This is a genomic window from Paenibacillus sp. YPG26, from assembly GCF_023704175.1.
GTDB lineage: Bacteria > Bacillota > Bacilli > Paenibacillales > Paenibacillaceae > Fontibacillus.
On the sequence record NZ_CP084530.1, the window covers coordinates 732501 to 790171 of the forward strand.

The 57671-nt window shown below is 48.8% G+C and carries 53 protein-coding genes, 2 rRNA genes, 1 pseudogene and 1 riboswitch (2 of these 57 cut by a window edge); of the genes and pseudogenes, 42 read left to right on the plus strand and 14 right to left on the minus strand.

Translation table 11 applies throughout. The annotated features are described in order from the left end of the window. A 23S ribosomal RNA gene (locus LDO05_RS03265) occupies window positions 1-388 on the plus strand (it extends 2541 nt beyond the left edge of the window). A gap of 244 nt (window positions 389-632) precedes the next feature. Next, a 5S ribosomal RNA gene (rrf, locus tag LDO05_RS03270) occupies window positions 633-749 on the plus strand. 427 nt (window positions 750-1176) lie between these two features. On the opposite strand, the gene LDO05_RS03275 is transcribed toward rrf, so the two are convergent. The 3 genes from LDO05_RS03275 to LDO05_RS03285 form a co-directional block, all read right to left on the minus strand. Continuing rightward, window positions 1177-1434, minus strand: a complete 258-nt coding sequence (locus tag LDO05_RS03275; protein WP_127199379.1) for a GlsB/YeaQ/YmgE family stress response membrane protein — start codon at window positions 1432-1434, stop codon at window positions 1177-1179. A gap of 442 nt (window positions 1435-1876) precedes the next feature. Beyond that, complete coding sequence (locus LDO05_RS03280) at window positions 1877-2866, minus strand: ketoacyl-ACP synthase III (protein WP_251377489.1); 990 nt, start codon at window positions 2864-2866, stop codon at window positions 1877-1879. A gap of 130 nt (window positions 2867-2996) precedes the next feature. Beyond that, the gene (locus LDO05_RS03285; protein ID WP_251377490.1) at window positions 2997-3206 is read right to left on the minus strand and encodes a hypothetical protein; all 210 of its coding nucleotides are present in this window, start codon (window positions 3204-3206) and stop codon (window positions 2997-2999) included. A 156-nt stretch (window positions 3207-3362) separates the two neighbouring features. On the opposite strand from LDO05_RS03285, the gene LDO05_RS03290 reads away from it, so the two are divergent. The 17 genes from LDO05_RS03290 to LDO05_RS03370 all read left to right on the plus strand — a co-directional run bounded on the left by LDO05_RS03290 (window position 3363) and on the right by LDO05_RS03370 (window position 24283). After that, entirely contained in the window at window positions 3363-5495 is a 2133-nt protein-coding gene (locus tag LDO05_RS03290) for a DNA topoisomerase III (protein ID WP_251377491.1), read from the plus strand. 465 nt (window positions 5496-5960) lie between these two features. Next, the gene (locus LDO05_RS03295) at window positions 5961-6224 is read left to right on the plus strand and encodes a DUF1294 domain-containing protein (RefSeq protein WP_251377492.1); all 264 of its coding nucleotides are present in this window, start codon (window positions 5961-5963) and stop codon (window positions 6222-6224) included. A gap of 105 nt (window positions 6225-6329) precedes the next feature. Beyond that, a complete protein-coding gene (locus LDO05_RS03300) occupies window positions 6330-6767 on the plus strand; it encodes a universal stress protein (RefSeq protein WP_251377493.1) in 438 nt (145 codons plus the stop codon). Window positions 6768-6946: 179 nt separating this feature from the next. Then, a riboswitch (purine riboswitch) is annotated at window positions 6947-7048 on the plus strand. Window positions 7049-7251: 203 nt separating this feature from the next. Next, window positions 7252-7749 (plus strand): 5-(carboxyamino)imidazole ribonucleotide mutase, encoded by a 498-nt coding sequence (purE, locus tag LDO05_RS03305; RefSeq protein WP_251377494.1) that lies wholly within the window; start codon window positions 7252-7254, stop codon window positions 7747-7749. After that, a complete protein-coding gene (gene purK / locus LDO05_RS03310) occupies window positions 7749-8930 on the plus strand; it encodes a 5-(carboxyamino)imidazole ribonucleotide synthase (RefSeq protein WP_251377495.1) in 1182 nt (393 codons plus the stop codon). Before purE ends, purK begins: the two co-directional genes overlap by 1 nt. Continuing rightward, window positions 8927-10225, plus strand: a complete 1299-nt coding sequence (gene purB / locus LDO05_RS03315; RefSeq protein WP_251377496.1) for an adenylosuccinate lyase — start codon at window positions 8927-8929, stop codon at window positions 10223-10225. Before purK ends, purB begins: the two co-directional genes overlap by 4 nt. 31 nt (window positions 10226-10256) lie before the next feature. After that, a complete protein-coding gene (locus LDO05_RS03320) occupies window positions 10257-11138 on the plus strand; it encodes a phosphoribosylaminoimidazolesuccinocarboxamide synthase (protein ID WP_251377497.1) in 882 nt (293 codons plus the stop codon). A 683-nt stretch (window positions 11139-11821) separates the two neighbouring features. After that, window positions 11822-12064, plus strand: a complete 243-nt coding sequence (purS, locus tag LDO05_RS03325; RefSeq protein WP_251377498.1) for a phosphoribosylformylglycinamidine synthase subunit PurS — start codon at window positions 11822-11824, stop codon at window positions 12062-12064. A 5-nt stretch (window positions 12065-12069) separates the two neighbouring features. Next, entirely contained in the window at window positions 12070-12759 is a 690-nt protein-coding gene (purQ, locus tag LDO05_RS03330) for a phosphoribosylformylglycinamidine synthase subunit PurQ (protein ID WP_251377499.1), read from the plus strand. Further along, window positions 12737-14980: a phosphoribosylformylglycinamidine synthase subunit PurL gene (gene purL, locus LDO05_RS03335; RefSeq protein WP_251377500.1), complete on the plus strand. Its 2244-nt coding sequence runs from the start codon at window positions 12737-12739 to the stop codon at window positions 14978-14980. The genes purQ and purL overlap by 23 nt, the downstream gene beginning before the upstream one ends. Then, window positions 14965-16443 (plus strand): amidophosphoribosyltransferase, encoded by a 1479-nt coding sequence (purF, locus tag LDO05_RS03340; protein ID WP_251377501.1) that lies wholly within the window; start codon window positions 14965-14967, stop codon window positions 16441-16443. The genes purL and purF overlap by 16 nt, the downstream gene beginning before the upstream one ends. Before the next feature lie 934 nt (window positions 16444-17377). Next, a complete protein-coding gene (purM, locus tag LDO05_RS03345) occupies window positions 17378-18421 on the plus strand; it encodes a phosphoribosylformylglycinamidine cyclo-ligase (protein ID WP_251377502.1) in 1044 nt (347 codons plus the stop codon). Beyond that, complete coding sequence (gene purN, locus LDO05_RS03350) at window positions 18421-19032, plus strand: phosphoribosylglycinamide formyltransferase (RefSeq protein WP_251377503.1); 612 nt, start codon at window positions 18421-18423, stop codon at window positions 19030-19032. The genes purM and purN overlap by 1 nt, the downstream gene beginning before the upstream one ends. A gap of 266 nt (window positions 19033-19298) precedes the next feature. Beyond that, complete coding sequence (purH, locus tag LDO05_RS03355; protein WP_251377504.1) at window positions 19299-20846, plus strand: bifunctional phosphoribosylaminoimidazolecarboxamide formyltransferase/IMP cyclohydrolase; 1548 nt, start codon at window positions 19299-19301, stop codon at window positions 20844-20846. 144 nt (window positions 20847-20990) lie between these two features. Further along, a complete protein-coding gene (purD, locus tag LDO05_RS03360) occupies window positions 20991-22256 on the plus strand; it encodes a phosphoribosylamine--glycine ligase (RefSeq protein ID WP_251377505.1) in 1266 nt (421 codons plus the stop codon). A gap of 413 nt (window positions 22257-22669) precedes the next feature. Beyond that, on the plus strand, window positions 22670-23935 hold the full coding sequence (ilvA, locus tag LDO05_RS03365) for a threonine ammonia-lyase IlvA (protein WP_251377506.1): 1266 nt from the start codon (window positions 22670-22672) through the stop codon (window positions 23933-23935). Window positions 23936-24118: 183 nt separating this feature from the next. Further along, a complete protein-coding gene (locus tag LDO05_RS03370) occupies window positions 24119-24283 on the plus strand; it encodes a hypothetical protein (RefSeq protein WP_251377507.1) in 165 nt (54 codons plus the stop codon). Between the two features lie 144 nt (window positions 24284-24427). Here LDO05_RS03370 and LDO05_RS03375 read toward each other — a convergent pair whose 3' ends face one another. Both LDO05_RS03375 and LDO05_RS03380 read right to left on the minus strand, forming a co-directional pair. After that, the gene (locus tag LDO05_RS03375; RefSeq protein WP_251377508.1) at window positions 24428-25129 is read right to left on the minus strand and encodes a DUF1129 family protein; all 702 of its coding nucleotides are present in this window, start codon (window positions 25127-25129) and stop codon (window positions 24428-24430) included. 286 nt (window positions 25130-25415) lie between these two features. Next, on the minus strand, window positions 25416-25907 hold the full coding sequence (locus tag LDO05_RS03380) for a DinB family protein (RefSeq protein ID WP_251377509.1): 492 nt from the start codon (window positions 25905-25907) through the stop codon (window positions 25416-25418). A 223-nt stretch (window positions 25908-26130) separates the two neighbouring features. On the opposite strand from LDO05_RS03380, the gene LDO05_RS03385 reads away from it, so the two are divergent. The 10 genes and pseudogenes from LDO05_RS03385 (at window position 26131) to corA (ending at window position 35316) form a co-directional block, all read left to right on the plus strand. After that, complete coding sequence (locus LDO05_RS03385) at window positions 26131-27024, plus strand: ABC transporter ATP-binding protein (protein WP_251377510.1); 894 nt, start codon at window positions 26131-26133, stop codon at window positions 27022-27024. Then, a complete protein-coding gene (locus LDO05_RS03390; RefSeq protein WP_251377511.1) occupies window positions 27021-27833 on the plus strand; it encodes an ABC transporter permease subunit in 813 nt (270 codons plus the stop codon). The genes LDO05_RS03385 and LDO05_RS03390 overlap by 4 nt, the downstream gene beginning before the upstream one ends. Window positions 27834-27913: 80 nt before the next feature. Next, complete coding sequence (locus LDO05_RS03395) at window positions 27914-28492, plus strand: TetR/AcrR family transcriptional regulator (protein ID WP_251377512.1); 579 nt, start codon at window positions 27914-27916, stop codon at window positions 28490-28492. A gap of 118 nt (window positions 28493-28610) precedes the next feature. After that, the gene (locus LDO05_RS03400; protein ID WP_251377513.1) at window positions 28611-28859 is read left to right on the plus strand and encodes a hypothetical protein; all 249 of its coding nucleotides are present in this window, start codon (window positions 28611-28613) and stop codon (window positions 28857-28859) included. Window positions 28860-28969: 110 nt separating this feature from the next. Then, entirely contained in the window at window positions 28970-29800 is an 831-nt protein-coding gene (locus LDO05_RS03405; protein ID WP_251377514.1) for an alpha/beta hydrolase, read from the plus strand. A gap of 194 nt (window positions 29801-29994) precedes the next feature. Then, a pseudogene (locus LDO05_RS03410) lies at window positions 29995-30765 on the plus strand (dioxygenase family protein); the annotation flags it as partial. A gap of 375 nt (window positions 30766-31140) precedes the next feature. Further along, entirely contained in the window at window positions 31141-32205 is a 1065-nt protein-coding gene (locus tag LDO05_RS03415) for a DUF3048 domain-containing protein (protein ID WP_251377515.1), read from the plus strand. Window positions 32206-32460: 255 nt separating this feature from the next. Next, on the plus strand, window positions 32461-33075 hold the full coding sequence (locus tag LDO05_RS03420) for a DUF47 domain-containing protein (RefSeq protein WP_251377516.1): 615 nt from the start codon (window positions 32461-32463) through the stop codon (window positions 33073-33075). Window positions 33076-33209: 134 nt separating this feature from the next. Continuing rightward, window positions 33210-34199, plus strand: coding sequence for an inorganic phosphate transporter (locus LDO05_RS03425; RefSeq protein ID WP_251377517.1), 990 nt, complete (start codon window positions 33210-33212; stop codon window positions 34197-34199). Window positions 34200-34356: 157 nt separating this feature from the next. Next, on the plus strand, window positions 34357-35316 hold the full coding sequence (corA, locus tag LDO05_RS03430; protein ID WP_251377518.1) for a magnesium/cobalt transporter CorA: 960 nt from the start codon (window positions 34357-34359) through the stop codon (window positions 35314-35316). Between the two features lie 59 nt (window positions 35317-35375). On the opposite strand, the gene LDO05_RS03435 is transcribed toward corA, so the two are convergent. After that, window positions 35376-35885: a hypothetical protein gene (locus LDO05_RS03435; RefSeq protein WP_251377519.1), complete on the minus strand. Its 510-nt coding sequence runs from the start codon at window positions 35883-35885 to the stop codon at window positions 35376-35378. 210 nt (window positions 35886-36095) lie between these two features. Between LDO05_RS03435 and LDO05_RS03440 the strand changes: the two genes are divergently transcribed. The 4 genes from LDO05_RS03440 to rlmD all read left to right on the plus strand — a co-directional run bounded on the left by LDO05_RS03440 (window position 36096) and on the right by rlmD (window position 40041). Further along, window positions 36096-36386: a YerC/YecD family TrpR-related protein gene (locus tag LDO05_RS03440; protein ID WP_127199410.1), complete on the plus strand. Its 291-nt coding sequence runs from the start codon at window positions 36096-36098 to the stop codon at window positions 36384-36386. Next, complete coding sequence (locus LDO05_RS03445; RefSeq protein ID WP_251377520.1) at window positions 36346-37161, plus strand: sirohydrochlorin chelatase; 816 nt, start codon at window positions 36346-36348, stop codon at window positions 37159-37161. Before LDO05_RS03440 ends, LDO05_RS03445 begins: the two co-directional genes overlap by 41 nt. Before the next feature lie 19 nt (window positions 37162-37180). Beyond that, window positions 37181-38065, plus strand: coding sequence for a diacylglycerol kinase (locus LDO05_RS03450; RefSeq protein WP_251377521.1), 885 nt, complete (start codon window positions 37181-37183; stop codon window positions 38063-38065). A 248-nt stretch (window positions 38066-38313) separates the two neighbouring features. Continuing rightward, a complete protein-coding gene (gene rlmD / locus LDO05_RS03455) occupies window positions 38314-40041 on the plus strand; it encodes a 23S rRNA (uracil(1939)-C(5))-methyltransferase RlmD (RefSeq protein WP_251377522.1) in 1728 nt (575 codons plus the stop codon). Window positions 40042-40060: 19 nt separating this feature from the next. Here the strand turns inward: rlmD and LDO05_RS03460 are convergent, their stop codons facing one another. The 3 genes from LDO05_RS03460 to LDO05_RS03470 form a co-directional block, all read right to left on the minus strand. Then, window positions 40061-41587, minus strand: a complete 1527-nt coding sequence (locus LDO05_RS03460) for a recombinase family protein (protein ID WP_251377523.1) — start codon at window positions 41585-41587, stop codon at window positions 40061-40063. Further along, the gene (locus tag LDO05_RS03465) at window positions 41587-41736 is read right to left on the minus strand and encodes a hypothetical protein (RefSeq protein ID WP_251377524.1); all 150 of its coding nucleotides are present in this window, start codon (window positions 41734-41736) and stop codon (window positions 41587-41589) included. Before LDO05_RS03465 ends, LDO05_RS03460 begins: the two co-directional genes overlap by 1 nt. Before the next feature lie 94 nt (window positions 41737-41830). Beyond that, window positions 41831-42589 carry a hypothetical protein gene (locus LDO05_RS03470; protein ID WP_251377525.1) on the minus strand — a complete coding sequence of 253 codons (759 nt, stop codon included), beginning with the start codon at window positions 42587-42589 and terminating at the stop codon, window positions 41831-41833. Between the two features lie 130 nt (window positions 42590-42719). On the opposite strand from LDO05_RS03470, the gene LDO05_RS03475 reads away from it, so the two are divergent. Then, window positions 42720-43850: a DNA cytosine methyltransferase gene (locus LDO05_RS03475; RefSeq protein ID WP_251377526.1), complete on the plus strand. Its 1131-nt coding sequence runs from the start codon at window positions 42720-42722 to the stop codon at window positions 43848-43850. 27 nt (window positions 43851-43877) lie between these two features. On the opposite strand, the gene LDO05_RS03480 is transcribed toward LDO05_RS03475, so the two are convergent. From LDO05_RS03480 to LDO05_RS03490, 3 genes are all read right to left on the minus strand, one after another. Continuing rightward, on the minus strand, window positions 43878-44120 hold the full coding sequence (locus LDO05_RS03480) for a helix-turn-helix domain-containing protein (protein ID WP_251377527.1): 243 nt from the start codon (window positions 44118-44120) through the stop codon (window positions 43878-43880). Between the two features lie 519 nt (window positions 44121-44639). Next, the gene (locus LDO05_RS03485; RefSeq protein WP_251377528.1) at window positions 44640-44888 is read right to left on the minus strand and encodes a hypothetical protein; all 249 of its coding nucleotides are present in this window, start codon (window positions 44886-44888) and stop codon (window positions 44640-44642) included. After that, window positions 44885-45097, minus strand: coding sequence for a helix-turn-helix domain-containing protein (locus tag LDO05_RS03490; RefSeq protein WP_251377529.1), 213 nt, complete (start codon window positions 45095-45097; stop codon window positions 44885-44887). Before LDO05_RS03490 ends, LDO05_RS03485 begins: the two co-directional genes overlap by 4 nt. Window positions 45098-45741: 644 nt before the next feature. Between LDO05_RS03490 and LDO05_RS03495 the strand changes: the two genes are divergently transcribed. The 5 genes from LDO05_RS03495 (at window position 45742) to LDO05_RS18945 (ending at window position 48892) form a co-directional block, all read left to right on the plus strand. After that, a complete protein-coding gene (locus tag LDO05_RS03495) occupies window positions 45742-45960 on the plus strand; it encodes a hypothetical protein (RefSeq protein ID WP_251377530.1) in 219 nt (72 codons plus the stop codon). Between the two features lie 137 nt (window positions 45961-46097). Then, a complete protein-coding gene (locus LDO05_RS03500) occupies window positions 46098-46337 on the plus strand; it encodes a hypothetical protein (protein WP_251377531.1) in 240 nt (79 codons plus the stop codon). Between the two features lie 93 nt (window positions 46338-46430). After that, window positions 46431-46817 carry a MazG nucleotide pyrophosphohydrolase domain-containing protein gene (locus tag LDO05_RS03505; protein WP_251377532.1) on the plus strand — a complete coding sequence of 129 codons (387 nt, stop codon included), beginning with the start codon at window positions 46431-46433 and terminating at the stop codon, window positions 46815-46817. Between the two features lie 223 nt (window positions 46818-47040). After that, the gene (locus tag LDO05_RS03510) at window positions 47041-48051 is read left to right on the plus strand and encodes a DUF4062 domain-containing protein (RefSeq protein WP_251377533.1); all 1011 of its coding nucleotides are present in this window, start codon (window positions 47041-47043) and stop codon (window positions 48049-48051) included. 481 nt (window positions 48052-48532) lie between these two features. Beyond that, window positions 48533-48892 carry a DUF6463 family protein gene (locus tag LDO05_RS18945; RefSeq protein WP_481857016.1) on the plus strand — a complete coding sequence of 120 codons (360 nt, stop codon included), beginning with the start codon at window positions 48533-48535 and terminating at the stop codon, window positions 48890-48892. Between the two features lie 224 nt (window positions 48893-49116). On the opposite strand, the gene hcp is transcribed toward LDO05_RS18945, so the two are convergent. Next, on the minus strand, window positions 49117-50805 hold the full coding sequence (gene hcp, locus LDO05_RS03515) for a hydroxylamine reductase (protein WP_251377534.1): 1689 nt from the start codon (window positions 50803-50805) through the stop codon (window positions 49117-49119). Between the two features lie 303 nt (window positions 50806-51108). On the opposite strand from hcp, the gene LDO05_RS03520 reads away from it, so the two are divergent. Together LDO05_RS03520 and LDO05_RS03525 are read left to right on the plus strand one after the other, a co-directional pair. Beyond that, window positions 51109-52131 carry a 2-oxoacid:acceptor oxidoreductase family protein gene (locus LDO05_RS03520; RefSeq protein WP_251377535.1) on the plus strand — a complete coding sequence of 341 codons (1023 nt, stop codon included), beginning with the start codon at window positions 51109-51111 and terminating at the stop codon, window positions 52129-52131. Beyond that, the gene (locus LDO05_RS03525; RefSeq protein WP_251377536.1) at window positions 52128-54422 is read left to right on the plus strand and encodes a thiamine pyrophosphate-dependent enzyme; all 2295 of its coding nucleotides are present in this window, start codon (window positions 52128-52130) and stop codon (window positions 54420-54422) included. Before LDO05_RS03520 ends, LDO05_RS03525 begins: the two co-directional genes overlap by 4 nt. A 450-nt stretch (window positions 54423-54872) precedes the next feature. Here the strand turns inward: LDO05_RS03525 and LDO05_RS03530 are convergent, their stop codons facing one another. Beyond that, the gene (locus LDO05_RS03530) at window positions 54873-56579 is read right to left on the minus strand and encodes a methyl-accepting chemotaxis protein (RefSeq protein ID WP_251377537.1); all 1707 of its coding nucleotides are present in this window, start codon (window positions 56577-56579) and stop codon (window positions 54873-54875) included. A gap of 301 nt (window positions 56580-56880) precedes the next feature. Here LDO05_RS03530 and LDO05_RS03535 point away from each other — a divergent pair, with 301 nt between their 5' ends. Beyond that, on the plus strand, window positions 56881-57671 hold the 5' portion of the coding sequence (locus LDO05_RS03535; protein ID WP_251377538.1) for a tRNA dihydrouridine synthase. Its footprint extends 199 nt past the window's final position; only the first 791 of its 990 coding nucleotides appear in the window; the start codon lies at window positions 56881-56883; the stop codon falls past the right edge of the window.

Sequence of the window (57671 nt, forward strand, 5' to 3'; positions counted from 1 at the left end):
TGTCGGCTCATCGCATCCTGGGGCTGAAGTAGGTCCCAAGGGTTGGGCTGTTCGCCCATTAAAGCGGTACGCGAGCTGGGTTCAGAACGTCGTGAGACAGTTCGGTCCCTATCTGTCGTGGGCGTAGGAAATTTGAGAGGAGCTGTCCTTAGTACGAGAGGACCGGGATGGACGCACCGCTGGTGCACCAGTTGTTCCGCCAGGAGCACAGCTGGGTAGCTACGTGCGGAAGGGATAAGCGCTGAAAGCATCTAAGCGTGAAGCCCCCCTCAAGATGAGATTTCCCAGTATGTAAGACCCCTTGAAGACGACGAGGTAGATAGGCTGGGGGTGGAAGTGCAGCAATGCATGGAGCTGACCAGTACTAATCGGTCGAGGGCTTATCCAAGATAACCCCACAAAGTGAAGAACGGCTTCGCAGCTAATTCCGAATACTTTGCGGGGACCCCGAGAACAACGGGGAAGCTACGAAGAAGACTAACACGCATAATTCGTTTCGTATCTAGTTTTCAGGGAGCAAACTTCACTTCTGCTTCGAAGCAAGTCTTCGGGGAGAGGGAACAAGCTGCAGCATTTGGCGATGCTGATACCTGAATTTAATTTTCAGAAGCTTAGGCTTCGAGAAAATCCCGTTTGGTGGCGATGGCGGAGGGGTTCCACGCGTACCCATCCCGAACACGACCGTTAAGCCCTCCAGCGCCGATGGTACTTGGACCGCAGGGTCCTGGGAGAGTAGGACGCCGCCAAGCGATTAGAAAAAAGCACTGCCTAAGGGCAGTGCTTTTTTTGTTACCCACAAGCGAACCCACAAGCGAACCCACAAGCGAACCCACAAGCGAACCCACAAGCGAACCCACAAGCGAACCCACAAGCGAACCCACAAGCGAACCCACAAGCGAACCCACAAGCGAACCCACAAGCGAACCCACAAGCGAACCCACAAGCGAACCCACAAGCGAACCCACAAGCGAACCCACAAGCGAACCCACAAGCGAACCCACAAGCGAACCCACAAGCGAACCCAACGTGGTGAATATCAACAGCTGGGAGCTGCTCTTTGTTAGCAACTGAATAACTTGCTTTATTTCACGATGAGAAATCCACATTTTATTAAGATATTAACAAAGAAAAACGCCAGAGTATCACTCTGACGTCTTTCTATAGGTTGGTTATTAATTAAGAGCGGCTGCGGCCAAACGAACGAAGCAGCAAGCTCACGATAAATACTAGGACTACAGCGCCAATCAGTGCTGGAATGATGTAGAAGTCACCAATCTCTGGTCCCCAGTTACCAAGGATAAGCGAACCGAGCCAAGCGCCGATAAAACCTGCGATGATATTACCGATTACACCGCCTGGAATATCTCTGCCCATAATCAGACCTGCCAACCAACCGATGATACCACCAATAATCAATGACCATAAGAATCCCATGCTTGTCAACTCCTTAATATTGATTGTTTGTTGTTGTTGATTACTATTAACCGCTCAGACTCTGTTTAAACACCCTAAGTTACTTATTTACAAAATTTCTTGCCAACTTGCTTAAGGTGGATAACTAACCAGCGAACTGTTAGTAAGTCGTGTTCTGATGGTTAGACAGAGGTGAATTGTTAATAAGTTATCAACAATGAAGGGATGCAGTCCATCATCACATGTAAGCAATGACAAATTTGAGTATGCCTCGTTAAATTAGCTGGCAAACTCAGCACTGCTTTTATTAATACCCAAGAATTCATGATTTGATGCATACAAAAAAGAAGCCAATCGCCTTTTTATTTTGGCTGGTGACTTCTCTAAATATTCCTGGAATACGTCTTATTCACTTAATACGCTATGTTAAGTTCAATCTTTATCCCCAAGGAAACGAGGCAGGTTAATCTTGTATGCCCCATCTTAGCAGCAAGCCTGCATAAGTAAGCCCAGCCCCGAAGCCAAATATAACTAACCGATCCCCAAACTTTAATGAACCACTGCGCTGAGCGAGCTGAAGGGAGAGCGGAATTGTGGCGCTGGATGTATTTCCATAGTACTCCGCACTTGTCAGGGCTTTCTGTACAGCAATACCGGTCTTCTCACAGATGGACTCAATCATCTTAAGATTCGCACTGTGAGGAACGAACCATTCAAGCTCATCTATACCTACAGCTGAGGTTTCAAGCAGGCGGGAGATGCCGTCAGGTACGGTACGCACCGCCCATTTGTACACTTCGCGCCCATTTTGATAAATTTTGCCCTCCCCCTCAAGCGGCATACCGTCAAGAGTGGCAGCGAGTCCAGAGCGGTACACATGCTTCCCGCCAGAGCCTTCACTACCTAGAACCGCTCCTTCAAAGCTTGGACTATCCGGGTCATACTCAACAAGGGCTGCCCCGGCTCCATCCCCAAATAAAATGCAAGTATTACGGTCTGTATAATCCGTAACCTTGGACATGGTCTCTCCAGCAATTACGAGCACCTTCCGATGGAGACCCGCAGTAATAAGGCCATTGGCAAGGTGAAGACCGTAAGCGAATCCAGCACAGGTTGCATTAATGTCTAAAGCACCGGCCTGGGTCAAACCTAGATAATTCTGTACAAGACAGGCTACACTAGGATACGGGTAATCAGGAGTTGTAGTAGCTACGATTACCATATCAACGTCATCCAGTGTTCCTTTATAAGAAGCCGCCAAATCCTGGACAGCACGAATACATAAATGGGAGGTGAACTCTTCCTCCGCAGCTATTCTGCGTTCACGAATACCGGTGCGCTGTACAATCCACTCGTCATTGGTATCAACCAGCTTTTCCAAATCTTCATTGGTTAAAATACGTTCAGGTACATAGGCGCCAATTCCAGAAATGCGTGCAGATGAGGTAATCATTGTATCACTCCTTGAATTAATATAAATAGATTATAGCACAAGGTATTAGTACCTGGTACTATATTATCGTATGGGCTGGTTGTCTAATAGCTAATTGCGCTGATTCTGCTACGTCTGCTGCTGTACCCGGCTATCTTCGTTGTCTATACTCTCCGAGTTCTCCTAGCTCTCCCAGCTCATCAAGCTCTTCAAGCACTTCAAGCTCTTCAAGCTCTTCAAGCTCATCAAGCTCTTCAAGCTCTTCAAGCACTTCAAGCACTTCAAGCACTTCAAGCACTTCAAGCACTTCAAGCTCTTCAAGCTCTTCAAGCTCTCCCAGCTCTTCAAGATCTTCAAGCACTTCAGCTCTCCAAGTTCTCCACGCTCTACATGTATGATCTTATTAACTTTACCTGTTCGGTGAATTCTAGTCGCTTGCACCTTAAGCGGCTCTGTTCATGGGCCAAGCTCGCAGTGTTATAATAAAGGATAGAAGAAAGGGGAGCAAACATCTATTATGAAGACGCTGGTATTGGCTGAGAAACCATCGGTAGCTAGGGAAATTGCCCGGGTTATGGGAAGCCGTGAGAAGCATAAAAGCCATTTTGAAGGACCGAAATACGTAGTAACCTGGGCGCTGGGGCATTTAGTTGGTCTGGCTGAGCCTGAGGATTATGATCATAAATTTCAGACCTGGAATTTGGAGGATCTGCCCATCCTCCCACAGCGTATGAAGCTGAAGGTACTGCGCGAGACGAACCACCAATTCAAAGCGGTCCAGCACTTGATGAAGCGGTCTGATATTTGTGAACTTATCGTTGCTACGGATGCCGCCCGTGAAGGCGAATTATTGGCAAGATGGATTATGGATATGGTGAAGTGGAACAAGCCATTCAAGCGGCTGTGGATCTCTTCTCAGACAGATAAGGCAATCAAAGAAGGGTTCGCTTCACTGAAGCCGGGCAGCCAATTCGACCGCTTGTATCAGTCGGCACGCTGCCGCGCAGAGGCGGACTGGATGGTTGGACTTAACGTGACGAGGGCATTGACTGTGAAGTTCAATGCTCAGCTGTCAGCAGGGCGGGTTCAGACGCCTACACTCGGGATGATTATGCAGCGTGAGAAGGACATCCTTAATTTCCGTTCAGAGACCTATGGGCAGCTGCGCTGTGATCTGGGATCTTTTGAAGCGGTATGGAGGGCCTCAGGGGGAGACTCCCGGATCTTTGATGAGGAGAAGACGAATGGATTAAAGGCTAAGCTTGAAGGTCGAACGGGTACAATCTCAAAGTTAACGAAAAGCGAGAAGGTTGTACCGCATCCTTTAGCTTACGATCTGACTGAATTACAGCGAGATGCTAACCGGAGATACGGCTTCTCGGCGAAGATGACCTCTAATGTGCTTCAGCGTCTGTATGAACAGCACAAATTAGTAACTTATCCGCGCACGGATTCGAGATATCTTACTTCTGATATGACGGATACGCTGAAGGAGCGTCTGGAGAGTGTGGCCATTGGGCCTTATGCGTCTATAGCACGGCCTTTGCTTCGTAAGCCGCTGCCTCTGACCAAGCGTATTGTAGACGACAGCAGGGTAACCGATCACCACGCTATAATTCCCACAGAACAGACGGTGATTCTTAATGCGCTGACTGCTGACGAGCGGAAGCTGTATGATCTGATTGTGAGAAGATTTATTAGCCTTTTCTATCCGGCCGCCCGATATGACCATGTTAATGTGGTGGTAGAAGTAGAGAATGAACATCTGCATGCCAAAGGCACAACCGTCAAGGACAGCGGATGGCACGTTGTCTATGATGGACAGGGGTTCGATGAAGCTGAATCGGATGAGAACAGCGATGCTGATGAACCCGATAAGGTGCTGCCTGAGCTTAAGGTGGGTCAGAGGGTAGAAGTGAAGCGCTGCATCATTATGAATGGCCGCACGCTCCCTCCCAAGCGCTATACGGAGGCCGCTCTTTTGTCCCAGATGGAAAAGCACGGCTTAGGTACGCCAGCGACACGCGCTGATATTATCGAGAAGCTGGTGAACTCGGATACGATTGACCGTCAGGGCAACGCCCTCCACCCGACCGGGAAGGGGAAGCAGCTTATTGAGCTGGTCTCTTCGGATCTCAGGACTCCAGACCTTACGGCAAAATGGGAAAGTGAGCTTGAGCGGATCGCGAAGGGACAAGGTCAACCGGAACCTTTTCTCAAAGGGATCCGAGAGATGGCGGAGCGGTTGGTTCGTGAGGTTAAAGCAAGCGGTGCTTCTTATCAACCTCATAACGTATCAAGCAGCCACTGTCCGGACTGCGGTACACGCCTGCTTGAGAAGAAGAGTAAGCGTGGTCTCATGTTGGTATGTCCAAGTGAGGACTGCGGATACAAGCGTTCCGGGGAGAAGCGGCTGTCCAACCGGCGCTGTCCGCAATGCCATAAGAAGATGGAGATGAAAGAAGGCAAGGCAGGTCTGTTCGTCCAATGTCTGTCTTGCGGAATCACAGAGACGATGAACAAGGACAGCAAGCATGTGAATAAGCGGGAGACCCAAAAGCTGGTTAAGCAGTACGCCAAACAAGAGTCTCTGGGCTCGAATCTGGGAGATCTGTTAAAAGCCGCATTGGAGCAGAAGGCAGATAAATAATACGTTAAGCTGGTGCGGTACGTTAGTTATTCACACCTCGTATAAAATGGATTCCTCACAGGAACATTAAATGTGGAGGTGTTGAGAGTGCCGCATAACAAACCACAAAAAATCAACAATCAGAAGAACAACTCAAGTATTCTTGAGGAACCCATAACAGCAAAGACCAAAAAGCAGGAAGCCCGTCCACCGAGCTTGAATGGGGTTCCGAAGCAATAGCTTGTAGCATGGTGTTGTAAGATAACGGGTGCCGATTATAACACACCCGGGAGTGAACCTAGGCAACCTTAAGGAAACCTAAGCAAGGCCCCTGTTAAAGGGGCTTTTTGCGTTTGCGTTTGGTGGGTAAATTAGTAGTAGAGCTGCGCTGCGTATGAGGTTTGTTTTTAAATGGGGATAAGTTCTATAATAGAAGAAGATGCAGCGGCCAGCCTGCTGCGTGTTAGATTGGAGGCTATGGGCCGCATGAGATTAGTGATAGGACTGTGGTTCGTAATTATTAATTTGATAGGTTATGCAGTGATGTCTGAGGATAAGAAGAAAGCTCAGCGAAGGAAGGAACGAACACCGGAACGCACATTATTTCTGCTGGCTTTGATCGGGGGAGCTTTGGGTGTCTTGATCGCGATGTATAGAAGCCGGCATAAGACGAAGCATATCCGCTTTATAGTGGGAATTCCGGCTCTGTTGTTTCTAAACGCCATACTATATGGGTATTTTCTTAAATAGTGGTGTGGAGCTCGCCGCTTCAGTACATGCAGGTTACGGGAATATAATCAAGGTTGTTAAATTCTTATTTGGGTTACATACACTTATAGGAGAGGTGATCTTGTTATGCTGTTCAGCAAAATTCTGGTTGCATATGATGGGTCCAAGTCATCTAATAAAGCCCTGGATAAAGCGATAGAGCTGGCAAAGCTGGATGTGAATTCGGAGCTCGTTGTGCTGCATGTATATGATTTTCCGCGTTTTTATATCGCTGAGGGATTTGCTCCTGTTCCTAATTCAGTCAATGTAGAGTTCTATCAGCTTGCGGGGAAGACCTCAGATGAGGCGAGAAACCGACTGTCCGAGGCGGGTATTCAGAATGGCAGGGTAGAGTTGGCCCAGGGAGGCGCCGCTGAAGTGATTTTGGAGTATGCGGTCAAGGAAAGCTGTGACGCTATTGTAATTGGCAGCCGTGGTATTGGCGGGATTCGTGAATTCGTGCTGGGTAGTGTCAGTCACAATGTGGTGCAGCATGCGAAGATTCCGGTGTTGGTTGTTAAATAATTAAGGTGGGGAATGCTGGAATAGCATTCCCTTTTTTTATATGCAGAGACAGGAAGCCACTCAAGAATACGTGATCATCACGAAAAAGACGAACGTTCGTATTTTGGGGGTTTTAAATGTTCGTGTTTAGGTTGACAGTCCCATGTCAGGGTTGTTACACTAGGAGAGAAGAAGACGCTTGTAGCGTCATAGAATGCTCTCGTATATCGCCGGGAATAGGGCCCGGAAGTCTCTACCTGAGAACCTTAAATTTTCGGACTACGAGGGAACGTAATGGGGAAAGGTCAATTGAACAAAAAGACCTTCTTTTGTTTTGTGGAGATTCGTTTGTGTATCCCGCATTACGGAAGTCCCTCCTGTCACGTAACCTCGGCGGTCCGGTATCCTGAGAAAATACTTGTATTTTCGCGGATAACCGGATTTTTACTTAATTATAGATTAAAGCTAATTATTCTAAATACCATTGAAGAAAGCGGGTTGGAACATGACAGCGCAGGTGTCGGTAATTATGGGCAGTAAGTCAGACTGGGAGACCATGTCCCATGCATGTGAAGTGTTGGACGAGCTAGGAGTTCCTTATGAAAAGAAAGTGATATCCGCTCATCGGACGCCGGATCTGATGTTTGAATTCGCAGAAAGCGCCGCTTCCCGAGGTGTGAAAGTCATCATTGCTGGAGCTGGCGGAGCGGCGCATCTGCCGGGTATGGTAGCTGCGAAGACGATCCTGCCGGTCATTGGCGTTCCCGTCAAGTCAGCTGCTCTGAATGGAATCGACTCGCTGCTGTCCATCGTGCAGATGCCTGGTGGAATTCCAGTCGCTACAGTAGCTATTGGCAAAGCCGGAGCAACGAATGCGGGCCTTCTTGCTGCGCAGATACTTGGAGCATTCGATCCACAGATAGCCAGCCGGGTGCAGGAACGAAGAGACCGCATCCGCGAAGAAGTGCTGGAGAGCAGTGATCATTTGGGAGAGAACGAATAATGAGCGGATTGAAAGTGATTGCTCCAGGTTCCACAATCGGAATTCTGGGCGGCGGACAGCTTGGTCGCATGATGGCGCTGGCGGGTACAAATCTGGGATACCGCTTCGTGACCCTGGAACCGACTCCCGACTCACCATGTGGACAGGTAACCGATCAGATCGTTGCTTCCTACAGCGACAAGTCAGCTGCGAGGGAACTCGCTTCGCGTTCCGATGTCATTACTTATGAGTTCGAGAATGTGGATGCGGAGGTTGCTGCTCTGCTTGAGGATCTGTCTCATGTGCCACAGGGAAGCCGTCTACTGCATACAACCCAGCACCGGCTTCGGGAGAAGAAAGCGATTGAAGCTGCGGGGGTTCCGGTAGCTCCTTACCGGGAGATTCGCAGTGAACAAGAGCTTAGCGAAGCGGTAGAGAGCTTGGGGATTCCTTCCGTACTGAAGACCGCTACGGGCGGTTACGACGGAAAGGGACAGTGGGTAATCCGTTCGGCTGAGGAGATTCCAGAGGCCTACGAGACACTGAGCAAGGCGTGTACGGAGCTGGTGCTTGAGAAATTCATTCGTTTTGACAAGGAGCTGTCGGTGGTGGCAGCCCGGAGTCCACGCGGTGAAATCAAAACTTTCCCGGTTGCGGAGAATATTCATGTGGATAACATTCTGCATGCCTCTATCGTCCCTGCCCGGATCGATGATGGCATACAGCAGGAGGCTGAACGCCTCGCTGCACGAATTGCAGAATCGCTTGAAGCGGTAGGCCTGCTTGCTGTGGAGCTGTTCCTCACAGATAGCGGGGAGCTGTATGTGAATGAGCTTGCGCCGAGACCGCACAACTCAGGTCACTATACAATGGAAGCCTGCAAGACTTCACAGTTCGAGCAGCATGTAAGAGCGATCTGCAACCTGCCGTTAGGCGATACATCCCTGCTGAGCCCGGTGGTTATGGTCAATGTACTGGGTGAGCATATGGAGGCGGTCGTCCAGGGATTGGTGAGCGGGACTTGGATACAAGAGAACGATGCCGAGCCCGTCCCGGCCGTGGTTCCGAAAGTTCATTTATACGGGAAAAGCGGATCAGCAGCTAAACGGAAAATGGGACACATTAACCTCTTGTGCGATAATGTACAAGAAGGTATGAATTTCATACAGCAAACCAAAATTTGGAGGAATCAGCAGAAATGATTGAACGTTATAGCAGACCTGAGATGAGAGCGATTTGGACGGAAGAGAATAAATTCAAGGCATGGCTTGAAGTTGAGATTTGTGCAGCCGAGGCTTGGGCTGAACTGGGCGTAATCCCGAAGGAAGACGTTGTACTGCTTCGCCAGAATGCTTCTTTTGATATCGACCGGATTTACGAAATTGAGCAAGAAACTCGCCATGATGTCATTGCCTTCACACGCGCGGTGTCCGAGAGCCTTGGCCAGGAACGCAAGTGGGTGCATTACGGTCTGACATCCACGGATGTGGTGGACACGGCCCTTGGATATCTGCTTAAGCAGGCCAATGAGATTCTCGAGAAGGACATTATTAATTTCATTTCGATTCTGAAAGATAAAGCCGTGGCCTACAAGGACACACCGATGATGGGACGTACGCACGGAGTGCATGCAGAGCCTACGACTTTCGGACTGAAGATGGCACTGTGGTATGAGGAGATGAAGCGGAACCTGGAGCGCTTCCGTCATGCGGCTGATAATGTGCAGTTCGGTAAAATCTCCGGCGCCGTAGGTACTTATGCCAACATTGACCCGTTTGTGGAGCAATTCGTCTGCGATAAGCTGGGCACTTCTGCCGCGCCGATCTCGACACAAACGCTGCAGCGTGACCGCCACGCTGAATATATGGCGACACTGGCGCTGGTAGCCACATCGCTGGACAAATTCGCCACTGAAATTCGCGCTCTGCAGAAGAGTGAGTTCCGTGAGGTGGAAGAAGCTTTTGCCAAGGGTCAAAAAGGTTCATCCGCAATGCCGCATAAGCGCAATCCGATCGGCTGTGAGAACATCTCCGGCTTGTCCCGCGTGATCCGCGGACATATGATCACGGCATACGAGAACGTGACGCTGTGGCATGAACGTGATATTTCACACTCCGGTGCAGAACGCGTCATTCTTCCAGATGCAACGATGCTGCTGAATTACATGCTGAATCGTCTGGGTAACATCATCAAGAATCTGACTGTATTCCCGGAGAATATGAAGCGCAACATGGCTCGTACATTCGGAGTTCCCTTCTCGGGCCGTGTCTTGACCAAGCTGATCGATAAAGGGTTCAGCCGTGAAGAAGCGTATGACACTGTACAGCCCCGGGCGATGCTCGCATGGGAGACGCAGCGTCAATTCCGTGACATCATCGAAGAGACACCGGAGATTACAGCGGTGCTGAGCAAGGAAGAGATTGAGGATGCATTTAACCCGTCATGGCACCTGAAGCATGTCGATACGATTTTCAAAAAGCTTAGACTTATAGATTAATCAACGACCAGGGGAAGAGGAGGACGGCCAAATGTCATCACAAGCTGTGTCCACGGCAGTGGAATATGTTGATGCACCGCTGCTCTATAAAGGAAAAGTTCGCGAACTGTATGATCTGGGGGATTACTATCTGATCGTAGTTACTGATCGCATCTCTGCGTTCGACTACGTGCTGGACCCGCCGGTTCCGGAGAAGGGCAATGTACTCAATCAGTTGAGCGCTTACTGGTTCAAGCTGACGACTGATCTGATCCAGAACCACGTGGTACACACGGATGTGGAGAAGCTTGGCCCGGTCATTAAGAACAAGGAACTGCTCAAGGACCGTATTATGGTGACACTCAAAGCGGAGCGCATTGATATTGAGTGTGTGGTTCGTGGATATATCACTGGTGGCGGTTGGCGCCAATACGAGCAGAACGGAGCTATCAATGGCATTCCACTGCCAGAGGGACTCCGCAAGAATGACAAGCTGCAGGAGCCGATCTTCACCCCGGCCGCGAAGAACGATGTAGGCCATGATGAGGATATCTCATTCGAGCGGATGCAGGAGCTTGTTGGCGATGACTTGGCAGAGCGGCTTAAAGCGAAAAGCCTTGAGCTGTATGCCTTCGCCAGAGATTACTGCGCAGGGCGTGACATCATTCTGGCGGACTGCAAGCTGGAGTTCGGTCTGGTTGACGGGGAGCTCATTCTGATCGATGAGATCTTCACCCCGGATGCTTCCCGATTCTGGGCCAAAGAGAATTACGGACTCGACATTGAGATCGACAGCATGGATAAAGAGCCTGTGCGCGCTTACCTGGCCGGTACGGATTGGGACAAGAACAGCCAGCCCGCTCCGCTCCCAGCGCATGTGGTGGAGGAGACTACCCGCCGCTACCAGGACATTTATCACCGTCTCACGGATTAATCGGGCTTCTTGGAAGCCTGCTTCTTCGAAGTTGGTGAGGGGGGTCTAGAGCGTACGAGGAGTTAGGGCTTCCGATCGCTGTTATCCCCGAATTTCCTGATTGGAATAACCGCAGCTTGCGGTAGAAATTCGGGGATAAAGGCGAACGCTGGCGCTTCTGCAGCTCCTAACTTCCTCTCCCGCTCTGCCCCTCACCGTGGTGAGGAAGCATTCCTGCGAAGCAAGCGAATTCCTGCCGGAGAGAGGTTTCTCCGGCAGGGGTGAGGACGAGGAAGGTTAGACTTCGGTACGAAGTGGGTCGTGAGTTGGGATTTAGGCATTGTCCTATTCAGATAGAAATTAGTCGCAGGAGCACCATAAGTAAAGCGGGTCCCGAAAAGGGACGGCAAGCTGCTCCTTCACAATAGCAGCACAGGAACAGTCAAGCAGCAGTCCCCGCCAAGCTTGAGGGTGTCCAGAGGTGAAAGTTTTCCAAAGGAAAACTACCTCGTAAGCATAAGCTTAGCCCTTGGGGCCCTCCCTTCTAGGGAGGGTTTGGGAGGGTAGAACTGCTGGTTTGGGAGGGTAAAAATTAAAGGAGTCCAGAGGACGAAGTCCTTTGAACAAAAGCTTCTGGTTTTATTAAAATTTTCGGGTACCCATAGGGCAGAGCCCATGGAGATTACCCTTCCGGAGGGAATCAAGTGAAAGCAATCGTATATGTTACCATCAAGCAAAGCGTACTCGATCCACAAGGTGTAGCCGTTCAAGGCGCCCTGCATTCTGTAGGTTTTCAAGAGGTAGAAAGCCTGCGCATCGGAAAATATATCGAAATCGAGCTGAACACGGACAATCGTGCAGAAGCAGAGAAGCAGGTAGCAGCCATGTGCGAGAAGCTGCTCGCGAACACCGTCGTGGAAGAATACCGTTTTGAATTGGAGGGGTAACCAACATGAAATTCGCAGTACTGGTATTTCCGGGCTCCAACTGTGATATTGACTGCTACAAGGCAGTAGAAGATACGCTTGGTGAACCTGTTGATTATGTATGGCATACAGCAACCGATCTGTCGGCCTATGATTGCATATTAGTTCCGGGTGGGTTCTCTTATGGAGACTACTTGCGCTGTGGCGCGATTTCCAGATTTGCTCCGGTCATGGCAGAGGTAGCCAAGGCTGCTGAGCAGGGCAAATACATCTTGGGAATCTGCAATGGATTCCAGATTCTTACCGAAGCCGGACTGCTGCCAGGCACGCTGCGCCGGAATATGTCGCTTAAGTTCCTCTGTCATGATGCAGTTCTCCGCGTAGAGAACAATAAGACTCCTTTTACAAGTGATTACGAAAAGGGTGAAGAGATTGTTGTTCCCATCGCACACGGCGAAGGCAATTACTACTGTGACGAAGAGACGATGGCGAAGCTTAAGGCGAATAACCAGATTATATTCACATATGCAAGCAACCCGAACGGGTCGCTGAATGATATTGCAGGCATTTCCAACGAGCAGGGCAACGTGGTAGGCATGATGCCTCACCCTGAGCGTGCCGTGGATAGTCTGCTTGGATCGGAAGATGGCAAAAGAATGTTCACTTCTATACTAAAGGCATGGAGGGATCGACATGACGCAGCAGTTGTCCGCTAAGGAACCGACGGCGGAGCAAATCGCCGAACAGCAAATTTACAAACAAATGGGTGTATCTGACAGCGAGTATGAGCTGATCTGCGGTTTTCTCGGCCGTAAACCGAATTATACGGAAATTGGCGTGTTCAGCGTAATGTGGTCCGAGCACTGTGCCTACAAAAATTCCAAGCCGCTGCTTCGCCGCTTCCCGGTAACTGGCCCACGTGTTCTGATGGGACCGGGTGAAGGTGCGGGTATTGTGGACATTGGCGACAATCAGGCCGTTGTGTTCAAGATTGAAAGTCATAATCATCCATCTGCCGTTGAGCCATACCAAGGTGCGGCTACAGGTGTGGGCGGGATTATCCGTGATATTTTCTCCATGGGCGCAAGACCTGTGGCAGTACTGAATTCCTTGCGGTTCGGCAAGCTTGAGAGCGACCGTGTAAAATATTTGTTCGAGCATGTGGTATCGGGTATTGCGGGATATGGTAACTGTATCGGAATTCCAACGGTCGGCGGCGAAGTAATGTTCGACGATAGTTATGACGGCAATCCGTTGGTTAACGCGATGTGTGTCGGTCTGATCGACCATGACAAAATCCAGCGCGGTGTAGCCAAGGGTGTAGGTAACCCCGTCTTCTACGTGGGCCCTCCAACAGGACGTGATGGAATCCACGGGGCGACTTTTGCATCCGAGGAGCTTACGGAAGAGTCTGAAGCGAAGCGTACAGCAGTACAAGTCGGCGATCCATTCATGGAGAAGCTTGTGATGGAATCCTGTCTGGAATTGATTGATTCCGGTATTGTACTCGGTATTCAGGACATGGGCGCAGCAGGTCTTACGTGCTCCAGTGCGGAAATGGCAAGTAAAGCCGGAAATGGACTTGAGTTGTATCTGGATCAGGTACCGCAGCGCGAAGAGGGCATGACGCCTTACGAGATGATGCTGTCCGAGTCTCAAGAGCGGATGCTGTTCGTGGTAGAGCCGAAGGATGAAGCGCAGGCTCAAGAAATTTTTGACCGCTGGGGTGTTATCTGTGCCAAAGTCGGCAAGGTGACGGACGATGGACGCTTGAAGCTGTTCCACCACGGCGAAGTGGTTGGGGATATGCCGGTGACTGCACTCGTGGACGAGTGCCCGATCTACAATAAGCCATCTGCAGTTCCAGCTTATTATGAAGAGAATGCGAATGTGGATACCCTGCGTTACCCTGAGGTTACAGATCTCGGCGGAGCACTTGAAACCGTGCTTGCCTCTCCAACTGTAGCCAGCAAAGCATGGATCTATGAGCAGTATGACTATATGGTTCGGACAAGCACAGCTGTACGTCCGGGATCCGATGCTGCCGTTGTTACAATTCGCGGTACACGCAAAGGACTTGCGATGACTACAGACTGTAACGGTCGTTATGTCTATCTGGATCCGGAAGTAGGCGGACGGATCGCTGTAAGTGAGGCTGCGCGTAATATCGTATGTTCCGGCGCTGAGCCGCTGGCGATTACGGATAACCTGAACTTCGGCAGCCCGGAGAAGCCGGATATTTTCTGGCAAATGGAAAAAGCAGTTGACGGCATGGCCGAAGCCTGCCGCGTCCTGGATGCGCCAGTTATCGGCGGTAATGTCAGCTTGTATAACGAGAATGCCAAAGGTGCCATTTACCCGACTCCTGTCGTGGGTATGGTGGGTCTCGTTCATGATGTGGACCACATCACAACACAAGGCTTCAAGAAAGAAGGAGATGTGATTCTTCTTCTCGGCAATACCAAGGCAGAGCTTGGCGGTAGTGAATTCCAAAGTGCGGTTCATGGTGTGACTGAAGGGCGTCCGCCTGAGCTGGATCTGAATGTGGAACGCGCCTTGCTGGATACGGTTCTTGCTGCGATTCAACAAGGTCTGGTTCAGTCTGCGCATGACTTGTCTGAGGGCGGCCTCGCCGTAGCTCTTGCGGAATCCTGCATTAGCGGCGGAATCGGTGCCCAAGTGAATATAGATACTGAGCTTCGTCATGATGTGGCCCTGTTCAGTGAATCTCAATCTCGTATTCTGCTATCTGCAGCACCTGAGAAGGCAGCCGAGCTTGAGAAATTTATATCGGAACGCAATGTTCCTGTTAACGTGATCGGCCGTGTGGAAGGAACAAGTCTAGTAATTGACATCAACCGCGCTTCGGCCTTGAACAAACCGGTGGAGGGCTTGAAGCAGGTCTGGGAGGAAGCTATTCCATGTCTGATGAAGTAATACCGCAAGGATTATGGACTGGAGACTACTTTAACGAAGGCTCGGGACGGGATGGAATCTTTGATAAGCTCAAGGAGGAGTGCGGAGTATTCGGGGTCTTTGGACACCCGGATGCTGCAAGCCTGTCCTATTACGGGCTGCATGCGCTTCAGCACCGCGGAGAGGAAAGTGCCGGACTCTGTGTAACGGGTGGGGGAGATTTCAACTACCACCGCGGCATGGGACTGGTAAAGGAAGTGTTCGATAAGGACCGCCTGGCTTCGCTGGTCGGAGACCGTTCGATCGGGCACGTCCGGTATTCCACCAGCGGGGATAGCAAGCTTACAAATGCTCAGCCGCTGGTATTCAAGTACCGCGATGGGGACCTGGCTGTGGCGACGAACGGAAATATCGTCAATGCGCCAAAAATCCGCAGAGAGCTGGAGCAGAGCGGTTCGATCTTCCAGACGACAAGTGACACGGAAGTTATCGCGCACTTGATCGCACGTTCCTCCAAGGATTTTGTAGAAGCGGCCAAAGATGCGCTCCAGCAGATCGTTGGCGGATACGCCTTCCTGCTGATGACGAATGATCTGATGCTTGTTGCATCCGATCCGAATGGGCTGCGTCCAATCTCAATGGCGCGCCTTGGGGATGCGTACCTGTTCTCTTCCGAGACCTGCGCGTTCGAGACCATTGGAGCGGAGATTATCCGTGATATCGAGCCGGGTGAACTGCTCGTGCTGGACAAGCATGGACTGCGCGAGGACCGGTTCGCGGAGCCGCAGCGTAAGGCGCTGTGCGCGATGGAATATATTTATTTTGCGAGACCGGACAGTGACCTTAATGGATCCAATCTTCATTCTGCCCGCAAAAGAATGGGCCGCCGTATGGCTCAGGAATCCTTCGTGGATGCGGATGTTGTGACTGGCGTGCCGGATTCAAGTATCTCGGCGGCAATCGGGTATGCGGAGCAGACGGGTATTCCTTATGAGCTTGGGCTCATTAAGAACAAATACACCGGACGCACGTTCATCCAGCCGAGCCAGGAGCTGCGTGAGCAGGGTGTGAAGATGAAGCTTAGCGCTGTGCGCCGGGTGGTTGAAGGCATGAGAGTAGTCATGATCGATGACTCCATCGTTCGCGGAACCACGTCCCGCCGGATCGTCAACCTGCTTCGTGAAGCGGGCGCGACCGAGGTGCATGTGCGGATTACTTCACCGCCTTTCAAGAACCCGTGCTTCTATGGAATCGATACTCCGGACAGCCGCGAGCTGATTGCCTCCTCGAAATCGATCGAAGAGATCCGCGTGGAGATCAACGCCGACTCGCTTGAATTCATCAGCCCTGAGGGGCTGATTGATGCCGTGGCCGGGAACCATGTGGATGACTATAAAGGTGGCCTGTGCATGGCCTGCTTCGATAATGACTATCCGACCCGTACGGATTTCCACGGGGAAGAGCAGTTCGGATGCAGCTGCTAAAAGATATGGACGGCGGATGCCGTCCTGTCCAAGGGGACTTCAGTTAGTTCAGGGATCAATAGGCTGGCAGCTGTTATGCAATTGAAAGTAGCTAGCAAGCATATGAAAGTGATTGAACATTACTAATAACAATTGTTAATGGGATAAGTGATAGAACTGCTTAACAGGTAGTTGTATTAGTCTGGTGTTATTCTAAGCTGAGAGTGAGCTATAAGCCGTGGCAACCCGCCAGCACAGCGAGCTAGCTTAAGGGTTGGTAGAGTTTTTGCAGCGGGCAAAGCCTAGGCTTGGTAGGGTGATCCGTCTGTAGAGCGGACTTAAGCTCTAAAAACTAAAGCACGTCTCTGCACCCTCCCAGCGGAGTGGACGGAATCGTCCTGAAGAAGCGAAGCGGTCGCCTAAAAGCTTTCCGAAGGAAAGGTACTTCGTAAGCATATACTGCCTTCGGATTTCTACCGCTGTTGGCGGTTCAAATCAAGAAATCTGAAGGCAACAGCGATCGTAAGGATGATCCATCGGCGGAGCGGGCAAGGTCTAGGCTTGATCTGTCTGCGGAAAGCCAAAGCCTAGGCTTGGTAGAGTGATCCGTCTGTAGAGCTGACTTAAGCTCTAAAGACTGAAGCACCTCTCTGCATCCTCCCAGCGGAGTGGACGGAATCGTCCTGAAGAAGCGAAGCGGTCGCCTTTGCCTTCGGATTTCTACCGCTGTTGCGGTTCAACTCAAGAAATCTGAAGGCAACAGCGATCGTAAGGATGATCCGTCGGCGGAGCGGACTTTAGATCTTAAGGCTTAAGTGATCCGTCCGCAGAGCGGGCCTTAAAGCTTTTCCAACGTTAATACTTCACCATCTTAACTATTAACACAAATGGCATTAATCATACAGCGAGGGTTTCTATTTAGAACCTCAATAAATCATAAGGAGCGTGTCCTTACGTGTCTGAAGCATACAAAAGTGCCGGGGTCGATATCGCGGCAGGCAATGAAGCAGTAGAACGGATGAAAAAACACGTCAAGCGGACATTCCGTCCGGAAGTAATGACGGATCTAGGAGGCTTCGGAGCCTTGTTCGGTCTGAACAAGGATAAATATGAGGAGCCCGTGCTGGTATCCGGTACCGATGGAGTGGGAACCAAGCTTAAGCTTGCTTTTGCGATGGACAAGCATGATACGATCGGCATCGATGCCGTGGCGATGTGTGTGAACGACATCATTGTTCAAGGCGCGGAGCCGCTCTTTTTCCTCGATTATCTAGCTTGCGACAAAGTCATTCCTGCCAAGATCGAAGCTATTGTAGCCGGTATTGCTGAAGGCTGCGCACAGTCGGGATGCGCCCTCATCGGCGGCGAGACCGCTGAGATGCCAGGCATGTACAGTGAAGGTGAGTATGATATCGCCGGGTTCACGGTGGGCGTTGTTGATAAGAGCAAGATTATTAACGGGCGGTCCATCCAAGCTGGAGATACCGTAATTGGTCTGGCATCCAGCGGCGTACATAGCAATGGCTTCTCTCTTGTACGCAGAGTGCTGCTTGAGCAAGCGGGTTACAGCTTGCAGGACAAGCTGGCTGAACTGGACGGAGCTGTGCTCGGGGATGTGCTGCTTGAGCCAACCAAGCTGTACGTGAAGCCTGTTCTTGAATTGATTAAGCAGGTTGAAGTTAAAGGTATGGCCCACATTACAGGCGGCGGCTTCATCGAGAATATTCCACGGATGCTTCCAGAAGGTGTAAATGTCGATATCGAGTTCGGATCATGGCCGATTCTGCCGATCTTCGATCTTCTGCAGGAGAAGGGCAGTGTTAGCAACCGTGACATGTTCACCACGTTCAACATGGGGATTGGCTTGGTGATCGTGGTCAGTGCAGACCAGGCGGAGCAGGCGGTTAAGGTGCTTCAGGAGCAAGGAGAAACTCCTTATATTATCGGGAAAGTAACCGAAGGTGAGAACATCGTCACTTTCACAGGGGCTGAAGTGTAATGAGTTCTTACCGGATAGCGGTATTTGCCTCCGGCCAGGGAACGAACTTCCAGTCCCTGGTTGATGCGGCGAATCGCGGCGAGCTGGGCGGTGCGGAGATCGCACTGCTCGTCTGCGACAAGCCTCAGGCTCCGGTGGTGAAGCGGGCAGAGCAGGCGGGTGTCGAGCAATTTCTGTTCCAGCCCAAACAATATGCAAGCCGGGAAGATTACGAGCGCGAGATTGCTGCTGAACTGGATAAGCGAAGCATAGATCTCATCGTACTTGCCGGTTATATGCGTCTGCTTACCGCGGTGCTTGTCGAACCCTACACGGGCCTCATGATTAACATTCATCCCTCACTGCTGCCGGCTTTTCCTGGAGTGAATGCCATTGGACAAGCTTATGACTATGGCGTTAAGGTTACCGGAGCAACGGTTCATTTCGTGGATGGAGGCATGGATACCGGGGCTGTTATTGCCCAGCGGACTGTCGACATTCGCGAAGGGGAGACGATAGAGTCAGTGGAAGAGCGGATTCATGCTGTTGAGAAGGAATTATATCCGCAGGTGGTTCGCCTCCTTGCCGAGGGCCGGGTTAAGTTGGAAGGCCGAAAAGTAAGCATAACCTGATTCCTGACAGGAAGGTCAGGCACTACGGACGGGATTCGCCTATTTTGTATATTCAGCAAGAATGGTGATACCCTGCTTAAACATGGAGTCGACGCTTTCACCGTTTTCGATATTTCCCGAGAAATATTGCCGCATATTGGAAAAGAAATACCCTTGCAGATCAAGTATTCATACATGCTGTTGAAATGTGCGATGGAATGAGTACACTTCATATCTAAGGTAAGATTTCAGACAAAAAGTGCTGTCAAACTAAGGAGGAGCCAATCGTGAGTATCAAAAGAGCGCTGGTCAGCGTATCGGACAAAACAGGGATCGTGGAATTCTGCCGCGAGCTGTCTAAGCTAGGTGTAGAGATTATTTCAACCGGGGGAACGAAGAACCTCTTGGCCCAAGAAGGCGTGCCGGTGATCGGTATTTCCGATGTCACAGGATTCCCTGAGATTCTGGATGGCCGTGTTAAGACTCTCCATCCTGCTGTTCACAGCGGTCTGCTGGCTGTGCGGGACAGCGAGGAGCATCAGGCTCAAATGAAGGAACTGGGCCTTGACTACATCGATATGGTGGTCGTGAACCTGTATCCGTTCCAAGAGACCATTGCGAAGCCAGACGTGGAGTATGAGGACGCAATTGAGAATATTGATATCGGTGGACCTACTATGCTGCGTTCGGCTGCCAAGAACCACGCTTTCGTCAGCGTTGTCGTCGATTCTTCGGATTATGATGGCCTGCTCGAAGAGATTCGTGCGCAAGGAGACACCACGCTGGAGACACGCAAGCGGCTTGCGGCAAAAGTATTCCGTCACACGGCAGCTTACGACGCGCTGATCTCTGATTATTTGTCGAACGTGACGGGCGATCCGCTTCCTGAGCGTTTCACGGTAACTTACGAGAAGATCCAGGATCTTCGTTATGGCGAGAATCCTCACCAGAAGGCGGCTTTCTACCGCAAGCCATTGGCTGCGGCTGATACACTTACCAGTGCTGAACAGCTGCACGGCAAGGAGCTTTCTTACAACAACATTAATGATGCGAACGCTGCCCTTCAGATTGTAAAAGAATTCGAGGAGCCTGCGGTAGTCGCAGTCAAGCATATGAATCCATGCGGCGTAGGCATTGGACGCAGTGTGTTGGAAGCTTTCCAAAAAGCGCATGCGGCAGACCCAACCTCGATCTTCGGCGGTATTGTTGCGGCTAACCGCATTATCGATGAGGATACCGCTCTCCTGCTGAAAGAAATTTTCCTTGAGATTATCCTTGCTCCAGGCTTTACGGACGAAGCGCTTGAGGTTCTAACGAAGAAGAAGAACATTCGTCTCCTGAAAGTAGGAGAGCTGCAATCCGGTCAGAACAGAAAGAGCCAATTCGTTGTGACCTCGATTGACGGCGGAATGGTTGTTCAAGAGAATGATGTACATTCTGTGGATGCCGCTGATCTGAAAGTTGTTACGGATCGCCAGCCTACAGAGGAAGAGCTGAAGCAGCTTCTGTTCGGATGGAAAGTAGTTAAGCATGTGAAGTCTAATGCAATTCTGCTTGCCAAAGACAGCATGACGATCGGCGTAGGCGCAGGGCAGATGAACCGCGTTGGCGCAGCGAAGATCGCGATTGAACAAGCGGGCGGGAAAGCCAAAGGCAGCGTACTGGCATCGGACGCATTCTTCCCGATGGGAGATACGGTCGAAGAAGCGGCTAAAGCAGGCATTACCGCGATCATCCAGCCGGGCGGATCGGTTAAGGACGAAGAGTCGATCAAGGCTGCAAATGAGCATGGAATTGCAATGGTATTCACGGGCGTTCGTCATTTCAAACACTAGAAACTTATTGGCAAGAGTGTGAAATGACCCTGGAGAAGCGAAGCGCCTTTCAAGAACATTTCACACGGCTGCCTAATGTGTAAGTCAACAGCTTAACTTATAAAATCATTCAACTCATTAACAATTCGGAGAGGGGGACTTTCCATGGATATATTGGTGATTGGCGGAGGCGGCCGTGAGCACGCTATCTGCTGGGCGCTTGCGAAGAGCCCGAAGGCAGGCACGATCTACTGCGCGCCGGGAAATGCGGGAATCGGTGAAATAGCCGAGCTCGTGCCGATTCAGGTGGGCGAGTTCGATCGTTTGGCGGCTTTTGCACAAGAGAAGCAGGTAGGCCTTGTGGTAGTTGGACCGGATGATCCGCTTGCGGACGGGATTGTGGATGCTTTTGAAGCGAAGAATATTCCGGTATTCGGTCCCCGCAAGAACGCGGCCCATATTGAGGGCAGCAAGACATTTATGAAGGATCTGCTTCGTAAATACAATATCCCGACCGCGGCTTATGAAAAGTTCGACAGTTATGAAGCGGCACTGGACTACCTGCGCAGCCAGCCTGTGCCTATCGTGATCAAAGCGGACGGACTGGCGGCAGGCAAAGGGGTCACGGTGGCTTTTACCCGTGAAGAAGCGGAGAAGGCGCTGGCGGACATTATGGTCACTCAGGTATTCGGCTCTGCCGGAAGTCAGGTGGTCATTGAAGAGTTCATGACCGGGCAGGAGATGTCCATTCTGGCTTTTGTCGATGGTGAGACCGTACGCCCGATGTCAGCCGCTCAGGACCATAAGCAGGTCTTTGATGGGGATAAGGGTCCGAATACGGGCGGAATGGGGACATACTCCCCGCTGCCGCATATCGCGGACTCGATTATTGAAGAGGCCATCGAGACGATTATCAAGCCTACAGCCAAAGCGATGGTATCCGAAGGGCGTTCATTCCGCGGCGTATTGTTCGCCGGGCTTATGATTACCCCGGATGGCAAGCCGAAGACGATTGAGTTCAACGCCCGTTTCGGCGATCCGGAGACTCAGGTTGTGCTGCCAAGGCTGAAGAGCGATCTGCTTGAGATTTTCCTGGCTGCGGTGAACGGAACTCTGGATCAAGTGGAGATCGAGTGGAGCGATGAGGCTGCGGTCTGCGTGGTGCTCGCTTCTCCAGGATATCCGGCTTCCTATCCGAAGGGACTTGTGATCAGCGGCTTGGACCAAGTGCAGAATGCGCTTGTATTCCACGCAGGAACGGCCAAGAATACGGATGGGGAATGGGTAACCAATGGTGGACGGGTACTCGGTATAGTTGGCCGGGGACGTGATATTGCGGAAGCACGGAGCAAGGCCTATGCAGAGGCGGAGCGAATTGCTTTTGAAGGCAAGCATTACCGTACGGATATTGCTGCCAAAGCACTGGTGTAACAAGGAATTATGGGGGAACAAGTTGGTGTGGGCTGCTGCTGCTGTAGTTCATTTCCATGCGGAGCATTAAATAGCGGCAGAGCTTCAAACAGGGAATTCAAGATATAGAATTAAGCAAGAGCTTCCCTGGCAATAGAACAAGAATATTAAGAGCGCCAGTCACCGGGTATACGGGATTGGCGCTTTTGCATTTGAGATCCGGTATGGAGCCCGCAATGAACCAGGTAACTGCTCAGAAGGAGAAGGATGAAATTGGGCTGCCTTGTCTTTTATAATATATGTAGACTCATACCGGTTGTTCATTAAGCAGGGCTTGTGCAAACCAGCATATAGGTGTATTTTAGACAACAAGTGACAGGTATGGTCTGGGTGAGTGTATTCATGCCATAGCCAGGAGAAACGAGGAGAGAGAAATGGCTCAGGGAAACGATAACCCTAAAGTAGGGATGGAAGATATTATACGTGCGCACCATGTTCTCAAGGAGGTCATAGTCCGTACTCCGCTTCAGCTGGATGCCGCATTATCTGCGAGATATGACTGCCAGGTCTATTTGAAGAGAGAGGATCTGCAGGTGGTCCGCTCATTCAAAATCCGGGGTTCTTACAATATGATCCGCAATCTGACGGAAGAGCAGCGTGAACGGGGCATTGTATGCGCAAGTGCTGGCAATCATGCTCAAGGCTTCGCCCTATCGTGTCATGCCTTGGGCATTCGCGGGCATATCTATATGCCGAGCACAACACCGAATCAGAAGGTTAGACAGGTGAAGCGATTTGGCGGCTCCGATGCTGAAGTCATATTGACCGGAGACACCTATGATGATGCTTATGCTGAAGCGATGAAAGCTTGTCAGGAGCACGGCATGACCTTTGTGCATCCGTTCGATGATCCGAAGATCGTTGCCGGTAACGGCACAATCGGGATGGAGATCATGGAAGGGCTTAGCAGTCCGGCTGATTACGTTTTTGTGACTATTGGCGGCGGGGGTCTTGCTGCCGGTGTAGGTTCCTATGTCAAAATGGTCAGTCCGCACACTAAAGTTATCGGAGTTGAACCGCTGGGTGCGGCTTCCATGAGTGAAGCCCTTAAGGAGAAGCAGGTGGTCACACTGGATACGATCGACAAGTTCGTAGACGGTGCAGCGGTGAAGCGTGTAGGTGATTTGACTTACCAGATCTGCTCCGACGTGCTGGATGATGTGCTGATGGTTCCTGAGGGCAAGGCTTGTACCTCTATACTGGAGCTGTATAACGATAACGCCATTGTAGTGGAGCCGGCGGGAGCGCTGCCTGTAGCAGCACTGGATTTGTACCGGGAAGAGCTGAGAGGCAAGACCGTAGTGTGCGTCATCAGCGGGGGTAACAATGATATCGACCGGATGCAGGAGATCAAGGAGCGCTCGCTGATCTATGAAGGCCTGAAGCATTATTTCCTGATTAATTTCCCGCAGCGCGCGGGAGCTCTGCGTGAATTCCTCCAGGATGTGCTGGGACCGAACGACGACATTGCCCGTTTTGAATACACGAAGAAGCATAACAAGGAGAACGGGCCTGCTCTGGTGGGCATCGAGCTGTCGTATCAAGAGGACTATATGCCGCTAATTGAGCGGATGAGGGCGAAGGGGATTGCCTTCACGGAGCTGAACCGGGACCTCAACTTGTTCAATCTGCTGATCTGACCCATATAGAAGAGAAGCTTGGCTTCCGATGTCAGTGCTTGGTGCGCTGCTGAGGAAGCCAAGTTTTTTTGAATATCTACATGATTTATTCATATTTTGTTAATAAAAGGAAACTTAATATCGATGATCTTTGTTTATATCTAAAAGGGTGCTGCAACACACCTGATCGATAGGAGTGATTGGATGAACAAATTAAGACTGGTTGATGTTGCCGGCCTGATCTTGATTCTGCTCGGTTTCTTTGGATCATATGTAGGGATTGACTTAGATAAGAATGCTGTAAATGTGATTATGGTCATAGGAGTGCTTCTGCTAATCATATCGGAATATGCCGTGCGCAAGAAGTAAGAATATTATTGCATGAAGGCGATCATGCTCTTGAATTTACAAGAGGAATGATCGTCTTTTTATTGAGTAAACGACCAAGAGCAGTTCATAAGAAAGGTATCACCTTCCGTATGAACTGCTCTTGGGGCTGATTATAAGTGGAATTTAGTTATGCGCGACCTGCTTGGGTTCCCTTGGTTTGCGAAGGAAAAAGAATCTCTGGCCTGCAAGGCCGATGATAAAGATGATCAGGCTGTCCCACGGCGAGACGACGAAGGCTGGAAGGAAAATAACCAGCAGCACACCGATGACAATAATGGCGGCCATAATGCCGATGTAGATTCCCATCTCTTTGGTGGTGGCTTTGACAGGTTCTGCGGGTCTTCCTTTCTTGGATTCCGGCTTGAGAAAGCGGGTCATAAGTTCAATAAGGAGGATCGAGCCCAGGGAGATAATCAGCAGGGTAGCTGTACTGATGCGGGTATAAGTCAGTTCTCCGCCGAACCATTTGCTGAAGAATCCGGTAAGCATCATAATGAAGAACACCCAGGTTAACGCAACCCACGGAATCATGGCATAGTATTTCACTTTATCCTTCATGCTTCGGGGCTGTCTTATGGACATATCAGCTACAAGCTGTGCACAGTAGGCCTTGGGACTTTCACCAAATAGGTCCTGAATAGGACGGTTATTGTTCTGGGCGGTCAGGATCTCCTGAGCCAGTCCAAGAAGCACTTCTTCGCCTTTGGCTTCACCTAGTGAGCTTGCCCGCAGACTGCGGACCATCTCGCCGAAATAAGCATCATTCTCGGGAGACATATAGTCTCTTAGGCGGTTGGTTTCTTTGATCATTTCATGGATGTACATGGCTTTTCTATTCTCCTCTTCATGTATGCATATCAGCATATACACTCGGTTTCTAGGGTGACTCGCTATGAAATCCTATTTTTCCCATTCACAACAATGCACAAAAAAAGGACAGAACCAGACCCCGATCAGTTCACCTATCGGAAATGAGTCCGGTATTATTCTTGCCCAAAGTATACTTAAGCTTACACAACTGCACAAGGGACCAGGGAAGTGTTCTGCATCCGGCAACCTGGGATATCGGTAATGGTTTTACCTATATAAAAACTGACTGCAAGGAGGCAGCTTAGGGCCAAATGGTTGCTGGCCAGCTGCCTTGTAATTTGCGGATTAGGACAATTTGACCCGTATGAAAGCCATCGTGCATTACCCATGAGAACAGCGTATGGCCAAGCGTAGTCTCATTGACCCGGGTATCCAGATCATCATCCGATAGCGATTCAATGGCTTGGCGAATATCAGCTATGACGGAGAATGCGCGTGCCTTCATTTCCTGCCACTCAGCCTCATTATCTGCCTCTCCTGGACTGCCGAAGGTGCTGGTATTATTAACCGCCTTATGAGTGGGCTGATTCGTAAGCTGCTGAAGAATCTGTTCATTGTAAAAATTCATGTGATTAACAAGCTGCCATATCGTGTTGGAATCCCCGGCAGGCTTCCAGGCAGCCTCCGCTGATGTCACTCCATCAAGTGCCCGGGACACTGTGGTGAACCACTCGTCCTGGTACCAGATCGCATCCAGCTGAAACAGTAAGGTTTGAATTCGGTTTTGATTCATTCAGATATCCTCCATCGTTCTTTTTGCTTAGTTTAACTCTTTTACCGGTTTATGTATGTCGATCTTAGGAATTAGTTTTGTTAAATTGTACTTATGTAGTAATTAAAGTATAAAAAATAAGTTGATAAATGAATTTATTAGATTATAATTATACCAAGAAACAAATTAAAGTATAAAAAAGACATTTGGAATCGATATGAATATCTACAGGGAGGGACAATGGATGCTTAAGCTTCAGCATGTAACTAAGCAATTTGCCAACGGGAAAGGCGTATTCGATATTTCCTTTGCGGTAGAGAAGGGAGAGGTATTCGGTTTTCTTGGACCGAACGGGGCGGGTAAGTCTACAACCATTCGGCATATTATGGGGTTCATGAAGCCCGACCAGGGTTCTGTTCAGGTTAGTGGCATGGATACCTGGAAGAAGCAAGGAGCTGTGCAGTGGATCATGGGCTATCTGCCTGGGGAGATTGCTTTTATGGAAGGGATGACGGGACGGAGCTTTCTGAACTTTATGAGCCGTATGCAGGGGGTAGCCGATTCGTCCAGACGGGAGGAATTAATAGATCGGCTTCAATTCGAAGTGAACACCCCGATCCGCAAGATGTCCAAGGGCATGAAGCAGAAGGTGGGGATTGTCGCGGCTTTTATGCATAGTCCTGAGGTGATCATTCTGGATGAGCCCACGTCAGGACTTGATCCTCTTATGCAGAAGGTATTTATTGATCTCGTGCTTGAGGAGAAGGCCAAAGGAACCACCTTTCTGATGTCCTCCCACAGCTTCCCCGAAATTGAGCAGACCTGTGACCGGGCAGCCATTATCAAAGATGGACGATTGGTCGCGGTGAACAATATTCACGAGCTGCAGTCTATGCAGAGAAAGATCTTTGAGGTTACGTTCTCAACCAAGGAGGACGCGAATCACTTCGCAGGGTCAGATACGCTGCAGATCGAATCCCGCTCGGACTCACGGGTACGTGTAGTGGTTCAAGGGAACTATGACCAATTTATGAGGGAAGTGTCAAAATACTCCATTCGCAATATAGAAATCTTCACCCAGAGTCTGGAGCAGATCTTCATGAACTATTATGACCGGAAAGGAGAGCTGCACCTATGAACCCATTTCTATATATGCAGATGCTGAAAATCCATGCGAAAGGAATATCCAGCTATGCGTTCGGATCTGCCTTCTATATTTTGGTGATGTTCTGGCTGTACCCGAGCATCGCTGAGAATACCCAGGTGATGGATGAGCTGCTCAAATCCGTTCCCGCCGGCATTACGCGGGCATTTGGATTAGAGAACGGAATGGGCAGTCTGGAGTCTTTCTTGTCGGGCGAATATTATGGTCTGATCTTCATTGTCATTCTCTCTATATTTAGTCTCATGGTCTCAACCCAGCTGATGGCTAGAATGGTCGATCAGGGGTCGATGGCGTATCTTCTGTCGACACCCACAACAAGAGGGAGGGTGGCTTGTACTCAGGCTCTTGTCCTGATCACAGGTCTGCTCATCATTGTGGGGGCTACCACGTTGGCTGGGTTCGCGGGGAATCTGCTGTTCATCGCCGATCAAGAAGCATTCCATGCAGGGAATTTCCTCCGCCTTAATCTTGTGGGATTCCTCATGTTCTGTGCGGTAGGGGCGGTGTCGTTCCTGATATCATCGGCATCTAATGATGAGAGAAGAGCGCTGTCCATTTCCGGGGTCCTCGTGATAGGATCCTTCGCCCTCGACCTGTTCGGCAAGCTGAGTGAACAGACGGAGTGGATCCGGCATGCGTCGATATTCTCCCTTTTCCGGCCAAGTGAGATTGTGACAGGCAGTGAGGGCTGGATCGCGTCATCCTGGATCTTGTCGATCATTGGGGTAGGATTCTTCGCGCTCAGTATATGGGTGTTCCGGAAGCGCGACCTTCCGCTGTGAATAAGGAGATTGTTCCCGCTCTGGTAATCTAATAGAATATTCGATAGGAGTGATTAAATCTAAGGGAGCCATATAATCCATTGAAGGCAAAAGAACAACAAATTCTGCTAACGGCCCAGCGCCTATTTTATGAGCATGGAATTGCTGCGGTAAGTATGGAGCAAATCGCCGAGGCCGTGCCGGTCTCGAAGATGACGATCTACAAGTATTTTGGCAGCAAGGAAGGCTTACTGAATAAAGTGATCGATCATATGATCGAGGAATATAACGAAGATTACAAGCAGATCCATGAGGAGTCGAAGGATACGCTGGATCTGCTCGACAAATTAATGAACTACCGCAAGATGGATGAGATCTCTTTGACCTTTGTCACGGAGCTTATGGAGGATTACCCGAAGGTTGCCAGCCGGATCAGTGAGTATAACCAGAACTATGTTGTAAAGTCCTTCGAAGACGCCCTCTTCCGTGGACAACAGATGGGACAGATTCGCAAAGACGTATCTCCCCACCTGCTCGTGCAGTACTTAATCTCGATGAAGCAGTTCCTGATCCAGTCCGCCCAGCTGAACGAATTCACCAATATGCGAACCTTAACCGGGCAGATGCTCTCGCTGCTGTACCACGGAATTATCGTGGATCAGCCAGATAAAGAGTCCTGACTACGTACAGCCAGCCCACCGGATAGAAGAATAAAATACTCGCTTCCCCTCCACACTATGCGGTAGAACTTCAGGCTTAAGCATAGGGTTACATTCCAAAGGACAAGGAGAGGTTGATATGAGCAAATTCAAATCCGAGTTAACGCGGCGTTATCTGCTGAACAGCAATTCACGGGAGGTTAAGGATGAGGTAGTTCGGGATGACCAGGATGTGGAGTTCGGAGGAGACATAGAGGCAGTCAGTGATGTCCGAGCCGTCAGAGGAGCGGATCACGACCCCAATCTTGTCATTGGGATGAATGCCGAATTCGCTGCGGAAGATGAGGCTGCGGGTGCGGCGGAGAATGAGGCATTACGCGATTCATAAGGTTTGAATTGACACTCCTGATCCGTGATGATAAGATAAGTTTAACTAATTCATATTAAACTTATCGGATTTATATAATATATACTCACGGATCAGGGAGATGGAGATTCATGGAGAGACAAATTGTTATTCAGCACGGGAATGAAGAGATCACGGCCAGTGTCCACTATCCGGCAGCGGAAGCGAAGAAGAACGGACGCGGCAAGGAACGGGTTCCGCTGGTCATCATCTGCCACGGATTCGTAGGGAGCCGGATCGGGGTGGACCGGCTGTTCGTGAAGACCGCCAGGGACCTTGTGGAAGAAGGGTACCTTGTTATCCGGTTCGATTATATCGGATGTGGAGAGAGCACAGGCTCATACGGGAAGGAAGGTCTGGATTCCATGATCGCTCAGACCCGAACCGTGCTGGATTACAGCGAGACCTTAAGTGATGTCGATCCTACCCGGATCACCCTGATCGGCCACAGCCTCGGCGGGGCTGTAGCCCTGCTGACCGCGGTGCGTGACCGCCGGGTGAAGAATCTGGTCATGTGGTCCTCTGTAGGTTATCCATTCAGTGATATTGTGAAGATTACCGAACGCAAGGTATATGATGATGCGATGAAATACGGGCATTCGGATTACCTGGGGTATGAGTTCACCCCTGTATTCTTTGAGTCGCTGGGCTCCTCACAGCCCTTCCAGGAAGCAATCAAATTCACGGGGGATGTGCTTGTGATCCATGGAACCTCGGATGACGAGATTCCGGTGGATTATGCATTCCTCTTCCAGAAGGTGTTCTGGATGCGTTCAGAAGGCCGGTGTGACAAGGAGATTATTTTCCAGGGAGACCATACCTTCTCGGTAGGAGAGCATCGAGAGCAGCTCATCAAGCGGACGAAGGATTGGCTGAATGAGCAGGAGTCCGTTCAGACCGAATGGCAGCATTGGATGATTTAGTCTGAGACCGAAGGGCAGGAACAAGGGCTTTCGTTACGGAAGCGGCTAACAAGCGTGTATCAGATACAAGCGTGCATTGGGATCATTCCGGTGCACGCTTGTTTGGTCTGGCTGGGCCGGGTCTGTGGTATTCTTCCGCGGGAAGCGATACAATAATGATGTACCTATATCTGGCGCATGGAGGTGGCATTCTCGTGACTTTACCGGCATTTTTTGTTGCACACGGTTCGCCTACACTGGCCTTGGAGGACAATGAGTACACCAGGTTTCTTCAGCATTTGGGACAAGCCCTGCCTGCGCCGAAAGCCATTGTCGTCTTCTCAGCCCACTTTGATTCACCGGATCAGCTGGTCACAGGTGATGAAGTTCTGGACACGATACATGACTTCTACGGCTTCCCGGATGAGATGTACAAGCTTACTTATCCGGCTGCGGGCCACCCGGGTATTACCGAGGAGATCAGCTCCCTGTTCAGAGCGGGGAACCTTCCCTTCAGAGTGATTACAGGCAGAGGACTGGATCATGGAGCCTGGGTCGTTCTTAAGCTGATGTATCCTCAAGCGAATGTGCCTGTCATCAGTCTTTCGGTGGATTCCAAGCGGTCACCGAAGGAGCAATATGAGATTGGCCGGATGCTGCAGAGGCTGCGTGAACAGGATGTTCTGATCATCGGCAGCGGGGGGACAGTTCACAATCTACGTCATCTGGGCTCAGGTGAGCCCACTGCTTGGGCGGCCGAATTCGATCAGTGGATCGCTTCCCGGCTGGAGAATTGGAATCTCAGAGAGTTGTTCGAATATGAGAAGAGAGCTCCCTATGCCCGGGAGGCTGTGCCGGAGTATGGCACAGAGCATTTCATTCCCCTCTTCTATGCGATGGGTGCCGCGGACCAAGACCGCCGCGCCCGGAGGCTGTTCCAGGATTACCAGTATGGGACGCTCAGCCTGAACTGCTGGCAGTTCGGGGGTCCGGATATGGATTCAAATACAGGATCGGCAGCAGAAGCAGGATTAGACACAGGAACAGATGCAGGAACGGATGCAGGATCAGAAGCAGGAACAGATGCAGGAACGGATGCAGGATCAGAAGCAGGAACAGATGCAGGGGCAGACACAGGATCAGACACAGGATCAAGCAAGGACGAGTAATTCAGGAAATAACCGAACACAAGCAAGCTTTGAAATTGCAGCAGTTCAATCAAATATTCTTAGGCACAGCTTCCCGCGCGTCGGGGCTGTGTCTTATTTATGTTCAATCTTCAGCTGACCGGGGAGTTTATTTCTTCCACATAGGTTACATTACAATTATAATGGTGAAAAACGAACTCACGGAGGAATACAATGACCATTCGTGCCTTGACCAAGCTGCTTCTAACCTTGTCCGCGGCCTCCATTCTGCTGGCCGGATGCCAGTCAGGCGACACGGCTGCGCCCACAGCGCCTGGGGGAACCGGAGAGACCCCGGCGCCGGTGGAGCAGCCGGTGACCACCCAGCCTGCGGCGTATTTCTCCCCGCTGACCGGGGAACCGCTGGAAGCTCCGATGCAGAACAGGCCTCTGGCCGTGATGATCAACAATGCCCCGGCGGCTCGCCCGCAGTCCGGGCTGCAGAGCGCGGACATCGTGTATGAGGTGCTGGCCGAAGGCGGAATTACCCGGCTCGTCGCCATCTACCAAAGCGCCGTCAATACGGCGAAGATCGGGCCTGTTCGCAGTATCCGGCCCTATCTGATCGACCTCGGCGAGAGCTATCATGGTGTGCTGGTGCATGCGGGCGGCAGCACCGATGCTTACGCCATTATCCAGAGCCTGAATAAAGAGGATCTGGATGAAATCTCGAACGCGGGCGCCTACTTCTGGCGGGACAAGTCCCGCAAGGCTCCGCATAACCTGTATTCCAGCGGAGACAAGCTTAGAGCGGCCGCCGAGAAGCGGGGATATTCACTGCTGGACAGCGAGGTGCCGGCGTATACTTTTCGGAAGGAAGATGATGTGCCGCAAGGAGAACCCGCCTCCAAGGTGGAGATCAAATTCCTGCTGGACAGCTACCATGTCTCCTATATTTACAACGCCAAGACCAGGGAGTACGAGCGCTTCGTCGGCAAGAAAGCCCATAAGGACAAGGATTCAGGAACCCAGCTGTCCGCGGAGAATATCGTAATCCTCGGGGCGGATCATCAGATTCTGGATAAGGTCGGCCGGCTCAGCGTAGATCTGAGTTCAGGCGGCAAGGCGGTCATGCTGCAGCGGGGCAGGGTGATTGAAGGCCAGTGGATACGGGCGAAGAATGATGTCATCCGGTTCGTGAAGGATGGGGCTGAGGTTCCCTTTTACCCGGGGAAGACGTACTTCAGCATTGTGCCGAACAGCCCGGGCTTTGACAGCCACATAACAATTACAAAGTGAAATCAGGCATAGGGTTAGACCATTCTGTAAGATACAGGATAAGTAGGGATAAGAGTGGAAATATTGGGGTAAAACATAGGAATGATGTGCGAAAATTGTTTGCTGTAAATATTACATTTACTTTACAATCGGATATAGAGATATGGTAAGATAACAAAGGTTATTCATGGTGACATACAGTGGGACTTTGGACAGGCTGTTGCAGGTTCGGGTTCACCCTGTGGTCCGGCAGACTTTTTGAAAAGGGGACTTCACATGCGAGTGAAAAAGAAAGATATCTTTTTCCAAACTTTAGAGAATATGGCGGAGGCAGTCGTACAAGCGGCTGATTATTTTGCCGAGAAAGTATCTAATTTTAATGATGTAGAAGCTTTTGCCAAAGAAATGAAGGTGTTCGAGAACCAGTGTGACAACTACACACATACGATCATCATCGAACTGAACAAGACGTTCATTACGCCGATCGAACGGGACGATATTATGAACCTGACGACAACGCTGGATGATGTTCTGGATGGCCTTGAAGCTACGGCTTCGCGCTTCTATATGTATAATCTGGGTGAACCGGACGCGCATATTGTGAACTTTGCCGAGATTCTCCGGACTTCCGCTTACGAGATCCAGAAGGCAATCCGTCTCTTGTCCCAGAAGAAGCTGCTGGCGATCCGCGAGCATACGATTCGTCTGAACGATCTGGAGAACCAGGGCGATGAGCTGCTTCGCATTGCGATTAAGGAGCTGTTCATGAAGGTAACCGACCCGATTGAGCTGATCAAGAAAAAAGAAATCTATGAACGCCTGGAGACGACCACAGATGCCTGCGAGCATGTAGCGAATATGCTGGAATCGATCATCATGCGCAATTCTTAATAGAAACAGGTGGAGGAGGTTGGAATTGCGCGGACCTTATTGTGTATCCGGACTGGCGTTGGACTGAATTCGGAATAACAGAAATTGTTCTGATGACGGCCGGATAGTAGCATCCTCTGTGCAATGATATAACCATGGATACAATGTTTATTGTAATGCTGATTGTCATTATCTTGGCTCTCGCTTTCGACTTCATTAACGGCTTCCATGATACGGCGAATGCGATAGCTACCTCTGTGTCCACACGCGCGCTGAAGCCAAGAACCGCGATTCTGCTGGCAGCGGTCATGAACTTTGTGGGAGCGCTGGTCTTCACAGGCGTAGCCAAGACGATTGGGGGCAAGGTCGCCAACCCCGCGGAGCTCAGCAACGGGCTTGAAATTCTGATTGCAACGCTGCTTGCGGCGATTATATGGAATTTGATTACCTGGTGGTTCGGGATCCCGTCCTCCTCCTCTCATGCCCTGATCGGGGCTTTGGCAGGAGCGGTATACATGGGAGCTGGACATGACAAAGTCAACTGGAGCGGCTTCCGTACCATTATTGAAGGACTTATTTTGTCGCCGCTGATTGCTTTCGCACTTGGTTTCGTTGTCATGACTATTCTGAAATGGATCTTCGCCAAACGGAGTCCGCATACAGTGAATAAAGGCTTCCGTACGATGCAGATTATCACGGCTGCGATGCAGGCCTTTACCCACGGAACGAATGATGCGCAGAAGGCGATGGGGATCATTACCTTCGCGCTTGTGACAGCTAAGTATCAAAGCACGATGGAAGTGCCGATGTGGGTGAAGATTGCCGCGGCTACGGCGATGGCACTGGGCACCTCGGTTGGCGGCTGGAAGATTATCAAGACCATGGGCACGAAGATCTTCAAGATCGAGCCCATTAACGGCTTCGCCGCGGATATCTCAGCGGCTACGGTTATCTTCGGAGCAACCTTGACGAACCTGCCGGCGAGTACGACGCATGCGATTACATCTTCTATTCTCGGCGTGGGCTCAGCCAAGCGCTTCTCTGCGGTGAAATGGAGTGTAGCAGGCAGAATTCTCGTGTCGTGGGTGATTACGATTCCAATCTCTGCCGTACTGGCGGGAATCATCGTGAAGTTAATTGTCTAACATTTAGGGATTGAATTGCGTGTTCAATCCTGATTACAGCATGAATGTACACAGAAGCCAACTGATGAGGTTGGCTTTTTGCGTGCTTTGGGGGTCGCTTAGACCAGACGGAGCTGACACAGGGACGGGCCTATTTTGTCACAAGGGAGAGCTTGAAATGATACGTACACTGGGCGTTACACATGAACATGAGATCGAGGAGAACATCCCGCTGGAGCAGCTGGATAGTCCGAAATATGCCTGGGTGTGGACCGACTTCAATGAGCCGACTCCGGAGGAATCCGCACTTCTGGAGACTTTCTTCCATTTCCATCCACTGGCGATTGAGGATTGTCTTCATAAGCTGCAGAGGCCAAAAATGGATTACTACGAGGATACAGAGTTCCTGGTGGTGCACGCCTTGGATGCAGATACGCTGGATACAACGGAGCTCAATCTCTTCATTGGCCAGAGGGGCCTGGTGACCTATCATCATAAGGATCTGCAAGAAGTTAAGGCAGCCTGGAACAAGGTCAAGCAGCGGGTGCACGACCGGAAAATATGGGCCAGGGGTCCGATGGCCGCTGCATATCTTGTCATCGATGAGCTGGTCGATCTCTACTTTCCCTGCGTCTTCGCGATTGAGGATGAGCTGGACGAGCTCGAGAGCAAAGGCGGCCGTGAATCCGTCGAGGACCTCATGAACCAGGTCTTCGATCTGCGCAGCCGGCTCCTCAAGCTTAGACGGACCATTGTCCCTATGAGGGATCTCATGTACCGAATGGTGAACTCGGTGCATATTCAGGGGGAACGGGAGCCGAGAGCCTATTTCACCGATATCTATGATCATCTGCTTAAGCTGACGGATATGCTGGAAGCCGACCGCGAGATGACAGCGGATCTGAGAGACTCATATATCTCTCTTAACTCGAACCGGATGAACAGCATTATGAAGACGCTGACGGTGATCACGACCATCTTCATGCCGCTGACGCTGATAGCCGGCATCTATGGGATGAACTTCATTCATATGCCCGAGCTGAATACGAAATATGGTTATTTCGTTGTACTCGGTGTGATGCTGGCCTTAAGCATGGGTATGATTCTCTGGTTCCAGAAGCGCGGCTGGTTCAAATAAGTAGGTTATAACCGGATTTCTTTTGGCTTGGGTGAACAGACCAAAGACCCGCCGATCAACTATCGGCGGGTCTTCTTCTTGACAGGCTGCTTTCTCGTAGAGGAACGTGAGGCGGATGAGGATTTTCTCTTTCTGGTGCCTGATTTGGAGGACTTGGGGCGGCGCCTCTTCGGTCTGTATTCTTCCAGCTTGCTGGCAGAGTTGGTCTTGCCCTTGCCGCCGGGAAGCAGACCTCCCATGACCAGCTTCGCCATGGGGGCGAACTGCTGAATGCCCTGCATCACCTTCTGGACCTGGCCCATCGTTGCCACCACCCCATCGATTCCGCCCATGCGGTCGATGATGCCCTTGAGGTCGCCGAGCTTCGGAATCGAGAGTCCACCGCTCTTCGCAGCTGAAGCTACGGGGGTCACTACAGCAGGCGGGCTCTGCAGCGGAGGGGTATACGGAACCAGGGCCGAGCTCTCGAAAGGGAGGGCGGGCTCGTAAGGGCTAAGACCCGGATAGGGGGAACCGTAAGGGTAGCCCGGAGGGATAACGCTCCTCTGTGAATATCGATAATGTGGCATGGAGATCACATTCCTTTGTTGTTTTTTCACAAAACTTACTAACAATGTATGATCTGGGCTAACATAAGGTATAGACGAATGTCCCGGTCAGGGGGGACAAATGCGGATTTGGGCAGCAGCCTTCTTCAGTGCGATAAACCGTTAATGCTTGAAAAGGTTACGCCCGCAAAGTACAATGAGGTTACAGTAACAGTAGGGGATGATAAATCAGTGCAGCTTAAGAAGTTGAATGATAAAAGTATCGATCAATTATTCGAAGCAATACTTACACTTAAAAATATCGAGGAATGCTATGTCTTCTTCGACGACCTGTGCACCGTGAACGAGATTCAGTCGCTGTCCCAGCGTCTGGAGGTCGCGCGTATGCTTGGCAAGGGATGCACTTATAACCAGATCGAAGCGGAGACTGGCGCAAGTACGGCGACGATATCCCGGGTGAAGAGATGCCTGAATTACGGGAATGACGGTTACAAAATGTCGCTGGAACGCCTGGGACGATAATCTGATGAAGCCTGGAGTGCTTGTCATAAGTCACGGCTCCCGCGATGCCGCCTGGGTGCGGCTCGTAGATGAATCTGTAGCGAAGCTTGAGCTGCCGGCAGAAATGCCGGTCGTGGCTTCGTTTCTTGAGGTTGTAGAGGGCAGATTAATTCAAGACGGCATTGATCTTCTGGAAGAGGCGGGCGTGACGGATATGATCGTTATTCCGTTATTTGTCTCGTCAGGAAGTACACATATAGATGAAATAGCCTATGCGCTGGGAGTCAAAGCGGCTCCCGAGAAGGAGACGGATCTTGAGCCATTTCGGGTGCAGAGCCGTGTCCACTTTGGCGACCCGATCGATGACGATCCGCTAATTGCGCGTATGGTCTGGGACAAGATCAAGAACCAGTCTGCGGCGCCGGACAAGGAGGTCGTGCTTCTGGTCGGACATGGGAGCGTCCATGACGGGTTCCGTCAGCGCTGGGAACGCGGGATTCGTGCGCTTGCTGAGCATGTGGGCGAGATCGGCGCGGTGAAGCATGCGGATTATGCGCTGCTGAATCCGGACAGCGTAGGAGACAAGGTAAGATACTGGCATGAAGAGCGGGGCATGGATGTGCTGGTCGCGCCGCTGTTCCTGAGCGAGGGATATTTTACGAAGAAGACAATTCCTTCAAGACTTGAAGGGCTGGAGTGCCGCTATTCCGGTGACACGCTGCTGCCCCATCCGCTGCTGACTGACTGGATTAAGAGGCAGATATTGACTATAATGAATTCATTGACATTATTATAAACGGGTGGCGTTACAATATATGAAGAGAGCAAGGCTGATCTATAACCCGTCCTCTGGGCGGGAAGAAATGCGTCGCCTGTTACCGGATGTGCTGCATCGGCTGGACCGTGCAGGAATTGAGACCTCGTGCTTCGCCACAGAAGGCGAAGGGGATGCGACCCGCGAGGCTGGCGATGCTGTAGACCGCGGGTACGATATTATTATCGCCGCCGGCGGGGACGGCACGCTGAACGAGGTCGTCAACGGCATGGCCGGCCGGGAGAACCTGCCGCCGCTTGGCGTGTTCCCGCTGGGGACGACCAACGACTTCGCCCGCGCGATGGGGATCTCCAAGCGCTGGGAGGAGTACTGTGATCTGGTCATCGAGAACAAGACCAAATACATTGATATCGGCCGGGTGAACGGCCGTCACTTCGTGAACATTGCCGGCGGAGGCTCCCTGACGGAGCTGACCTACGAGGTGCCGAGCCGTCTGAAGACGCGTATCGGGCAGCTGGCCTATTATATGAAGGGCATCGAGAAGGTGGCGAGTCTGTCCCCGACCGAGCTCGTCATCAAGGCCGAAGGCCAGCCGCAGATGCACGGTGAGTTCATGCTCTTCCTGATCGCCAACAGCAACTCGGTTGGCGGGTTCGAGAAGCTTGCGCCGGGCGCGGTCATCGACGACGGCATGTTCGATGTCATTGCCGTCAAGAAGTGCAACCTTGGCGAGTTCCTGCGCCTGCTGACGCTCGCGCTGCGCGGCGAGCACTTCAATGATCCGCACGTCGTCTACTTCAAGACGAACCGGATGGAAGTGACTTCACCGGCGAGCCTGGTGCAGCTGAACCTGGATGGCGAGCTCGGAGGCGAGCTGCCTGGCGTGTTCGAGATGCTGCCGCGGCACTTGCGGATTTTTGCCTAGAGTGGCGTGTTGTGTTTCAGTGTGATAGAAGAAGATCTTGAAGGACTCACAACGTATGGGGATAATTAGTTTTCTTAACTAAGGACTAATGGATTGTTAATCATGATAGATAATGAAATGACCGGGATGGAAGAGAACGCCTCTTAGCTGGCCTTGGCGGCAGCGGGATGGTTGTTCTTTCTTTCGTTTTACCGGGCTGATATAGATGATGTAGATTTCAACCTATGAGAAAGAAGTGAACAAGCGGGATGAACAAGCAGCGGGGCGGAAAATCTGAGAATGGAAGCAGAAGCAGGCGTGGAGGTTCGGCCGGGGCTAGAAGCAGTGGGGGAAGGAGACCTGAGCAAGGACGTGGCTCAGCAGCGGTATCGGCTGACATTGCCGGCCTGCCGGTAGCGAAGAACGATGAGCTCGATATCGAGATCATTGGTATGAACCATGACGGTGAAGGCGTAGGCCGTGCCGACGGGTACACCTTATTTGTCCCTGGAGCCCTGCCCGGCGAGAAAGCGCGGGTCAAGGTGCTTAAGACGAAGAAGCAGTATGGCTATGCCAAGCTGCTTGACGTCGTGCGGGCGAGCACGGACCGCGTAGCTGCTCCGTGCGCGATCTACGACAAGTGCGGCGGCTGCCAGCTGCAGCACCTCAGCTACGAAGGCCAGCTGGCCTGGAAGCGCCAGCACGTGATCGATGCGCTGGAGCGGATCGGGAAGCTGCGGGTGAGCGGGAGTAGAATGGGAGATGGAAGAGGGACAGAGGCAAGATCGGAAGCTGGAGAAGGAGCATTAGAAGCAATATCTGGATCAGTAGCAGGAGCGGGGACAGAAGCAAGACCATTACCAGGGGCAGGAGCCGTTAATGGTGCCAATGGAATCTTGGGGGCTAATGCTGGAGCTGGACAAGCTAGTCATGAGAATTTAGTTGATGACTCGAACGAGGGAATTGTCGTTCTACCTACACTGGGCATGTCCGACCCATGGCGTTACCGCAACAAGGCACAGGTGCCTGTTGGCGTGCTGGATGGTGCACTGGTAGGTGGCTTTTACTCCAAGGGCAGTCACCGGATTGTCGACATGGAGACCTGCCTGATTCAGCACGAGCACAATGACGATGTTGTGAACCGTGTCAAAGAGATCGGCAGCAGCCTTGGAATCAGCGCCTACAACGAAGAGACAGGCCGTGGCCTGCTTCGTCATGTCGTAGTGAAGAAGGCATTTCGCACGGGTGAAATGATGCTGGTCCTTGTCACCAACGGACGGGACATTCCGCATAAGGATGCCTGGATTGGCAGCATCCGGGAACAGATTCCGCATGTCGCAAGCATCTGCCAGAACGTGAATACGAAGCAGACTAACGTGATTTTTGGAGACGAGACCCGTACCCTCTGGGGACGCGATGTAATCTACGATTACATTGGAGACGTGCAGTTCGCGATCTCAGCCAGATCGTTCTACCAGGTGAATCCGGTACAGACCGAAGTGCTGTACGGTAAGACTGTGGAGTACGCCGGACTCACAGGCAAAGAGACCGTAATCGATGCCTACTGCGGCATCGGGACCATTTCGTTGTTCCTTGCGCAGCATGCGGATCAGGTGTACGGTGTGGAAATCGTGAAGGAAGCTATAGAGGATGCAAGGATTAATGCGGAGCTTAACGGCATGCGCAATGTGAAGTTCGAAGTGGGAGCGTCAGAAGTCGTGATTCCCCGCTGGAAAGAGCAGGGGATTGAGGCGGATGTGATCGTGGTCGACCCGCCGCGTAAGGGGTGCGACCCGCAGCTGCTGGACACAATCCTGGCAATGAAGCCGGAGCGGGTGGTGTATGTGAGCTGCAACCCGTCGACCCTGGCGCGGGATTTGAGGGTACTGGAGGACGGCGGGTACCGGACGGTGGAGGTGCAGCCGGTGGATATGTTTCCGCATACGGTGCACGTTGAGGCGATAGCACAACTTGTTTTAAAAGGTACAGTCGATTAAACTGTACCTTATTATAGGGTTAGAAAGAGGGGGAGAGGTTATAGTGGATTTTAACCTTTTCTCCCTCGTATATTTCTATTGAGTGAACAAGTCGATGTAAAATCTGTTTTAAGACTTGCTCGTCATCAATATCAAGTTTTGCTACACGGTCAATTTCCCGCTTGAATGCTTGAAGTTGCTCTGTATTATCCTTTTTTAATTCTATAGAAGCTATTATTTCGGTCTTTTGGTTGGCTAGTTCTTGCAACTGGTGGGCTAATCGTTCATTCTGTTGCTTAAACTGTTCAGTAGTTAAGGCGCCCTCTGAGTGAAGAGTAAGCAAACTGTTGAACTGATTGTTTAGCTTATCAATTTCTCTTTCCACACCTTTTAGCTCCTTTGCTAGAGAGGAATGCAAAGAGTTGACTTTCTTTTCCGCAATGCCATAAAGACGTTCTACCTTTACGGTATTCTTTATCATTGCTTGTAAATCACTCTTTAATAATTCAAGTAACTTATTCTCACTTATGATATGTGAAGAGCAATAAGACGTAGTATGCTTAACATAGCCCCCACAAACATAAGCCCCTTTTCTACGATCTGGTTTAAAGTGCATTCCACTTCCACAATCCGCACACCTTGCAATATGAGCAAAAAGACTTTCTTTTCCGTTGCTCTTGTTCTTACCTTTCTTCTTCATAAGGATTTGAACGGCATTGAAATCCTCTTCACTAATAATTTCTGAATGAGTATTCTCAATTACAACTTGATTTTCAGAGTCTACTTTCTTACGGATTTTGTAAGTTTCAGATTTTGACAAAGCGTTAGTGGTCTCTTCTTTACAATACACTAACTTTCCTGTATAAACAGGATTAGTTAATATGCGTTTAAGGGTACTTTGGTGCCATTTGTTACCTGCATTACTAGCCTTAGAAGCACTTCTCGGAGTTGCAACTTCTCTTCGCATTAATGCGTTACTGATTGTAAAAAGTCCCCACCCTTCATGCAGGTATAGTCTAAAGATTTCCTCTACAATAGGAGCGGTATTCTCATCAGGAATAAGCTGTTTAGTGTCTTGCTCAATCTTGTAACCGAAAGGAGGTAAAGAGCCTTTGTAATTTCCTTTTCTTGCTCTTTCTCTTTGACCTAACTTTGTACGCTCAGACAGCTTTGCACTCTCTTCTTCCGCTAGCATAGCTTTCAAGTTAAACATAAATCTGCTTTTGCTTGTAGCTGTGTCATAGTCATCCTCGGGGAGTATTAATCTGACTCCTGCTTGTTCAAGTTCATCTGCTAAACGCAAACTTTTGGAGGTGTTACGACCTAGACGAGAAACGGATTTTGCAATCATCACATCGAATTTTTTCTTTTTAATGTCTTTTAATAAGCGGTTGATTTCAGAGCGATTTTTAAAGCCTGTTCCACTTATGCCGTTATCAATATAACGTTCCACTACTGTAAAACCGTGTTCTTTAGCAATCCGCTCCGCTAATGAGATTTGATTTTCAAGACTGTTCTTCTGTTCTTCTCTTTTTGTACTAACACGAGCATAAATTACACATTTCATTATTTAGTCACTCCTTTACTATCAGGAGTAACATTAGTTCCTTCTTTATCGTAGGAAGCATTTAGTAATTTGTCAATCTGATGTTCTACCAATGTTAGTAAAACATCTTCTAGTTTTTGAGTACCAGAGAATAATTTTTCAATAATCATGAGCATTCTCCCCTTTCTACCATAGAAATCGCTCTATATATAGAAAGAGTTGCGAACAAAAAAAGAGCATGCATATAGCCGCTCTTTAGGCACGTCACTTATCACGAGAATACTTTCCTCTTTCAAAAGCTTCTGCTATTTTTATTTGTAATTCTTCTTCTGTTATAATGAATGCTTTTTTTTGAGCTTCATTCTGTTGTATTTCAAAGAAAACAGCGTCTGCTGGTACTATATAAGAATAAAAGAGTTGTTTTTGATTATCACAATACCATCTAAATACAAACTCACCATCTTTCTTGCCTACTACAGTATAAGTTTGCTTACCACCGCTTTCAGTGATGTTCCAAGACCATTCATAATCAGTATAATCACCAAAAGATAGTTCTTGCTCCCAGTAAGCGAAGTGAGATTTATCTACTGTTCTAAACAAAATCCCCATTGTAAGGTCACCAGTCACACCTTTTTGTGTAGCGTGTTCTTTTATGGTTGAATGTAGGTAGTGGATTAAATCTTTACCGATTTCGGTAGCGGCACGACGTTCACCGTGTTCATTTAAATGATTAACTTGTGAAACCCTTTTTAGCACATTACTGACCTGTGTTCCTACTGTAATAGTTCTTAGACTTTTGGCTACTTGAAAAGTCTTTACTTCAATACCCTTTGAAGGCAAGATAACATCAATCCATCTTTTATCTTTGGTATTAAGAGTTAACCTCTTGGCTTCTGGATAAACCGCTACTAGGGATATTTCAACTAACTCCCCTGTAATATCCAGGTTTAATGACAAGATTTTTACCAACTCTTGCTTCAGCTTTGCAGTTTGGCTACTATTTAGTTGTTGAACTATTTTCAAATTCATCCCTCCACTATGGGAAAAATATCCTTTTGGAGTGGTTTAGTCTACAGACTATAGTATTCTATTGTTGAGTAACACAAAAAAAGAGTTTATAATGAACACTATAGTGTTCGTTTGGAGGTTTCTTATGAGAGTTATAGATTTATTTAGTGGTTGTGGAGGCATATCATTAGGATTTAAGAGAGCAGGTTTTGACATAATAATGGGGATTGATAATAATACTCCTGCGTTAGAAACATTTAAAGAAAATTTCCCAGAAGCAGAGATTTTTAATGGGGATATTTCTCAATTAGACCCATTTGATGTGATGGAGAGGTTGAATATTAGACAAGGTGAACTAGAATGTTTAGTAGGCGGCCCACCATGTCAAGGATTTTCCAAAAATGTACCTGCAAGGAATAGATTTTTCGATGATGAAAGAAATTTATTAGTTACTCATTTTTTAAGATTTGTTGAAGCGATAAGACCTAAGATGGTGTTAATGGAAAATGTAGCAGAACTTGCAAAGGCATATCAGAACGGATACACAGAGATTATTATTGGGGAATTACAACGGTTAGGTTATCATGCAGAATGGAATAAATTATTGGCTGCTGATTACGGTGTTCCACAAATGAGAAGAAGAGCGTTCTTTTTGGCGAGTAGAATAAGTGATGACTCATTATTTCCAGATCCAACCCATTCATCTGATGTAAATAATGTAGATTTATTTAATTACGATGTTTCGCCATACGTAAATGTATGGGAGGCCATTTCTGATTTACCCTCATTAAACCATGGAGAGGGAGAAGATGTTATGGAGTATCCTTCCGAGCCCTTAACGTACTATCAACATTTAATGAGGCAAGAGAGCTATGGGTATTTATATAATCATAAAGCAAGGAAGTTATCTGATATACAATTTCAGAGGATTTCATCAATAAGTGAAGGACAAGGTATTAAAGATTTACCTGATGAACTAAGACCAAAATCGGGATACAGTGGAGCCTATGGTAGATTGTGGAGGGATAAACCTGCTCCAACTATAACTTGTTGGGTTTTTCATCCTGGTTCAGGTAGATTTTCACATCCTATTGATGAAAGAGTGATAACTATAAGGGAAGCGGCAAGAATACAATCTTTTGATGATGGTTTTAAATTTGTTGGTTCTTATAATGAACAATCTAGACAAGTTGGAAATGCAGTACCACCATTACTTGTTAAAAAAATTGCACTTCAATTTAGGGGTATTCTTATTACTCAAACTAACCACGTATAAACAAAAGGGAGTAAGCATTAAAAAAGCTTACTCCTTTTCGTTTAACTTTTTCTCAATTTCCTTTATTAACTCACTTGGAGTAGTGTTTAAATTCTCCGCTAAAGAAAAGAGAATTTTTACTGAAACACTTTTTAAACCTCTTTCAATTTGGCTTATATAGGTGCGATGAACATTACACATTTCAGCGAATTTTTCTTGGGATATATTTAAATCGCTTCGTCTTTGTCGAATTGTTTCCCCTAACACTTTTAAAATAGCATTTGATATCATAGAGTCTCACCAATTTTACTTTTTACCTTTACTTTTATATCTTTGAGAGGTAATGTCTACATACTATAGTATTCAATGGAGTAGTGGCAATGGTATATTATGTTTAAATGTATCATCCGCTCCGCTCGTTCCTCGCTTCGCTCCTGCACCTTCGCTTCGCTCGGTGCTATTCTTTTATTCTTATACGAAAGTTATTAAAAATACTGATTTAGGAAACTCTCCACCCCCCTATCTAAAGGGGAGCGGAGGAACACTGATATGAGGTTCCCTACATGACATCAACGTGCCCAGGTGCAGCTTTACCACGTATGTACTAAAGTACAGTTTTGTCATGCCACCTAGCTATAAGCTACTGCGACGGTTTGGATCTGGGAACTATTTAACGAAAATAGTAAGATGTCTCACCCTCTAACGGCACTTACATCCATTTCGTTAAAATGGAGACAGTTTTTTACGTGTTCTCCTGCTACCACGTTTACAACAGATATATAATTTTTAGCATTATTGTCGGGGTTTTAGTTACATCTCGATTTCTAATGGAAGAATACGAATGATGTCCAAATCAGTAAATCCCTTGTTCATTAACATCGTCATCAGAGACTCAAAATCAACAGCATAATTGTACTTTGAGTCACGAATGTTATTGTATGGTTTGGGTGCCGTTTTCAGCAATTGCCTTTGTACCATTCCTTTAACCGCAGCTTCAGAAAAGCAAATATTTAAGCGGTTTAGTATAATAGCAGTTTGCTCTAGAGTTACAGTTTTCATAGAGACTTTACCCCCTTAGAATTGTAATAGAGTGCCTGTAAAATGAATTTTTCTAGTTCAGTGTCAGGGACTCTAAGTGTTGTACCAGCTAGTTTCAATGCTTTCAGCTTTCCTTCTCTAACCCACTTGTAAACAGTCTGTTCTTCTACACTTAGAAGTGCTGAAATTTCTTCGACTGAGTGAAGTTTTCCTAATTCATTGAGTATCATTATTAACGCCGCCTTTCAACCATTTTTCTAATTCGTCTCGAACAATCCTTATCGAACCACCTACCTTAGAACTGGGAATGCCCCTTGTTTAGCAAGAATGTAAGTCCTGTTTTCTGATAGCTTAAGGATTTTAGCTACTTCTGAGATAGTCAAAAGTTCCATATGTTCCACCTTCCTTTTGATTTGCTTCGTGTACATTATAAGGAGAGGGAATAATAAAATAACAAAAGAAGAGAAAGATTGTATAAAAATAAAAGGTTTTAAGAGCAAATAAGGAAATGTACTAAAAACAGATATAATTTATAATTTATAATTTGTACGTCAGTAGAAAAATATTTCTAGATTGGTTGAGAGGATGAACGTAACCATTTTCCTTGAAAAATAAAGGTATTTTATTTTAATTTATCCTTTTCGTAACTAGACATATGCTTTATTTAGTGGAAGTTGAAGTTGGTAATAAAAGGGCATTTATTTTAGAAGAGCTGAGAAAGAAGAGTAAAGATGGCGTACAATGTATTTTGTAGAAATTTTTCAGGGGCTAAAGATGAGTTACGCTAAATAAAATGGTGCAAAAGGGATTTGTTAGGCACTGGGTAGGGGGTATTGAGATAAACTGATATTAAGGCTATGGGGAGTGAATGCAAGTGTGGGAAGATATTGAAGTGATTAATATCAGTACTGATTATTGGAACAAGGTATTATTAGATATGCCTAGAACAAAAAAGAGAATATTAAATCAAGCCCTCAATATGATTAATTTGATTGATACAACAGAACAAGTCGAACTTGCTGAAACATATGCAACTGCTGCAATTCACTTTATTGGTTCTATTAAGGACATGCTAGAACAAGATATTTTATAGAACTAGAGGTTTCTAATAAATGGTCAGTTTCAAAAGAAAATAAATATATCGTTGAAGACCCCCTCTTAAAGGTACTTAGAAATATAAGAAATTATGATGTTCATTTCAAAACATTAGATTACGGACTGCAAGATGGAATGATGTATTATATTGAAGGGACAGAAATCGCCGATACAGAGGATAATAGTTTGTTCTTTGAAGAGTTTACCTGGGAAGAATATTCAATTTGGAGACCAAAAAAGAAAGATTTAACACCAAATCATATTGAATGGTTTAATAATCAAACAGGCTATTGGTCTGTTAAGTATATTTTTTATGAAGCAATAGATAGATATTGTCGTCATTTATGTTCTTTTTTGGTATCAATTAGTGAGTAGCTTTCTAGGAAATTTATTTGTAATATCCTATTTATTTTGTGTACGAGCAAACTTATAACATATTTAGATTTGATAATTAAGGGGGTAAAAATAATGAAAGAAATACAAGCATTTGCAAAACAGTATCAGCAAGAGATGGGATGGAATATTAATGCTGATAATTATGAAAAAAGTAGAGCTTCGCTTTTAAATAATTATATGTTACTAACTACTGAAGTTGCTGAAGTGGCGGAAGAACTACGGAAGGCATTTAATAAAACAAATGAATGTATTCGTAACGGAATTGATGAAGAGACCTCGTTTAGATTAGCAAAGGAAAGTATAAAAGAGGATCTGGGTAAAGAGTTTGCAGACTGCTTAGCTTATATTGTTAAAATCTCTAATTTTTTTGAAATAGATTTAGATAAAAGTTTTTATTCAAAAATGGAGGAAGTTAAGAACAGAAAAAACAAGGATATTAGTGTGAAAACAAATAAGTGATTGAGAGATAATAAGAATATACATCTATTATCTCCGCAACCTTAAGGATTGTTGGGGGAACTTTCTTTACATAATGATAATTGGTTTAGCTATGAAGGGTGTTCCAAATAAAGTGGAAGCTTTTTTCTGAAGCCAATTATTAGTAGTTTATATAATTCTCTCGCACGTACTTTTCTGGCATAATATAGAAAATAAGATTTCTTTAATAAAGGGGGACATAGTATTGAAAAAATTACAAGTTTTTGTATCCTCAACGTATTTAGATTTGAAGGATGAAAGACAAAAGGCAGTTGAAGGAATTTTAAGAGCAGGACATATCCCTGCAGGAATGGAACTATTTACTGCTGCTAGTAAAAGTCAATGGCAGATTATTGAGGAATGGATAAAAGAGTCTGACATCCTTTTTTTAATACTAGGAGGAAAGTATGGTTCAATTGAGCCTGAAAGTGGTAAAAGCTACACTCAATTAGAATACGAATTTGCATTAAAACATGAGATACCTGTTTTTGCTATTGTGTTGAACGACCAATACTTAGCTAACAAGAAAAGTGCAAACATAAACCTTGAAGTATTTGAGCGTGAGGTCAAGGAGCCACATGTTGAAAAATATGATGGTTTTAAAAAGTTGGTATTATCAAACTTAGTAAGATTTGTTGATAATATTAGCGAAATAGCCACCGAAGTTTCTTATTCATTACAAGATTTTATTAGAAAAGACAAGACTGAATACAATTTTAGAGGGTGGATAAGAGGTACAGAGTATGAGCAAAACAACGAAGTGATAAATAGTCCCCAAAACACTAAGCTATTTGAAATGGATGAAACTTTGTTGAACGGAGTTATTGATACCCTTGAGAAAGAGAATTTTATTGACACAATAGAATACATAGCAACTTATTGTTCATACAAGCTTGAAAGTACAAACAAGATATATGAATTTATTTATAGTTATTCTCAGCCTACTAAAAGGTTTTTTAATGAAGAGTTACAAGAGCTATTTAGTGCGCTCTTAAAGAAACTGGATAAATACACAGACCATTTAGCAACAAATTTCTTCCCAAAGAATGACAGAAAATACTTATATCCAGAATTAAATATTGATTATCAATGGGTAGATAAAGAGGGTATGGATAGATATGATAAACACTTGCGAAATTTATCGCAAATCTCTCGAGAAACTATAGAAGAAATTAGAAACTTTATCCATACCGCAAGAATTGTACTATACAAATAATAGAACTAATGCTACTCCTGTATGTACTGTCAACTCAACACATGTGGAGTCAGTGGCGTTGTTGATGAGGATTGGTTGTGAATAGCACTCAAAGTTCACCCCAAAGCTTAAACAGTCTGCCTAAAGCCTAAATAGTTAGCCTAAGAGCCGAGCGATAATCAGGTATCCACTCCTGGTTCTCCTTGGCTTTTTCTTATTTAAGGGGAGAGGAATTAGAAGGGGAGCGATTATAAACCATTCAAAATCCTATTATATCAGGCTTTATTTAGATCCATTCATCCATTATTCACTTCACCTGAAACCCCGCGTCCCTCCTTTTCCTCGTGCCACTGGGCAAACTTTATTTACTGATGACAGTTCCAAAGTACTTCTTGACTAGATACTACGAAATCGTAATAATGTAGAGGAGTGACATTTCAACATAGGAAAATGATAAATCGTAAAAAATTTAAAAAAACATATAGGTAAAAGGAGTGTTAGTATGGTGGCAGCAGCGTGGATATTGTTGGCCCTAGGGGTCGGTCATACTCTCTACGGATTAGTCTGGTTTCGAGTGCCTTTCTTAGAAGTATTTAGGGAAGGGTTTGTTAATAAATTTAAGTCCAACGAATCACGGCGATCGGCATTTTGGTTCACTATATTTGGACCATTGCTTATGATGTCTGGACATATCTCATTTTATTTGACGAGTACAGCGAATAGGGAGTTATTTTTGATAATTGGTTTTTATATGCTTATTATTTCGCTTATCGGAATCTTAGCGCTACCCAAATCGCCATTCTGGTTAGCTCTAATCGGTTCTCTTGTCTTTGTTGCAGCAGGCTATGGGTGGATAAATTAATCATGATGAATAAAGTGATTGTGATTAGCGTAGGTCAAACGGGTTAGCGATGGCGGCTCTGTCGGCTAAGAGTACACTTTTCGAAATGGCTTCTACCTAAACATGAATTTTCTTTAGTAACAGGGTATACCTCTGAAGTCCCTTAAGGTTAAGCAGAGTTCAGGATAGGTTCAAGCAATCTAAAAAAAAAGGAATGCCCCAACCCCGGGGCACCCCTTCCCTCATCAAGCCCCCAAGAACATCTTCATATCATCCTCCACATTGGTAATACCGCCGATTCCGAAGTTCTCAACGAGAACTTTCGCCACGTTAGGCGACAAGAATGCAGGAAGCGTAGGGCCTAGATGAATATTCTTGACGCCGAGATAGAGCAGGGCGAGCAGCACGATCACGGCCTTTTGCTCGTACCAGGCAATGTTGTAGGAGATTGGCAGTTCGTTGATGTCCGCGAGGCCGAATACTTCCTTCAGCTTCATGGCAATGACGACCAGGGAGTAGGAATCGTTGCACTGTCCGGCGTCCAGAACGCGGGGGATTCCGCCGATGTCGCCGAGGTCCAGCTTGTTGTATTTGTATTTGGCACAGCCTGCGGTCATAATGACGGTGTCTTGTGGAAGCTGGGCGGCAAAATCGGTGTAATAATTGCGGGATTTCATCCGCCCATCACAGCCGGCCATGACGAAGAAGCGGCGGATGGCACCGGATTTCACGGCATCGACGACTTGATCGGCTACGTTCATCACAGCGGCATGGGCGAAGCCGCCGATGATCTCGCCGGTCTCAAGCTCCGTAGGAGCTGGGCACCCTAGTGCCTGCTCGATCAGTGCGGAGAAGTCCTTGGTAGCGCCGTTCTCTCCCTCAGGGATATGGCGGACGCCCGGGAAGCCCGTGTTACCTGTCGTATAAATGCGGTCCTTATAGCTGTCCTTCGGCGGTACGATACAGTTGGTGGTCATCAGAATCGGTCCGTTAAAGGCTTCGAATTCACTATTCTGCTTCCACCAGGCGTTGCCGTAATTGCCTACAAAGTGCTTATATTTCTTAAATGCCGGATAGTAGTGGGCAGGCAGCATCTCGCTGTGTGTATACACGTCCACGCCGGTTCCTTCCGTCTGCTTCAGCAGCTCCTCCATATCCTTCAGATCGTGGCCGCTGATGAGAATGCCCGGACGATTTCCAACCCCGATATTCACCTTCGTAATTTCCGGATTTCCGTAAGCGGAAGTGTTCGCGTTGTCGAGCATCGCCATGGCGTCTACGCCGTACTTGCCGGTCTCCATCGTCAAAGCGATCAGATCCTGCACTTCAAGACTGTCGTCCAGCGTAGCGGCAAGCGCACGGCGCATGAACCGGTTCAACTCGCCATCGTCCTTCTCCAGGTGCAGCGCATGGTACGTATAAGCGGCCATCCCCTTGAGGCCGTAAATGATCAATTCGCGGAGCGAGCGGACGTCTTCGTTACGGGTGGAGAGGACGCCCACGGTACGTGCTTTTACGTCAAAATCGGCTTCATCATCCGCTTCCCAGACTGCGGCATCAGGAAGATTGGCTATTCCTTCGGGATATTGCTCGTCATAACAGGTGCGCACCTCTCCGCGGAGCGCCATGGCCTCCCGAATCTTGCTCACAAACACCCCGCGGTCAAAGTTGGCATTCGTAATGGTTGCGAACAAGGAGTCCATGGTGAACAGCGATACGCGCTGTTCAAGCTCTTCGGGCAGCCGGACATCCAGACTAAGGAAAGCGATCCCTTTCAACAGGTAAATGAGCAAATCCTGCAGGTTCGCCACGTCGTGCGGCTTGCCGCACACCCCGACAATGGTGCAGCCAGTACCCTTGGATGCCTCCTGGCATTGGAAGCAGAACATGGATGGCTGATGGTTCACGGTCATGTCCCCCGCGTTGTTATTCATTATTATTCCTCCCAGTTTCAGGTTAGTAATTGGTTCAGATCAACCTAAGTCCACCTTGCAATGGAACTGTCAGATTGAAGTATACCCTGCCGCTCTAGCCGGATTGGTGATTGGAATCACTGCATTTCAATTTGTGACAGAAATCACTAATCTTGCCGGCCTCTTCTTTTACACTGGAGTTATTACCCTATGGATGAACGGAGAACGTGTGATCAACGCCTGTGCCGGGCAAATGATAACCTTGGTTCACACGTCCTTCCTGCAGCCCAATCCATATAGAACAAGATGAAATGGGGAGAGAGCGTGTCTATTTTGCCTCACACAAATGAACTGGGATTCTACGAGATTCGTCTCGAATCCATTGGTGGACTTGGGGCCAACCTGGCTGGTAAAATGCTGGCCGAAGCCGGGGTAACCGGCGCTGGGCTTAACGGCTCCAACTTCTCAAGTTACGGTTCGGAGAAAAAAGGGTCGCCGGTCAAAAGCTTCGTGAGATTCTGCGATCCCCAGGTGGAGATCCGCGATCACAGCCCCATCGAGCAGCCGCATGTGATCGGCGTATTTCATGAAGCGTTATACAAGACAGTAGATGTGATTAGCGGATTACGGCCTAATGGAACGGTGCTTGTGAATACCGCGCGTGATCTTGCCGCAGTGGCCGCGGATCTGAAGATGACGCGAGGCACGCTGGCCGCGATTGATGCGCTGAGAATCTCCGTCGAGGAGAAGACGAAGGTCAATACGGCGATGCTGGGCGCGCTGTTCCGGATCTGCAGCTTCCTTGACCCGGACGACATGCGGCGGGTGATCCGCAGGACATTTGAGAAAAAGCTGCCTCATCTCGTGGAACCGAACCTGCGGACTTTTGACAGAGGATATCACGAAGTTCAGTTCCTTGCCTTGGGAGATGGCACGGAGCTTGTGAACCCGGCTGCTTTCACAAGAATGCAGCCGATTCTCGGATATGAGACACAGGAACTCGGCGGAATTCTCAAGGTTACGGCCAACAGTGTACTGAAGGATCTTAGCGGGTCCCGGCAGGGATATCTGCCGGAATACAAGATGGAAGACTGCATTAACTGTGCCGCCTGCGATACGGTATGCCCGGACTTCTGCATCGTATGGGAGCAGAGACCGGATAAGCGCGGCAACCTGCAAATGTTCATGAAGGGCATCGATTACCAGTACTGCAAAGGCTGCCTGAAGTGTGTGGAGGCCTGCCCGACGACCGCGCTGGCTGCCATGCTGGAAGAGCCGCAGTATGCGGAGCAGCACCGTGTGCCGCAAGTATTCCCCTATTTAAGTATGGAGGGAGTCAGATCATGACCTTACAGACCAAAGACTTAACAGAGCAAAAGGTGCCAGCAGCCCAGACAGCAGTCTTCGAATCAGGCAACGAAATGGCCGCAATGGCGGCTGCCCAGATTAACTACCACATCATGGGTTATTTCCCGATTACGCCATCTACGGAGATCGCTCAATACCTTGACATGATGCGTACGCGCGGCGAACACGACATCAAGCTGATTCCGGCCGACGGTGAACATGGCTCGGCGGGGATCTGCTACGGCGCGGCCGCAGCGGGCGCGCGGGTATTCAACGCTACCAGCGCGAACGGCTTCCTGTATATGATCGAACAGCTGCCCGTGCAGGCGGGAACCCGCTTCCCGATGGTCATGAACCTGGTGACGCGTGCGGTCAGCGGCCCGCTGGATATCCGCGGCGACCACTCGGATCTGTACTACGGACTGAATACCGGCTGGGTCATTCTGACCGCCCGTTCGCCGCAGGCCGTGTACGACATGAATATCATGGCGCTTCGCATCGCCGAGCACGCGGACGTACGCCTGCCGGTCATCGTAGCCTATGACGGCTTCTTCACCTCGCACCAGAAACGCCGGGTGCAGATTTTTGCGGACCGGGAGACCGTGCAGGAATTCGTAGGGGAACAGCCGGAATTCCCGCACGTGCTGGACGAGAACAAACCGATTGTCGTTGGGGCTTATATGAACGGCGACGACCTTATGAACAACCACTTCCAGCAGTCGGAGGCCATGTACCGGGCGGGCGAGGTGTTCAAGGAAGTGGCGGAGGAATATGCAGCATTGTCGGGAAGATCCTACTCGCCGCTGGATCTGTACCGCATGGAAGATGCTGAAGTGGCCTTGTTCCTGCTCAATTCTGCGGCGGAATCCTCGAAGGATGTGGTGGATCGTCTGCGGGCGCAAGGAATCAAGGCGGGCGTAATCAGCCCGAATATAATCCGGCCGTTCCCGGCGCGGGAGATCCGCGAGGCGCTGACGGGAGTCAAAGCGCTGCTGGTCGGCGAACGCGCCGATTCGTACGGCGCGAACGGTGCCAATTTGACACATGAGGTCAAATCGGCCCTGCAGGAGATTCGCGGCCCGCAGCCGATTGTCCTCTCCCGCATATTCGGGCTTGGCGGCAAAGATTATTACGCGGATGACGCGGAGGCTTTCTTTGCCCTGACGCTGGAGGCGATTGAGCTTGGGTACGCCCAGGTGCCGTTCGATTATTACGGGCACACGCCGGGCGATGAGGCGCACAAGCTGCAGCCGGTCATTGCGCCGATGAACGGGGACAGCTTCACATCCGGCCTGATCACCGTCAAGGTGGAGGAGGCAACGGGCAAGCTGGCCGTTAAAGTGCCGCCGATGCGCGCGCTTGCCGCGAAGCCCAAACGCTTTGCTTCCGGACATGGAGCCTGTCCGGGCTGCGGGATTTTCCCAGGACTGGAGCTGTTCTTCAAAGGGATTGAAGGCAATGTCGTAACTCTGTTCCATACCGGCTGCGCGTATATCACCACTACAGGTTATCCATATAACTCGCACAAGCAGAGTTTCATTCATAATCTGTTTCAGAACGGGCCGGCTACGTTATCCGGTACAGTAGAGGCGTTCCTTGAACGGAAACGCCGGGGAGAGATTGAAGTTCCCGAGGACTTCACTTTTGTGATGGTGACCGGCGACGGCGGTATGGACATCGGGATGGGTTCAGCCATCGGGACGGCACTTCGGGGCCATAAGCTGATCATTCTGGAGTACGACAATGAAGGCTATATGAACACGGGTGCACAGCTGTCGTACTCCACGCCTCTAGGCCACATGACAAGCACGTCTGGCGTCGGCAAGCAGCAGCAGGGCAAGACCTTCCACCACAAAGATACTGTGCAAATGATGGCGGCGGCGCATGTTCCGTATGTATTTACGGGGACAGAAGCTTTCCCGCAGGACCTTGTGAAAAAGGCGGCCAAAGCGCAGTGGTACGCCCAGAATGTGGGTACCGTCTACGGCAAGCTGCTGATCGCATGCCCGCTGAACTGGAAGTCCGATGACAAAGAAGGCGAGAATATCGTCCGCGCGGCGGTTAACTCGTGCTTTTTCCCGCTGTATGAAGTGGAGCAGGGGGAGACGAACATTACGTACAACCCGGAGGAAAAGAACAAACGGGTGCCGCTCGGCGACTGGCTGAAATATATGGGCAAATCAAAGCATTTGCTCAAGGAAGAGAACCAGGAGACGCTCAGCGAATTCGAGCGCGAAGTAGAGCGGCGCTGGTCGATTCTGAAGGCGAAGCACGAGAGTCCGCTGCTGTAGCGGGGGCGGAGTTTAAGCAGGGGAGCAGTAATTAGTAAGTAATTTAGAAGTTAGTAGTAAGGAGATACCAAGCGAAGTAGTTATCAATGAAGCAATTAGCAAAAAGCAGTAAGCAGTACGCAATTAAAATATTTACCAATAAGCAATAAGCTTTTAGCACTAAGCAACAAGCAATAAGCAGTCAAATTGCAAAGCTGTAAAGCTTCAGCACCGGCGTCCGACCAAGTTGGTTGGCTGTCGGTGTTTTTTCTAATGAACAACTAACTGACTGGTTATGAGAAGTTGCTGGCAATGACTGTCTCCGCAGTTCAACCCCCGAAATCCACTCAAGCAGGATATCCACCGGTACATACATAATCGCAAAATTCACGAATGTCGCATCATACGTCCAAGGTAACAAAAAAAGGATGCATCCTGCCCAGTACAGGATGCATCCTTTTCAACGTTCCACTACTTTTCTGTTTTAAATTGACCCACCTGAGCCTGGAGCTCCTCTGCCATCTTGGAAAGAGCGGATGACGCGGCGGAGATCTCTTCCATGGAAGCCAGTTGTTCCTCTGAAGCGGAAGCAACGTTCTGAATATTGGTGGCGGAGTTCTGTGCAATATGGGCAATCTCGTCGATGGAGGCGCTCACCTGCTCCGCGCTGGCGGACATCTCTTGTGAGACCGCGGAAGCTTCCTGTATCTGATCCGCAACCTGCTCTATAAGCTGAAGGATCTTGTTAAATCCTATTTCCGCCACGTGAACCACGTCTACCCCTTGCTTCACTTCCTGGGTTCCCTTATCCATGACGTCCACGGCAAGGGAGGTGTCCCTTTGAATTTTGTTGATCAATCCCGTGATTTGATTAGCCGAATCCCTGGACTGCTCAGCAAGCTTTCTGACCTCATTAGCTACAACCGCAAAGCCTTTCCCATGCTCGCCTGCACGAGCAGACTCGATGGCCGCGTTAAGAGCTAACAGATTCGTTTGATTCGCGATGGAAGTAATAACCTCCGTTATTTTGCCAATTTCCTCCGCGTGTTCTCTTAAATCTCTGACTACCGAAGCGGAGTTGTGGACAGCTTCATCTATGGAGCTCATCTGGTTAATCACCTGCCGCAGAGACTCATGCCCGCTGCTTGCTTCTCTACTAGTTGCCATCGCGAGTTCAGTCACAGAAGAAGTTGTCTCTGCGACATGCTGAATGCCGACCGCCATCTCATTCATAGCTGTTGAGCTTTCAATCGCTCCTTGACCCTGAGTATCCGCCCCGCCTGCAACCTCCTGAATGGATGTGGTAATTTGATTCGTTGCCTGGGTGGTCTGGGCGGCGCTTGCTGTTAATTCTTCAGAAGAAGCGGCCACCTGCTCCGAGATAGTTCCAATCTGACCAATCATCCTGCGGAGATTGCCAAGCATTTTATTAAATGAAGTGGCTAAATCACCAATCTCATCTTGTGATTTGACCTGAAGCTCTTTCGTAAGATCTCCTTCTCCTTCCGCAATCTCATTCAATTGTTTGTTGATTGTAAGAATCGGACGTACCATGGAACGGGTGAACAGGATGCTCAATACAACCGCAATAGCCGCTACGATTACGAGGGTAACAGCGAACATGATCATTAGCGATAGCACGGTCTCATTAATAACTTGAAGCTTTGGTCCTACCAGCCACATTCCGATTACGGTTCCGTCTCTGTCTTTAATAGGCTTATACAGGGTTAAGTGCTCTGTCCCCACCACGTTGGCTTTCCCGAGGTAAGTCTGCCCGGTCTTCAATACCGTATCCGTTACTTGGGGGTCTGCTTTTGTTCCGATTTGTCTCTGGCCCTTATTCATTACATTGGTCGCAATTCTCGTATCCCCCAGGAAGATGGTAACCGCTCCATTTGTAATCTTTCCTATTTGATCAGGGATTTCGTTATTATTGTTGATCTTGGTACTGCCTTTATATAATTCTCCACCTTTCACAGACCAGTCACCCGGGTAAGTCGTATTCAACCAGCTGTACCCCAGTGCGGAGACAATCTTCACCCGGCTTGTGAACACGTCCAGCATTGCTTTTTCGATTTGGTACTTCGCCGTGAGACTGATAACAATAGATAAAAATACAACAATTCCGATTACTAATAGATTGAATTTCGTTCCGATTTTAAGTTTGTTCAAACGCATTATTCATTGCTCCTCTGTCGATTCTAGCCCTATTGCTGAGGAATATTCCCATAATAGAGGCTGGTGTTGTGGATTTTGCAAGATACATATTTGCTATAAATTACCATGGTAAGTGTACATTATAAGATCGTGCTGAGGAATTGGCAATGATTTCTGTCGGTTTTACTCGAAAAAATAGGAAAATTATCGTATTTAGACACAAAATAGTTAAATAACCTGGATTCACTATATGGAGTGCAAGTATCCTTCCCCCAGGGTTATGATATAATTTGATTTAATATGCACTAGAGAGGTTTTTGACATGACAACTAACTTTTGGCGTGATCTGCCACGCCCCTTTTTTATACTGGCGCCCATGGAGGATGTTACGGATGTGGTGTTTCGCCATGTCGTGAGTGAGGCGGCCAGACCGGATGTGTTTTTTACAGAGTTCGCGAATACAGAAAGCTATTGTCACCCGGAGGGGAACCACAGCGTGCGCGGGCGGTTGACGTTCACAGAGGATGAACAGCCCATTGTGGCGCATATTTGGGGAGACAAGCCGGAATACTTCCGGCTAATGAGTATCGGGATGGCGAAGGAAGGCTTCAAGGGCATCGATATTAATATGGGTTGTCCTGTAGCGAATGTAGCGGAGAATGGAAAAGGCAGCGGCCTGATCTGCCGGCCGGAGCTCGCGGCGGATATTATCCAGGCGGCCAAAGCCGGGGGACTGCCCGTCAGTGTCAAGACAAGGCTCGGCTTCACTGATGTGGAGGAATGGCGCGGCTGGTTAACCCATATTTTGCGGCAGGACATTGTGAATCTGTCTATTCATCTGCGCACAAGAGAAGAAATGAGCAAAGTAGCTGCCCACTGGGAGCTGATTCCAGAGATCAAAAAGCTTCGGGATGAGATAGCGCCAGACACCCTGCTGACGATTAACGGGGATATCCTGGACCGTCAGACTGGCCAGAGACTAGCTGAGCAATATGGGGTGGATGGGATTATGATCGGGCGCGGTATTTTCCAGAATCCATTCGCCTTCGAGAAAGAGCCGAGGGAACACGGCAGCGAAGAACTGCTTGATCTGCTGCGGCTGCATCTGGACCT

Excerpts from the sequence above, each read along its gene's own strand:
- LDO05_RS03425 (WP_251377517.1), top strand. The coding sequence starts at position 33,210 with ATGGATACAATGTTTATTGTAATGCTGATTGTCATTATCTTGGCTCTC.
- purQ (WP_251377499.1), top strand. The coding sequence starts at position 12,070 with ATGAAATTCGCAGTACTGGTATTTCCGGGCTCCAACTGTGATATTGAC.
- LDO05_RS03450 (WP_251377521.1), top strand. The coding sequence starts at position 37,181 with ATGAAGAGAGCAAGGCTGATCTATAACCCGTCCTCTGGGCGGGAAGAA.
- purF (WP_251377501.1), top strand. The coding sequence starts at position 14,965 with ATGTCTGATGAAGTAATACCGCAAGGATTATGGACTGGAGACTACTTT.
- LDO05_RS03500 (WP_251377531.1), top strand. The coding sequence starts at position 46,098 with ATGATGTATTATATTGAAGGGACAGAAATCGCCGATACAGAGGATAAT.
- purB (WP_251377496.1), top strand. The coding sequence starts at position 8,927 with ATGATTGAACGTTATAGCAGACCTGAGATGAGAGCGATTTGGACGGAA.
- ilvA (WP_251377506.1), top strand. The coding sequence starts at position 22,670 with ATGGCTCAGGGAAACGATAACCCTAAAGTAGGGATGGAAGATATTATA.
- LDO05_RS03390 (WP_251377511.1), top strand. The coding sequence starts at position 27,021 with ATGAACCCATTTCTATATATGCAGATGCTGAAAATCCATGCGAAAGGA.
- purD (WP_251377505.1), top strand. The coding sequence starts at position 20,991 with ATGGATATATTGGTGATTGGCGGAGGCGGCCGTGAGCACGCTATCTGC.
- LDO05_RS03370 (WP_251377507.1), top strand. The coding sequence starts at position 24,119 with ATGAACAAATTAAGACTGGTTGATGTTGCCGGCCTGATCTTGATTCTG.
- hcp (WP_251377534.1), bottom strand. The coding sequence starts at position 50,805 with ATGAATAACAACGCGGGGGACATGACCGTGAACCATCAGCCATCCATG.
- LDO05_RS03375 (WP_251377508.1), bottom strand. The coding sequence starts at position 25,129 with ATGTACATCCATGAAATGATCAAAGAAACCAACCGCCTAAGAGACTAT.
- LDO05_RS03415 (WP_251377515.1), top strand. The coding sequence starts at position 31,141 with ATGACCATTCGTGCCTTGACCAAGCTGCTTCTAACCTTGTCCGCGGCC.
- LDO05_RS03530 (WP_251377537.1), bottom strand. The coding sequence starts at position 56,579 with ATGCGTTTGAACAAACTTAAAATCGGAACGAAATTCAATCTATTAGTA.
- LDO05_RS03275 (WP_127199379.1), bottom strand. The coding sequence starts at position 1,434 with ATGGGATTCTTATGGTCATTGATTATTGGTGGTATCATCGGTTGGTTG.
- LDO05_RS03280 (WP_251377489.1), bottom strand. The coding sequence starts at position 2,866 with ATGATTACCTCATCTGCACGCATTTCTGGAATTGGCGCCTATGTACCT.
- purK (WP_251377495.1), top strand. The coding sequence starts at position 7,749 with ATGAGCGGATTGAAAGTGATTGCTCCAGGTTCCACAATCGGAATTCTG.
- LDO05_RS03485 (WP_251377528.1), bottom strand. The coding sequence starts at position 44,888 with ATGAAAACTGTAACTCTAGAGCAAACTGCTATTATACTAAACCGCTTA.
- LDO05_RS03525 (WP_251377536.1), top strand. The coding sequence starts at position 52,128 with ATGACCTTACAGACCAAAGACTTAACAGAGCAAAAGGTGCCAGCAGCC.
- LDO05_RS03420 (WP_251377516.1), top strand. The coding sequence starts at position 32,461 with ATGCGAGTGAAAAAGAAAGATATCTTTTTCCAAACTTTAGAGAATATG.
- LDO05_RS03460 (WP_251377523.1), bottom strand. The coding sequence starts at position 41,587 with ATGAAATGTGTAATTTATGCTCGTGTTAGTACAAAAAGAGAAGAACAG.
- LDO05_RS03490 (WP_251377529.1), bottom strand. The coding sequence starts at position 45,097 with ATGATACTCAATGAATTAGGAAAACTTCACTCAGTCGAAGAAATTTCA.
- LDO05_RS03290 (WP_251377491.1), top strand. The coding sequence starts at position 3,363 with ATGAAGACGCTGGTATTGGCTGAGAAACCATCGGTAGCTAGGGAAATT.
- LDO05_RS03405 (WP_251377514.1), top strand. The coding sequence starts at position 28,970 with ATGGAGAGACAAATTGTTATTCAGCACGGGAATGAAGAGATCACGGCC.
- LDO05_RS03320 (WP_251377497.1), top strand. The coding sequence starts at position 10,257 with ATGTCATCACAAGCTGTGTCCACGGCAGTGGAATATGTTGATGCACCG.
- LDO05_RS03465 (WP_251377524.1), bottom strand. The coding sequence starts at position 41,736 with ATGATTATTGAAAAATTATTCTCTGGTACTCAAAAACTAGAAGATGTT.
- purL (WP_251377500.1), top strand. The coding sequence starts at position 12,737 with ATGACGCAGCAGTTGTCCGCTAAGGAACCGACGGCGGAGCAAATCGCC.
- purE (WP_251377494.1), top strand. The coding sequence starts at position 7,252 with ATGACAGCGCAGGTGTCGGTAATTATGGGCAGTAAGTCAGACTGGGAG.
- LDO05_RS03505 (WP_251377532.1), top strand. The coding sequence starts at position 46,431 with ATGAAAGAAATACAAGCATTTGCAAAACAGTATCAGCAAGAGATGGGA.
- purN (WP_251377503.1), top strand. The coding sequence starts at position 18,421 with ATGAGTTCTTACCGGATAGCGGTATTTGCCTCCGGCCAGGGAACGAAC.
- LDO05_RS03445 (WP_251377520.1), top strand. The coding sequence starts at position 36,346 with ATGACGGTTACAAAATGTCGCTGGAACGCCTGGGACGATAATCTGATG.
- rlmD (WP_251377522.1), top strand. The coding sequence starts at position 38,314 with ATGAACAAGCAGCGGGGCGGAAAATCTGAGAATGGAAGCAGAAGCAGG.
- corA (WP_251377518.1), top strand. The coding sequence starts at position 34,357 with ATGATACGTACACTGGGCGTTACACATGAACATGAGATCGAGGAGAAC.
- LDO05_RS03380 (WP_251377509.1), bottom strand. The coding sequence starts at position 25,907 with ATGAATCAAAACCGAATTCAAACCTTACTGTTTCAGCTGGATGCGATC.
- LDO05_RS03300 (WP_251377493.1), top strand. The coding sequence starts at position 6,330 with ATGCTGTTCAGCAAAATTCTGGTTGCATATGATGGGTCCAAGTCATCT.
- LDO05_RS03400 (WP_251377513.1), top strand. The coding sequence starts at position 28,611 with ATGAGCAAATTCAAATCCGAGTTAACGCGGCGTTATCTGCTGAACAGC.
- LDO05_RS03435 (WP_251377519.1), bottom strand. The coding sequence starts at position 35,885 with ATGCCACATTATCGATATTCACAGAGGAGCGTTATCCCTCCGGGCTAC.
- LDO05_RS03385 (WP_251377510.1), top strand. The coding sequence starts at position 26,131 with ATGCTTAAGCTTCAGCATGTAACTAAGCAATTTGCCAACGGGAAAGGC.
- LDO05_RS03295 (WP_251377492.1), top strand. The coding sequence starts at position 5,961 with ATGAGATTAGTGATAGGACTGTGGTTCGTAATTATTAATTTGATAGGT.
- LDO05_RS18945 (WP_481857016.1), top strand. The coding sequence starts at position 48,533 with ATGGTGGCAGCAGCGTGGATATTGTTGGCCCTAGGGGTCGGTCATACT.
- LDO05_RS03480 (WP_251377527.1), bottom strand. The coding sequence starts at position 44,120 with ATGATATCAAATGCTATTTTAAAAGTGTTAGGGGAAACAATTCGACAA.
- LDO05_RS03475 (WP_251377526.1), top strand. The coding sequence starts at position 42,720 with ATGAGAGTTATAGATTTATTTAGTGGTTGTGGAGGCATATCATTAGGA.